The sequence below is a fragment of the Kitasatospora sp. NPDC008050 genome (genome assembly GCF_042957465.1).
In the GTDB taxonomy this organism is placed as follows: domain Bacteria; phylum Actinomycetota; class Actinomycetes; order Streptomycetales; family Streptomycetaceae; genus Kitasatospora.
Genome location: NZ_JBIBIJ010000003.1, coordinates 1 through 54,832 on the forward strand (window position 1 = coordinate 1; position 54,832 = coordinate 54,832).

The window sequence follows — 54,832 nt, forward strand, 5'->3', positions numbered from 1 at the left end:
GGGTCGACGAGGCGCTGTCGCTCAACCCCGACATCGTCTCCACCGCCTGCCCGTTCTGCCTGGTGATGCTCTCCGACTCGGTCAACGGCAAGAAGGCGTCGAACGGCGGCTCCGCCGCGGGCCCGGGCGCGGCCAAGGAACACCTGAAGGTGGTCGACGTGGCCCAACTGCTGCTGGACTCCGTGAAGGCGGCCCCACCGGTGGTCGAGGAGCCGGTCTCGCCTGAGCGCCGTGCGTGAGTGGCGACCGCCGAGGCCGAGCCCAGCGAAGTTGTGGGGTCACGGTGTTGTCGGCCTCCGTGCTCGGTGTGTGTGCGATAGGTTGCCCGCCATGACCGAACACATACCTGGCCCCTGGCCGGCTGCCCCGATCAGGACCGAGCGGCTCGTGCTGCGTGGGTCCCAGGCCCGGGACCGTGCGGCGCTCATCGAGCTGTTCTCCTCGCCGGAGGTGGGTACCTACGTCGGTGGCGCTCAGCCGCGTGATGAGCTGGAGCGCACGGTGCCCGAGGTGCCCGGGCAGCGCCCTGGCTTCTTCGTGATCGATCTCGACGGAGCGATGATCGGCATGGTGACGCTCGATCGGCGCCACGCGGAGCGTCCGGGGCACGTCCGGCCGGAAGCCGGGGAGACCGAGCTCGGCTACATGTTCCTGCCGAAGGCGTGGGGATGCGGGTACGCCGCCGAGGCGTGCGCAGCGGCACTCGACTGGTTCGCCGGCGCGCTTCCCGGCGAGCCGGTGGTGCTCTGCACCCAGACCGCCAACGACCGCTCGATGCGCGTCGCGGCGAAGCTGGGGTTCACCGAGGTGGAGCGGTTCGAGGAGTACGGCGCCGAGCAGTGGTTCGGCGTGTGGTCCCCGGTCACGCCGTCCGGTTGAGCCCGTAGCTGGCCTCGCGCCGCGTGTCTACCAGGGAACGGTCCGGCCCTGGTAGTCGAGGAACTGCATGCCGGGAGTGCCGAGCTGAGCGAGCATCACGTCCACCAGGCGGGGAATGCTGTCCTCGATGCCGAGAGGGGCCTGCGATCCGCCCAGCTCCGTGCGGACCCAGCCGGGTGCCATGACCAGCAGCGTGCGTAGCGGTTCGGGCTGACGGACTGCGAAGCTCCGCATGAACTGGTTCAGGGCCGCCTTGCTGCCCCGGTAGACCTCTCGCAGCCCGGTCCGGTTGTTGGCGATGCTGCCCTGGCCGGACGACATCGCACCGATCAGGCCGGTCGGGGTGACGAGGTCCTGCAGGGATTCGATGACGCGCATCGGGCTCAGCGCGTTGGTGAGCATCACGTCGTTGAACTCGTCGGTCGTGACCTCGCCGATGGGGATGTGCTCGTCCCGCGTGGTGATTCCCGCGTTGACGAACAGGATGTCCAGCGCTCGGCCGTCCAGGCGCCTGCGCAACGCCGCGATCTGCTCCGGCTCGTTGATGTCCAGCGTTTCGATCTCCACCCTGCCGGCGGCGGTCCCGGCGAGATCGTGGAGCCCGGTCCTCGGGCTGCCGGGTCGGACCGTGCCGATGACGTGCCATCCCTTGTCGAGGAACTGCTCGGCCATGGCGTGCCCCAACCCGCGTCCGGCGGCAACGATCAAGGCGGTTGGGGGCGCTTCGTTCGAGGTGGGAGAGGTGGGGGAGGTGGGGGAGGTGGGGGAGGTGGGGGAGGTGGGGGAGGTGGGAGCAGACATGGGACAGGTGTCCTTCACTGGTTCGTCGCTGCCGGGAGAAACGGGAATCGCCGGCCGGGCAGGGCTCGGCCGGCGACTCCCCGCTTCTTCCGTCGTGCCCCTGCAAGCCTCGGCCACCTGCGGCGCGCAACGGCTCGGAATCGGTGCTCGCTGTAGGATCACCACCATGTCGCATCCTGAGATCGTTGATTCCGACATGCTGGAGCCCGAAGATGTCCGAATCCTTCGCGCTCTTCAGATTGATCCACGAGTCGGGTTCGCGACCGTGGCGACGGTCCTCGGGATCTCCGAGCTGACCGTCGCCCGCCGATACCGCCGCCTGCGGCGTGCGGGGATGATCCGGGTGGTCGGGGTCGTCGATCCGGGAGCGCTCGGACAGAGCCGGTGGATGGTGCGCCTGCACTGCCGGCCCGGCAGCGCCACGGCCATCGCCGAGGCACTCGCGCAACGCGACGACGTCAGCTGGGTCGCCCTGAACGCTGCCGGCTCCGAGATCACCTTCGCCGTGCGCTCGCGATCTCAGGAACAACGCGACGACCTGCTCGGCCGCCGGCTCCCCCGCACCACCGCTGTGCTCGACCTCCAGGCATCGGTGATTCTCCGTCAGTTCGTCGGCGGACGCGGGCACTACTGGGCCGCACTCACCGGAACCCTGACCCCCGAGCAGGAGTCCGCCCTGGGGTCCGGCGGCAACCCGTTCACCGAACGGCGGGTCGTACGGAACCAACGGCCGGTCGTCCGGAACCAGCCGTCGCAACTCAGCGCCCAGGACGAGAAGCTGCTCGCGGCCCTCGCCGCCGACGGACGGGCCAGTCTCGTCGACCTCGCGGTGGCGGCCGATCTCACCCCGGGCCGAGTGTCACGACGGCTGCAGGCGCTGCTCTCCGACGGAGTGGTCCACATCGACGTGGAGATCGCACCGGTGGCCCTGGGGTACCGGGCCCGGGCGAACCTGTGGCTGCGAGCCCACCCGGGCAGCATCAAGGCTGTCGGACGGGCGATGGCACAGATGCCCGAGGTGGGATTCGCGGCCGCGGTATCCGGACCGTACAACCTGCATGCCGTCGTACAGTGCCGCGATCTCGACGAGCTGTTCGAGTTCACCAGTGACCGCGTCGGAACCCTGCCCGGTGTCGAAGGCATGGAGATCAGTCCCATCCTCCGCCAGCTCAAGCAGGCCGGAACCCGGGTCGACGGTGACCGCCTGACCGACCCGCCGAGTGAGCACAGCCACCGCCGCTGACGCCCGTACGGGAAGTCTCGCTCGTCCGGCCGCGGCCCGGCGTCAAGCCCCGTACTGGTGGGCCGAGTAGGTCAGGTAGCCCGCGTCACCGCCCTGGTAGTACGTGGCCTCGTCGACGGGGGCGATCGGCAGTCCGCTCCGCAGCCGCTCGACCAGGTCGGGGTTGGCGATGAAGCCGCGGCCGAAGCTGATGAGGTCGGCGCCCAGGCCGAGCCAGTGGTCGGCGTCGTCCCGGCCGGTCTGCTTCGCTCCCATCGGAAGCACGGGGTTCATGACGAGCGTGCCCGGCCACGCCCGGCGCAGGGCGACCAGCACCTCCTCGTCGGCGGTGGCTTCGAGGTGCAGGTAGGCCAGGCCGAGGGGGGCCAGTTCGGCCAGCAGCGCGGTGTAGAGCTCGCGAACCTCGCTCTCCTCGACTCCCCAGAACGTTGCGCCCGGTGAGAGCCGGATGCCGGTCCGCTCCCCGCCGACGGCCTCCACGGTGGCGGCGACCGCCTCGACGGCGAACCTGATCCGGTTGGCGATCGGGCCCCCGAAGCGGTCCGTGCGCAGGTTGGCGTTGGAGGAGAGGAACTGCGAGATCAGGTAGCCGTTGGCGCCGTGCAGTTCCACGCCGTCGAAGCCGGCGTCGAGGGCGCGGCGGGCGGCCAGGGCGTAGGACTGTGCGTGCTCGGGCACCTCGGCGGTCTCCAGCGCGCGCGGCATCGGGGCGGGCTGGGGGCCGGTCGGGGTGAACACGTCGCCGACGGCGGGGACGGCCGAGGGCCCGACCGGCTGCAGGCCGGTGGTGTCCGCGTGCGAGACCCGGCCGCCGTGCATGAGCTGGGCGAAGATCCGGCCGCCGTTGGCGTGGACGGCGGCGGTCACGGGGCGCCATGCCTCGACCTGCTCGTCGGTGTACAGCCCCGGTGTCCCCGGGTTGGACTGCCCGATCAGGCTCGGCTGCACCCCCTCGCTGACGATCAGCCCGGCCGTGGCCCGCTGGGCGTAGTAGGCCGCCATCGACGGCGTTGCCAGGCCACCGGCGGCGGCCCGGACCCGGGTCATCGGGGCCATCACCATCCGGTTGGGCAGGGTGAGGCCGCCGAGCCGGTAGCTGGTGAAAAGTGTCGTCATGTCAGGACTCCTTCGTGGTCCGCCGTGCCCGCGCCTCAGGCACGGCAGCTACGCTAGAACCTCACATTGATGTCAGGGGCAAGCGTCTGTGACGCAGGCCTCAGCCGGCAGGGCGCTGTGCGGATCGGGGAACTCGCGTCGCGGTCCGGAGTAAGTGTCCGGTCCGTGCGCTACTACGAGGAGCAGGGGCTGCTCACCAGCACCCGCAGCCCCAGCGGGCAGCGGCACTACACGGAGACCGAGGTCGAGCGGGTCGCGTTCATCCAGCGGCTGTACGCCGCGGGCCTGTCCAGCCGCACCATCGCCGAGCTGCTGCCCTGCGTCGACACGCCCAGCGAGGAGAACTCCGACTCCGCACTGGAGCGGATGGCGCTGGAGCGCCGGCGGCTCTCCGCGTACATCGCCGACCTCGTGCGGACCAGGGACACGCTCGACCGGCTGATGGCCACGGCCCGGGCCCACCGGGAGCAGCTGGGGAACGCCGTGGCCGGCTGGCGCGCGGCCACCTGACCGGCGGGTCACGAGCCGCGCCTGCCGACCGTCCCACGCCGCCCTGGACGAGCGTGTGCCGGGCCCGGGGCGGCAGCCGGGGGAAAGCCTGGGGAAAGCGGGCCCCTCATCCCTCAGATGCCCTACCCCAGCTGCCGAGGCTGCGGATCGAGGTCACGATCTGGAGCAGGCACGTGTGGTGCCGAAACGCCGACCAGAGGTGGAAGACCATGAGGGTGTTGCTGACGGTCCAGATGGACACCGAGAAGGCCAACAAAGCGATCACCGGCAAGACCCTGGCCCACACGATGAAGTCCGTCCTCGAACGGATCAAGCCGGAGGCTGCGTACTTCGGTGCGAAGGACGGGCAGCGTACCGCCTTCATCGTCTTCGATCTCAAGGAGGCGTCCGACATCCCGAGCGTCGCCGAGCCGTTCTTCCAGGACCTGGGCGCCAAGGTGGCCTTCATTCCGGTGATGAACTTCGACGACGTCCAAGCCGGCCTGCAGCAGATCGCGGCGAGCTGAGCCCGACCGCACCGACGCATGGCCCGCCCCCGGTACGTACGGGGGCGGGCCATTCCTGGTGCCGACGCACCACCGAACACGAGGGCGATGTCCGGGCGACCAACCCCGGCGGCCACGAGCTCGTGGCCTTCGTCGGCCTCGCCGCCCCCGTGCACACCCCGCTGATCGGCGCGCCGCAGCGGCCCTGACCGCCGGTCATACCGGCTCACGAGACCCGAACTGCCCAGCGCGGGCCGATCGGTGTGAGAACCCCGAGCCGGTCCTCGATCGCCTCGGCCGCGGCCAGGCACAGGTCCTCGCGGAACGCGCGCCCGACGATCTGCACTCCGGTCGGCAGCCCGTCGGCGATCCCGGTCGGCACGGCCACTGCGGGCACACCCACGAAACTGGTCACGGTGCACAGCCGCATGGCCGACCCGACGCGGTCCCGTCCAGCCCGGTCGCGCGACTCCAGCCCCGGTTCGACGGGCGGTTCGGTGAACGACGGGCCGAGCAGGAGCGGGTGCTCGTCGAGGAATTCGGCCCAGGAGCGGCGGATGTTCAGCCAGGTGCCCATGAGCTTCATGAATTCGTCCGCGCTCGCGGGCGGGCTCTGCTGCATCGCCATCTCGATGTAGCGGTCGCCGCCCTTGCCGAGCAGCTTGCGTACCGCCGGCCAGGTCGGGGCGAACTCGGTCACGGTGATCCGGCCGTAGGCGTCGAGCGCCTCCTCCAGCCGGGGCACGTCCGGCACTTCGCGCACCTCGTACCCGGCGTCGCGCAGTGCGTCGGCCGCGGTCGCGACGGCCGCGCGCACCGTGGGGTGGACGCCGTGCCCTCCCGGGTCCGCCACGACCGCGACCTTCACCGGCCCGGGAACCGACTCGCCGTACAGCGGTACCGGGACGGCCCGCGGGTCCCGCGGATCGGTGCCGGCCAACACCTCGTACGCCAGCCGCAGATCGCCCACGCTCCGGGCGAACGGGCCGTCTGTCACAAGGAGTTGGGAGGCCGGGCCGGGATCGTCCGAGCCGAGGATCCGATGGTCCGCGGGGAACCGGTTGGTGGTCGGCTTCAATCCGGCCACACCGCAGAACTGGGCCGGGACCCGAACCGATCCTCCCGAGTCGTTGCCGAGCCCGAGCGCGGCCATCCCAGTGGCGACGGCTACCGCGTCGCCCCCGCTTGTGCCACCCGGAGTCCGGCCGCGGTCCCAAGGATTGACCGTGTCCCCGAACAACTCGCTGCGTGTGTGCATCCCGGCCAGGATCAGGGTGGGCATGTTGCTGTGCCCGATCGGGATCGCCCCGGCCGCACGCAGCCGGGCCACCGGGGGCGCGTCCATCGGCGCCACCAGATCGCGGAAGCGCGGGGTGCCGAACGTGGTCGGCACCCCCTCGATGGCCGTGGACTCCTTCACGGTGAACGGCACTCCCGCGAGCGGGCCCAGCTCCTCGCCCACGGCCCGCCGCCGGTCCGCCCGCTCGGCGGCCTCCCGGGCACGCCCGGCCAGGAGTTGGGTGACCGCGTTCACCTCCGGATTGACCTCGGCGATGCGCTCCAGGTGGCTCTCCACCAGCTCGACGGCGCGGACCTCCCCCTCGCGCACCGCCTTCGCCTGCGCGGCGGCCGACAGCTTCCACAGAGCATCTCCCACGATTCTTCCTCCCCATCCACGTTCCGATGCGCTTGCATCGGAACTGTATCCTGGGAACCGATACGAGCGCATCGAATAACGCACCGACCAACGGAGGCGACCGGGCATGCCCAGGCAGGTTGATCACGAGGAACGGCGCCGGCGGATCGCCGAGGCCGTCTGTCTGCTCGCCGACGAACACGGACTTGAGGGCGTGACCCTGCGCGACGTCGCCGCCCGCGCGCAGGTGTCGATGGGCGCCGTGCAGCGCTGCTTCCGCAACAAGGAGGAGATGCTCGGGTTCACTCTCGGGAACATCGGCGAACGGATCACCGAACGCGTCCGGGCCCGCCTCGTCCGGAGCCCCGCCCAGTCGGCCGCCACCGCCCTGGGCCACGCCGCCACCGAAGTCGCGCTGCTCCGGGACGAACACCGCGCCGAGGCCCGGGTCTGGCTCGCCTTCGTCGCGCAGGCCGTGGTCAGTGAGCCGCTCGCCGACACGCTGAAGGCCAACTACGCAGCCCTGCAAGAGGCGTTCACGCGGCTCATCCGCGAAGCCGGCGGCGAGCGTGCCGCAACCGCCGCATCCGTCGACCCGCAGCGCGAGGCCTGCACCCTCCTCGCCCTCGCCGACGGCCTCACCACCCACGTCCTCATCGGCCGCCTCACCTCGCAAGAGGCGCAGGACATCCTCCACACGCACCTGGGCAGCCTCTGGGAACCGTCGCGGATACCAATTCGATGACCTCCGCTGCTGATTGGGCGGTCGGCCAGGCGGCGAAGGGGTCGGCCGCGCTACCGGTCGGTGCTGGCGAAAGAGTGATTCTCACTGTTCGTCAGGCCACGCCGACCAAATAGTGTCGCCCACGATCTAACTGTCCGTAGTCTTGGTCCGGGGGAAGGCAGTCGTCGTCGTAGTCGTCAATCCGCCTACTCTCGTTGAGAGTTGAACAGGAGTGCAGCCATGACCATCGGACGCAGAGCAGCAACCTTCGCCGCCATGACCAGCGCGCTGGCCGGCATGGTGCTGTTCGCCGTGCCGGCGCACGCCGGCACTACGATCACCAAGTCCGTCCAGAACTACCTCAACGACACCAACCTCGACGCCTACGACGGAAACCAGGTGTGGACCCGCGACTCCAGCCTGGGCTACCAGGTGTGGACCTTCAACCAGATCGGCTTCACCCCCGAGGGCACCGGCATCTACACCATCAGCAGCACCACCTTCCCCAGCACCTGCATCCAGGACGCCGGTACCGACGCCCCCGTGACGCAGCAGCCCTGCGACAACAACAAGCTCTCGCAGCGCTGGGTCGTCGACTTCGGCCAGGAGGAGACCACCATCGCCAGTCAGAAGAACCGCAACGAGGTCCTGCAGGGCAACGGATTCGACACACCCGTGACGCTGGCCCGGGCGACGGGCACCTTCAACCAGATCTGGACCCTGTACGACAAGTGATCCCCGCATGACATCCCACCCCGGGCGGCCGACAGCGCCGCCCGGGGTCTTCGCGTCGACGCACCGGCCCTCACCACCGGCTCACGAAAGCACCAAGTCCTGCGCGAGGGCCGCACCTTCGACAAGGGCGGCCCCTCATCAACCGGGTCGGTCAAGTGATCGGCAACAGCCTTCCCACATGCCCACCCGGGCGCCCGCAGGCATGCGGCCGGAGCCTGCCACGTGCGGCTGACTACCTGGAGCCGGTCGCGGTCCGCCCCGGATCGAGCAGGCCGAGGATGGGCGCCCAGGCCGCCTCGCCGAGCAGGGCGTCACCTCGGGCCGTCCCCCCGTACAGATAGGTCTTCGAGGGCGCGGCGGGGCTTTCACCAGGAAAGCGCGGCCGGTGTCCGGCGTCGGCACGAGTCACCAGGTGGACCGGGAGGCCGGCTGCTCGGCGGCGCGCGGCCAGCAGCTCGGCATACCGCAGGGAAGGCCACATCGCGTCGTCGCCGCCGGCGACGAGCAGGAGGTCGGCGGACGCCTTCTCCACCGGAATCGCGGCGGCATCCAGACGCCGGGCGTAGGTCCGCTCGCTGAGTTCGCACCAGCCGCGGATCGCCACCGGCCCCTCGCCCTGCTCCACGGGCTGCCAGGAGTCGCCGTCCATCGGGATGAAGGGCAGCGGCTGCCCCTGCCAGGTCCAGGAGGACCGCCAGGGCCGGTCCCGCCCGTCGAGCCCGGGCCCCACGTTGCACCAGACCAGCGACGTCGGAGAGACGGCGACCACCGCATGGACGCGCGGCTCGTGGACCGCGGTGAGCAGCGCGGCCTCGGCGCCCTTGGACGAGCCGAGAATGCCGATGCGCTCCGCTCCATGAGACCGCAGGAGGTCGACAGCCTCGACGAACGTCTCCAGCGGTACCTCGCAGATCCCCGCCGACTGCCCCGGTCCGCCGAACCAGCGCACGGCCAGAGCGAGGAGACCCTGCTCGGCGAGAAGTCTCGCTCGTTGGCGGTCCACCCGGCCGCTCGACCCGGCCAGCACGACAACGCCCGTACCGGTGCCCGTGGCCGGCTCCATCAGGAGCGCCTCCCAGGGAGCCGTCAGCTCATGTTCGACGACGATCACGGTGTCTCCTCTCAACTCGGGACCCACACGAAGTGAGGCTAGCGGTACCCCGAGCGGACACAACCCCCTGCTCCACCCCCCGCTCTGCTCATGCGACTTACCATGACAACGATGACATCGGGGTCGGACCGCGGTCCGACCCGGGGAGGGGACGGAAGTCGATGAGCCTGCGTCAGTTCGAGTACGCCCTGACCGTTGCCGAGGTGGGCTCGGTGACGGCGGCGGCGGAGCTGTTGCGCGTCGCTCAACCGTCGGTGTCCCAGCAGATCCGCGCCCTGGAGCGGGAGCTGGGCGTGCAACTGTTCGCCCGCACGCCGACCGGGCTGGTGCCCACCGTGGTCGGCCGCGCGTTCCTGCGGGAGGCGGAGGCCGCGGTGAACGCGGCACGGCGGGCGCGGGCGACGGCGCGGGGCGGTGCCGATGAGCTGGTGGGCGAGCTGACGGTCGCGGTGCAGATGGGCTTCGGCACGCGGCAGTTGCCGGGCGCGCTGGGCGCGCTGCGCCGCCGGTTCCCGCGGCTGGAGGTCACCGTCCTCGAGGAGCCGAGCTCCGCCGAGCTGGATCGGCTGTGCCGCCGGGGCGTGCTGGACCTCGCCCTGATGGCGGCGTGCGAGCAGAGCCCGGCCGATGCCCACCACCTCGGCGACGAGGAGTTCGTCGTGGTGCTGGGCACCGGACACCGGCAGTTGGCCGCGGACCGGGTCGAGCTGCGCGAACTGGACGGGGAGCCGTGGGTGAGGTTCGACCGGGACAGCGCGCTCGACGGCGTGCTGCTGAACGTGCTGAGCGACAACGGGCTGACGCCGACCACGGTCGCCCGCGTGTCCCAGACGGCGACGGCCGTGCGCTGGGCCGCCGACGGGCTGGGGGTGACGCTCGTCCCGGCCTCCGCGGTGCCCCACGGTCACGAGCACCTCGTTCGCCCGGCGTTCCCGGTCGTGTCCCAGCCCGTCATCGCCGTGGTCCGGCACGGCGCGGGCCCGGCAGAGACGGCCCTGCTCGAACTCCTGCGTCAGGAGACCTGGTCCGAGCCCGCTTCCGTCTCGCCGGTGTCCTGACGGCCGAGAACCGTGTCCTGACGGTCGAGCAGGAAGCGGGCGCCGCTCAATTTCCTCTTGCCGGAACCGGCGTCCGGAATTCCGTCGGCCTCAACCCCTGGGGAACTCGCCGCCGTCCAGCACGATATTGCTCCCGGTCAGCCAGCTCGCCCGGTCGGACATGAGGAACAGCACCGCGTGGGCGATGTCGTCGGGCTGACCAACGCGCCCCAGCGGAGGGGTGGTGGTGTCCTGGCCCGGCCCCGCGTCCAGGCGCGCCCACTGCTCCCGCGTTGCTGCGCCGCCCGGGGTGGCGGTTCGGCCAGGAGAGACGGTGTTGACCCGGATTCCGAACGGGGCCAACTCCGCGGCCAGTCCCCGGCTGTAGGCCTCCAGCGCCGCCTTCGCCGCCACGTAGTGCAGGAACGGTGGTGCCACGGTGGGGACCGCGGCCGAGGAGACGTGCACGATCACCCCCGAACGCCGCTCCCGCATCCCCGGTGCCAGCAGCGCGTCCAGCCGCACGGACGCCAGGAAGTTCAGGTCCAGCGCCTCCTGCCACTCCTCGTCGGGGATGGCCAGTGCGCCCTTGAACGGTCGCGCCCCGCCCACATTGTGGACCAGGAGGTCCACCCCACCGAGCACCTCCTGCGCGGCCACGGCGAGCTCCTCCGCTCCGGCCCGGGTCCGCACGTCGGCCGCCACGAAGGTGGCCCCCCGCGGCACCGCGCTCGTCGCCGACCTGGCGGTCGTGAGCACCTCGGCGCCCGCGTCCAGGAGTTGGCGCACGATGGCCGCTCCGATTCCGCGAGAACCACCTGTGACCAGGGCCCGCTTTCCCGCGAGTTCTCGCGTTCCCGATCCGTTCTCGATCGTGGTCATACCACTGGTCCTCTCGATTGTGTATTCGTCTGCGCATTCGTCGCATTCGTCCGCTCGACGGAAGAAGGGTTGCCGTACGCAGGGGGCGATTCTTCGGGGAAATCGCGGTGCGCACCTCATCGAGCTGTTTCACGGTACGGCCGGAAAAGGCAGCCAGACAAAGACGAAATGTCAGCAGACGCTATAGGGAGTTCCTATGGCGCCCCGGACCCTCCGGTGCCCGGTCGTCATGATCGCGGCCCCCGCGACAGGATGGTCGTCCGGTTGTGCGAAGATCCCTGGCCATGAGCACAACGATCCGCCGTGCGGCGGGTACCCAGACCTTTGCCGACGTGCTGCTTTCGGCGCTGCGCATCCGACGGCTGACCACCGAGAAGGACCTGGCCGACCTGCGGACGGGCAGCACGCTCCAGGTGTTCTGCGCCAGTTCGACGCTGGGCACGGTCCGGATGGCGCCGATCGGCAAGGGGCGCACGATCCCGCTCACGGCGAGCGGCTATCTGCACCTCACCGCGGAGCAGGCGAGCTGGCAGAACCGGCGCACCCGGGAGAGCGTCGCGCTCCAGGGGCCGTTCGGTCTGGCGGTCTCGGAGAAGAAGGCCGGGCTGCGGAAGATGATCCGCCTCGACCTCACCGCGGGTGGTGAGCAGCACATGATCGTGATCCCCAAGGCCGATGTCCCGCTGGTCACTCAGGCACTGGACGCGCTCAGCGGCTGAGCGCGCACCGCATCGCCGACGGCATCATGTGGTCCGGCAACGCCGTGGTGTCGACCGGGGTGTCCGTGGCAGGGAGCGCATCGGCGGGAGCACATCGGCGCCTGGGCCGGTCCCGGAATACGCGTCACCGCTCCAGTAGGGTGCGGGGACGATCCAGCCATGGGGGACATGTGATGGTGCCGGAGCTCGCGGGTGTCTGGGTCAGAGGCCTGGCGGCCGCCCGGCGGAACCCGCAGCCGGTGGAGGTTGCGTGGGGGCTGCGGGTGGACGTCGGCCGCACGAGGGAGCGGGCCCGGCACGTGCTGCTGCGGTCCGACGCGGCAGCCGTCCGCGCCGCAGCCGCGACAGCCGACGAGCCGAACATCTGGATCAAGGCGTTCGTCGAGCCCGAGCAAGGGTCGGCCTGGCTCGGGCCGGGCTGGCAGTACCGCGGCACCGAGTTCGTGATGACCACCGCCCTGACGAATCCCACCCTGCGGGTGCCGGACGGCTACACCCTGAGTACCGAGGAGACCGACAGCGTCATCCACGTCCGGGCGCGCACCGCCGAGGGCGATGTCGCCTCGGCCGGATACGCGACCGTCAACGACGGCGTGGCGGTCATGGACCGGGTCGCCACCTATCCCGAGCACCAGCGCCGCGGCTTGGGCACGCTGGTGATGGAGGCCCTGGCCGTCGCCGCCGTCGAGCGCGGCGCCCACACTGCCGCCCTGGGCGCGACCGACGACGGTCGGGCTCTCTACGAGTCCCTCGGCTGGACTCTGCTCGCCCCCTTGGCGGGCTTCGTCCACCAGCCTTGAGACGTGGCCAGGCATCGTGGTCGTCCCGGATCCGGGACGACCACGATGCCGGCGAAGCGCTCGGGGTGGGCCGGCCAATGCTGCCATGCTTGTTCCCGGCATCCGGGTGGGGGTAGTCGCTGTGCCGATCGAATTCGTTCGCCGTCTGGACGGCCTGGTCTATCGCTTCCGCCGAGACGGCACGTTCAACGGCAGACCGTCGTTCAAGCGGCTGGACCTGGAGCTGTGGTGCCGGTGGCTGCCGGAGCGAGGCTGACGCACCGTCGTCCGGGGCCCGTCCAACCGGTGAGCCTCGCAATGGCCGGCGGCAGGGTGACGGTCGACCGCTCTCACCGAATCCCACCCTCAGAACTGTTGCGAAAGAGAGACAACGATCCTGGGACGTATTTCCGCTCTGTGCACGAAAGTACCTTCCCGCTGGGCGGACAGAAGCCTTCGACAAGCCTCATCTGCCCAGTACAGAAGGCACTTTCACGCTACTGTTCGCGATCCGGACACCGGCGCCGGTGAAACACGCGAGCCATAGGGTCGGCTATCGTGCTTGGACCCAGACGCTGATGAGCAAAACGATCTGGCCTATCTCAAACGGGGTGCCATCGCGGTGCGCGAGTTCGATCTGAAACGGTGGACACGGCAGGCAGAAACGGCTGAGCGCATCGATCCCTCCGGCCCCGCGAGATCGATACCGTGGACCGCGGCAGCGGCTTGCGTCGCAGTGGCGTCGCTGGTGATGTTCGCCGTCGTGCGCCACTTCCACGGCTCGACCATGATCGACATGCTCGTCTACCGGGGCGAGGGCGCGGCGGTCGTCCACGGCGAGGACCTGTACGCCATGCGGGTGTGGGACCTGCCGGCCACCTACCCGCCCTTCGCCGCGATGCTCTTCGTGCCGAGCGCCTGGTTCGACGTGACCACCTTGCGGGTTCTGGTCGTGCTCCTCAGCCTCGCCCTGCTCGCCCTGGCCGTCCACCTCTCGCTCCGCCTGATCGGGTGGCCCCGCGCGCGTCACCGTCCAGCCGCAGTCCTGCTCGCCACGGGCCTCGGCGTCTGGCTGGAACCGGTGTACACCACCTTCCAGTACGGCCAGGTCAACCTCGCCATCCTCTGCCTGGTCCTGTGGGACCTGACCCGGCCGGACCGGAGCCGGTTCAAGGGCGTGGGCATCGGTCTGGCCACCGCCATCAAGATCACCCCGGGCCTGTTCGCCGTGTACCTGCTCCTCACCGGCCGCATCAGGGCCGCCCTGGTCTCGGGAGGCACCTTCCTGGCGGCCGGTCTGATCGGCTGGCTCGTGCTGCCCGACGCCTCCTTCGGCTTCTGGACCAAGTACCTCTGGGACCCGAGCCGGGTCGGCGTCACGGTCCTGATGGACAACCAGTCCCTGCGGGGCGCTGTCTGCCGGCTCCTCGACGTCAACGACCCGGGCCTGGTCGGGCTCGCCGCCTGCGCTGTCGTCGGGGCGTTCGGCCTCACCGTGGCCGTCCTGACCGGACGCTCCACACGGCTGCTGCGCCGGGCCGACGCATGGGGCGCCGTCTGTACCGCGTTCACCGCGCTGCTGATCTCGCCGATCAGCTGGACCCACCACTGGGTCTGGTGCATCCCTCTCATCGCGCTGCTGGCCGTGGAGGCCAGGACCACCGCGCGGCGGGTGCTGCTCGGCACCACGCTGGCGGTGTTCCTCTGCCACGCCATGTGGATAGCGCCCCACCGCTGGGGGCGCGGCGTCGCCTGGTACTGGCAACTGCCCGGCTCGCTCTACCCGCCCATGGGTATCGCCGTGCTCGTGGTCGTGGGGTCGCGCCTGTACCGCGCGTGGCGCCCGGTCGGCAACAGGCCTGGAGGAGACCGAGGCCTCCCGGCCAGGACCGCTCATGACGCCGCGCTGACGCATCAGGTCTGACGCGACCACTCGGGAGAGAATCCACCCTGCCGCCGCTTGCCGTCACGCATGTCGCGGCCGTCACAGGTCGAGCCCTCGCGGCTGCGGTTCGGCGAGCTGGAACAGCCGGCTGACCGTCCGTTCCTAGTCGCCGTCGCTGCCGGTCCGCTTCAGGCTCCGGCGCCGGTTCTTCCCAGCGAGACGCACCAGCTCGCCCGCGGCGAGCGTCACGAGGGCCACGCCGCGGACCCAGCGGGGCCCGCCGCGCTCCGCCCACACCACACATGCACACCCGCCCACGGCGAGCACCAGGACGCCGACCAGCACCAGACCGACCATGTTCTCCACCTCTGCGTTCATCCGTCCGGTCCTGTCGATCATCCCAGGCCGGGAAGGCCCAACGGGATGTCCGACCGGAACGACACCTGACTCACTTCCTCTTCCCGGGCTGGGCATCACCGTCAATTCTGTCCTCGTCGGCTTCACCCACACCGACATGACCGCCGGAGTGCCGGCCGACCCGGCGAACCTGGAGCGCACCCTCGGCCTGACCGCCCTCGGCCTGACCCCCCCCGGCCGGATCGGCCAAGTCCCGGACATCGCCGACGCAGTGGCCTTCCTCGCCTCCGACGACGCTCGCTGGATCACCGGCACCAAGATCACCGGCACCAAGATCGACGTCACCGGCGACGTCAACCTGGACGCGGTCCCGGTCGCCGGTGGTGAGCAGGTCGAGCAGGTCGAGCAACAGCCCGCGGATCGTGGCGATCACCAGGGTGACCGTGCGCGTCGCCGTCGCCGGATCGGTGTCCGGCCCCTGCGCGTGGCTCGGCGGATTCCGGGTGAGGTGGGAGCCTGTGTCCGAACCCCAGCTGGTCCGGACACAGGGGCGCTCAGGCGTCGGTGTCGCCCGGCTTGTCCAGGAGGGCCAACTCCTCCTCCGTCAGGCGCAGGGCGCCGGCGGCGATGTTCTCGGCGAGATGCGCCGGGTTCGTGGTGCCGGGAATGGCCAGCATGTGCGGACCGCGGTGGAGGGTCCAGGCGAGCCGTATCTGGGCGGGCGTCGCACCGTGGGCCCGGGCGACCGTGTGGACGCGCGTGTCCTGCTCCTGCGCCGCGGCCGCCTCGCGCCGCAGCCCGGAGATGGCGAAGTAGGGGACGAAGGCGATGCCCTGCTCCCGGCACAACTCCACCATTCCGCTCTCGTCGGCGCGGCGCCAGTCCAGGCCGTAGGAGTTCTGCACGCAGACCACGGGCGCGATCGCCTGGGCCTCGGCCACGTGCTCCGGCCGGACGTTGGAGAGCCCGAGGTGCCGGACCAGGCCCGCCTCGCGCAGCTCGGCCAGAGCGCCGAAGTACTCACTGACCGAGCCCATCCCGGGGCCGTTGCGGCGCAGGTTCACCACGTCCAGGTGGTCCCGGCCGAGCTGGCGCAGGTTCTCCTCGACCTGGCCGCGCAGCTGGTCGGGGCGGGCCACGGTGAACCACTCACCGGAAGGGTCCCGCCCCGGGCCGACCTTGGTCACCACGACCACGTCCTCACGCCAGGACGCCAGCGCCCGGTTGATGAGCTCGTTCGCGGACCGCAGCGCCGAGAAGTAGAAGGCGGCCGTGTCGATGTGGTTGACGCCCTGCTCGAACGCACTGTGCAGCAGCCGGACGGCGACGTCGCGGTCGATCGGCGTGCCGTCCGAGTTCCCCATCATGCCGTTGCCGGTCAGCCGCATCGCGCCGTAGCCGACGCGGTTCACCTCCAGATCCCCGAGCTTCCAGGTCCCTGCTGCCGCTGCCGGTGCCACTGCCGCTGCCGCTGCCGTGCTCATCGTGCTCCTTCATCCGTCGGTTCGTCAGGTTCTGGAGTATGAGGTGCTCGCGGGGTGCTGTGACAGGTCAACAGGCTGGGCGAAGCGTCACATCCGAAGGGGGAACGATTGGTCAACGTCCAGCCGTTGGACCTACCGAGAGATGTTCGGTCAGGCCGTACGGTCGAAGGCGAGCACGGGGCTGGTCACCGTCCGGGTCCGGCTGCGGATGAAGATCGTGGCCAGCCGCGTGACCACCTCGGTCAGTGCCATCAGCACGAACGCCGCCACCCAGGCCTGGTCGCTGGTGATGTGGTGAGTGACGCTGAACCGGGCGACCGAGGCGGCGCCACCGCCGTGCTCGACATACATCTGGAAACCCATCCGCGCCCCCATGCCCACGACCCACAGGATCGCCGACACCGCACCGGCCTTGATCAGGACGTGCCCGCCGGCAGTACGGATCCGGGTGTAGCTGCCGCCTGCGATGCCGAGCACAGCACCCACGCCCATCAACGCCCCGATCAGCACCAGGTCGTTGCCCGCGGTCGGAATGGTGTCCAGGTACGAGTAGGCCACGAAGGACACGATCCCCAGCGGGATCAGGAAGGACCTGAGGTCGAGCCGGCCCTCCCGCAGCTGGCGGAAAACGATGAGGATGAGCGCTACGTCGGTGATCCACTCGGTCGTTGTCATGCCCGCAAGACTGCCGCGACAACGCCCACCGCACCTGCACCCACGGGTGGAACCGAGGGTGGAGTCCGGCCCCTCCCCCGATCTCCACCTCACCGCCGGGCGGAGCAGCCTGCGCCGACCGGTAGCAGCGGCGGTAGCAGCGGCGGCGGCAGTGGCGGCGGCAGTGGCGGCCTCCGAACGAGTGGACCTTCGGATCGGCGGTCGCGGCCGGCGGCACAATGGCCCCCATGGACATCGAAACGGCGCGTCGCGCTGCAGTGGACTGGGTCGAGCGGGAAGGCCGGCGGTACGACGGCTATCGCGGCGCGTACTTCAGCGGTTCGACGGTGGCCCTCGCTCCGGAGGCGGCGCTGCCCGTCGGCACCGACGTGGACATCATGCTGGTCACGGGCAATCCCGCCGCGGGGCCGAAGCTCGGCAAGTTCAGGCACCGGAGCGTGCTGCTGGAAGTCACGCCCGTGTCCTGGGACGAGCTCCGGCCGGTCCCGGCGGTGCTGGCGAACTACCACCTTGCCGCGGGACTCAGCCGCGACACCGTCATCGACGACCCGACCGGTGACCTGCGCGAGCTGCAGCTGGAGGTCGCGCGCCACTTCGCCGACGAGGCATGGGTGCGGCGCCGCTGCGAGGGCGTCCGCCGGAGGATCGAGACCTCCCTGGCCTCCCTCGACACCTCGGCGCCCTGGCACGACCAGGTGACGGGCTGGCTCTTCCCGACCGGCATCACCACCCACCTCCTGCTCGTCGCCGCCCTGCGGAACCCGACGGTCCGGCTGCGCTATCTGCGGGCACGCGAGGTCCTTGACGAGTACGGCCTCACCGACCGGTACCCGGGCCTGCTGCGGCTGACGGGGTGCCAGAACCTGACGGCCGAGCGGGTCGAACAGCATGTCGACGCCCTGGCGCGGACCTTCGACGAGGCGGCGGCGCTCGCCCGGACTCCGGTCCTCTTCAGCTCCGACATCACCGCTGCGGCCAGGCCCATCGCCATCGACGCCGGCTACGAACTCGCGCGCCGCGGCGACCATCGGGAAGCGGTGTTCTGGATCACGGCGACCTTCGCCCGCTGCCACAAGATCCTGGCCACCGATGCCCCGCACCGCGAGCAGGCGCTTCGGCCCGCCTTCGCCGGGCTCCTGGCGGATCTCGGCATCAACTCCCCCGGCGACCTTCGCACCCGTGCGGAGGAGACCATCGCCGCGCTGCCCCTGGCGTGGCGGACGGCGGAGGAGATCATCGCCGCCAACCCCGACATCACCCGCGCCTGAACCGCCGCCTGGCGGTGACACGATGAGGTGAACGGCTGCGGAGAAGGCGGCACGCTCGGCGATCGGCGCAACCAACTCGTAGGGCTCGCGGCAGGACCCGGTCGTAACTGTTATGGTTACTTCAAGGAGGCGATGAGGCACATGGGCGCCAACAGCAGACTGACGATCGCCGTACACGCGCTGACCTGGATCGGGCTCTACCAGCGCCGCGGCCATGAGGTCGCGACCTCGGAGCAGATCGCAACGAGCGTCAACACGAATCCCGTGGTGATCCGTCGCCTGCTGGCCGAGCTGCGCAAGGCCGGTCTGGCCGATTCGCGCAGGGGCGCCGGCGCCGGCTGGAGGCTGTCGCGGGACCTGTCGGCGATCACTCTGCTCGATGTCTACGAGGCGGTGGAGTCAGGGCCGATCTTCGCCCTGCACCGCTCCACGCCGGACCCCGAGTGCGTCGTGGGCCACGGCATCGCCCCCGCGATGACCACCGTCTACGACGGGATCGAAGCCACGCTCCGCAGCGAACTGGCCCGAACCACCCTCGAAGACGTGCTGCGGGACGTACTGAAAACCGCCTAGCCCCGACCGCTGCACTCCCCGGCCGCGGGGCCTTCCCGCGGTCATAAATGTAACCAATATGGTTACATCAAGGATCAGGAGAATTCGATGGGACAGCTGGACAGCAAGACCGCCCTGGTGACCGGGGCCTCCACCGGCATCGGCTTGGCCATCACCCGCCGGTTCGCCTCCGAGGGAGCGACCGTCTACCTGACCGGCCGCCGCAAGGCCGAACTGGACGCAGCCGTCGAGCAGATCGGCAACCGCGCCATCGGCATCCGCAGCGATGTGTCGAGTCTCGACGACCTCGACCGGCTCTTCGCCGAGATCACCGAGCGCAGCGGCCGTCTCGACATCGTCGTCGCCAACGCCGGCCTCGGGGGCTTCGCCCCGCTCGGCGAGATCACCGAGGAGGAGTACGACCGGACCACCTCCATCAACCTCAAGGGCACCGTCTTCACCGTCCAGAAGGCGCTCCCGCTGCTGTCGTCCGGCGCCTCGGTGATCCTGCTCTCCTCCAGCGCGGCCCTGCGCGGCGTCCCGGGCCTGGGCGTCTACGCCGCCACCAAGGCCGCGATCCGCAGCCTCGCCCGCACCTGGGCCGCTGAACTCGCCGGCCGCGGCATCCGCGTCAACGCCCTCACTCCCGGTCCTGTCGCCACCCCCGGCGGCGACGAGGTACGGGCCGCGTTCCCGCAGGGCGATCAGGCCACCGCACCCGGGGAGTCCACCGGACCGACCCCGCTCGGCCGCATCGGCCACCCCGACGAGGTCGCCGCCACCGCCCTCTATCTGGCCGGGGACCAGAGTTCCTTCACCACCGGCGCGGAACTGCTCGTCGACGGTGGCGCCACCCAGCTCTAGACCGGAACCACGCCCGCCGCCACCGACCAGCCCCGTGCACGACTCGGGGCATAGCGGTGGCGGCGGAAGAGATGAACAGACGCCTGGAGAACCCCCGGTGACCTCGCGGTCACCGGCCGGGCGGGGCGACCACCTGATCAGGGGTCGAGCGGGACACGGCGACCAGCGGGAAGCCGTCGGCGCTCACTGGGCACTCGCCGCGGGCCGGACGACGAGCTCGTTGACGTCGACCTGCCGGGGCTGGGCGACTGCGTAGCCGATGGCCTGCGCGACGGCGGAGGCGGGCAGTGCCACCGCGCGGTACGCCCTCATGGCCTCCCTCGCGATGGGGTCGGAGATGCCTTCGGCGAGTTCGGACTCGGTCACGCCGGGAGAGACGAGGGTGACCCGGATGTCTCCGGCGGACTCCTGGCGCAGCCCTTCGGAGATCGCCCGGACGGCGAACTTGGTGGCGCAGTAGACGGCGGCGGTGGGAGAGACCTCGTACGCGCCGACGGACGCGATGTTCACGAAGTGCCCGCCGCCCTGGGCCCGCATCACGGGCAGCGCGGCGGCGATGCCGTGCAGGACTCCCCGCAGGTTCACGTCGATCATGCGGTCCCACTCGTCCGTCCTCAGTGCCTCCAGGGGCGAGAGCGGCATCACTCCGGCGTTGTTGACCAGCACGTCCACCCGGCCGTAGCGCTCACGGGCGGCGGACACGAAGGCCTGGACGTCGGCGGCGTCCGTGACGTCGAGACGCCGGAACGCCGCGGTGCCGCCTGCGGCGGTGAGCTCGCCGACGAGCGCGCCGAGGCGGTCGGTGCGCCGAGCCCCGAGGAACAGGCGGTGGCCGTCGGCGGCGAGACGGCGGGCGGTGGCCTCCCCGATCCCGCTGCTCGCTCCGGTGACCAGAATGACCTTGGCCGTCTGCGTCATGCCTGCTTCCCCTCTCGGTGGAGCACGAGGTGTTCGTGGTGGAGGACTCCGTCTCGGATGTCGCCCGTGGCGGTGAACCCGGTGTCGTCGACGTAGTCGATGTGCTGGCCGGTGACCGTGTAGCGGCCCGTGTAGGCGCGGCGGCGGTGGCCGCGGGCCTCGTCGTACCGGCCGTCCGCCCGTAGTTCCTGGCGGATGTGACCGTCCGCCGTCACCCACACGCCGACCACATCGGCTTGGCCCTGCTCGGTCCTGCCCGTCAAGGACGGACTCCCTTCATCGATGAATGCGGATCCGTTCCGCCCGACCGAGTCTGGGCGGGACGCGGGTGACCGACCAGGACGTGCTCTGCCTGGGTGTGGTGCACCCAGGCAGGGCACCGCCCGTGCGGCCTAGGGTGAGGGCGTGATCGACAACCACCTGGGAGAGTTCCTGCGCGCACGCCGTGCGGCCCTGCTGCCGGAGGACGCCGGCGTGGCGAGCCACGGGGTGCGCAGGGTCGCCGGACTGCGCCGGGAGGAGGTCGCCGTCCTGGCCGGGGTGAACGCGGACTACTACACCCGCCTGGAACAGGGGCGAGAACGCCACCCGTCGGCCCAGGTGCTCGATGCGCTCGGCCGCGCCCTGCGGCTGGACCCGGACGAGCACGCACACCTGCACCAGCTGGCGGGGACGGTGCCGGGCAGCCGGTTCGCCCACACCACGGACCGGGTCGGCCCCGCCCTGCGCCAGTTGCTGGACGGCTACCCGGCCGCCCCGGCGTTCGTCATCAACCGGACTCTGGACGTGCTGGCGGCCAACGCCCTGGCCGAGGCCCTGCATTCACCCTTCGAGCGGCTGGACAACCTCGCCCGGATGGTCTTCCTCGACCCGGCGGGCCGGCAGTTCTACGCACGGTGGGGCCACACGACCCAGGCGGTCGTGGGCCACCTGCGGCAGGCGGCCGGGCTCGACCCGGACAGCCCCCGGCTGCGGGAACTCGTCCGCACCCTCACCGCCGACAGCACGGACTTCACCCGCCTGTGGGACGCCCACGCCGTGCGCGGCAAGACCCAGGAGGCCAAGCACCTCCTCCACCCGGACGTCGGCCCGCTGACCCTCACCTACCAGGCCTTCGACGTGCGCGACGCTCCCGGCCAGCAGCTGGTCGTCTACCAGGCGGAGCCCGGCAGTTCCAGCGCGCAGGCCCTCAGCCTGCTCGGGTCCCTGCGCGCCACCTTGAACCGGGCCGCCGGGTAGCCGAGGGCCGGAGGCCTTCTCCAGGGCGAGCCGGAACAGGACGGCGGCGTCGAGCGCGTGGACGGCGGGCCGGCGCTGCGCGCCGTCCGCGGGGTAGCCGGCGACGCCGGTCCGGCGGCCGATGTCGGCGAGCAGCCCGGCGACGACGGCAGAGCCGATCAGGCCCGTGCCGCCGGTGTGAAGACGCGCATGGTGAGCTCCGTACGGTGATGCGACAGGTGCCCCATCACTGTACCGCGCGATGCGACAACTGTCGCATCATCTAGACTGGCCCCATGCCGAGATGGAAACCCGATGCCCGACAGCGCCTGGTCATGGCGGCGCTCGGTCTCTTCGCCGAGCAGGGCTACGACGAAACGACGGTCGCTCAGATCGCCGAGCGGGCCGGGCTCACGCGGAGCACCTTCTTCCGCCACTTCGCCGACAAGCGGGAGATCCTCACGACGGGACAGACGACGCTCAGCCGCCTGCTGGCCGAGGGCATCGACAGCGCCCCCGCGGACGCGACGCCGATGACGGCCGTCGCGGCCGGACTGGAGCGCGCATCGGGCGAGATGACCTCGTTCAACCGCGAGCTCAGCCCGCTGCTGCACGCGGCGATCGAGGCGAACGCGGAGTTGCAGGAGCGCAACGCGTTGAAGAGCATCGGCATGGCCGCGGCGATGGTCGATGCGCTGAAGAGACGGAACGTCGCAGAACCCGCGGCGCACGTGGCCGCCGAACTCGGCGTCCTCGCCTTCAGGCTCGGCTACATCCGGTGGGCCGACCCCAGCCGCGACGAGGACCCAGGCGAGCTGGCGACCCACACCCGAGCCGCATTCGACGAACTCCGCGCGGCAGCCGCGCAGCTCAGGTAGCAGTGGGAGGTTCGGCACGTCGCGTGAAGTTGACCGAAGGCCGTCTGGGCAGCGGTTGACGGCGGGGTCGAGTCCGGCGTTCGGCTCGGGCCGGATCGGCGTGACCGTGCACCTCATAAGAGGCCGGCTGACGACAGTGCCGGCTCGCGCCGAAGTGTCGCGTTGTGCCCCGTGAGCTGGGTGCCGGTCCAGGTGCCGAGGGCGACCTCGGCGGTGATGCCGGGGCCGAAGCCGGCGATGACACCGCGCGCGGCGGGGGTGGCTCCGCCGTCTTCGAAGAGTCGGTCCAGGGCGTCGAAGATGACGGCGCTGGCGATGTTCCCCCGTTCGGTGAGGGTGGCCCTGCTGTAGCGGAACACGGTGGCGGGCAGCCGGAGGTGGGTGGACAGGTCGTCGAGAATGCGGGGTCCACCGGCATGGACGAGGTAGAAGTCCAGTTCGGAGAGATCCCATCCGTGGGACGCGCTCATCGCGTCCATGGCCGGTGCGAGTTGCTCCATGGAGTGGGGAACGCGCTTGTCGAGCATGAAGTGGAAGCCGGTGTCACGGACCGCGTAGGAGATCCATTCCTCGGTGTGGGGAACGAGGTGGGAGCCGTTGTGTTCCAGCCGTACCCCGCTGCCTCCTTCACCGCGGACCACCGCCGCGGCGATGGCGTCGCCGAAGAGGCCGTTCGAGAGCAGGTTGCCCACGCCAAGGTCGTCGGGCTGGTAGCAGAGCGAGCAGAACTCGCACGCCACGATGAGGACATTCGACTCCGGGTAGGCGGTGCAGAAGTCGTGGGCGCGGTTGACGGCTGCGCCGCCGGCGGCGCAGCCCAGTTGCGCGATCGGAAGCTGCCTGGTCCGGGGCCTGAACCCCATGGTGTTGATGAGCCAGGCGGTGAGGGAGGGCATCATGAAGCCGGTGCACGAGACATAGATGATCATGTCGATGTCCTCGGGCCCGAGTTCCGCGTGACCCAGTGCCCGCCGCACCGTCGAAGGGACTCGGGCTTTCGCCTCGGACTCGTAGACCGCGTTGCGAGCGGTGAAGCCAGGGTGTTTCAAGGTGGCGTCGATCGGCTGCACCAGGTGCCGGGTCGCGACACCGGTACGGGAGATCAGACGGAGCGCGAGGTCGAGTTGGGGGTGACCGGCATGCAGACTGCGCGCCAGGTCAAGGGTCTGTTCCAAGGTGATCACGTGCTCGGGGACGCTGATGGCGGGCCGGCAGAGAGTGGCCATGTCGTTCGGGTTCCTTACCAGGTGACAGGCAGTGCGAGGGGGTGGCGCCAGATCGACACGGTGTTCCACCGCACCTGCTCGGCGGGGACGGCCAGCCGCAGTCCGGGAAGGCGGCGCAGGAGCGTTCCGACGGAGATCTGGAGCACCATGCGGGCGAGGTGGGAGCCGAGGCAGTGGTGACTGCCGTACCCGAAGGTCATGTGCGCCGCAGGGTCACACCGCTCGAAGTCCAACTCGTCCGCACGTTCGTGGACCAGCCCGTCACGGTTGGCAGTCAAGTAGGAGACATGAACGGTGTCACCTTCCTTGACGAGCACTCCGCCGACTTCGACGTCCTCCAATGCCACGCGAGGGATGCCGACGCCCTGACGGAAGGGGATGAACCGCAGCAGCTCTTCCAGCGCCTGCGGCAGGAGTTCCGGGCTGGTACGCAGGCGGTCCAACTGGGCCGGGTGGGTCAGCAGCGTGTAGACGATGTTGCTGATGTTGTACGTCGTGGTGTCGTGCCCGGTGACGACCAGCAGCATGGCGAGGACGGCGAGCTCGCCGTCCGCGAGCATGTCCTCACCCACCCGCGCCGTGGCCAGGGCGCTGATCAGATCACCGCCCGGAGCGCGTCGCCGTTCCTGCGTGAGCTCGGTGAAGTAGGCCCGCAGGCTCTCCTTGGCGTCGATGGCGCAGGAACGGTCCGCCGGACGCATCGACATCATCGACATCGCCCACTGCCTCAGCTGGGGACGGTCCCCTTCCGGCACGTCCATGAGCTGGCAGATCGTCATCAACGGGATCCGCTCCGCGAGGTGTTCGGCGACATCGGGCGTGGCGGCACCGGTCATCGCGTCCACCAGCTCGTCCACCGCCCGCTGCGTCCAGGGCCGCAACGCCTCCACCTGTGGGGTGGTGAACGCCTTGATGGCGAGCTTGCGCACCCGGTTGAGTTGCGGCGGGTCCATGAGGTTGATGGCCTCGGGCTGGGCGATGGGAGCCGGAGTGATCCGCGGGAAGTCCCTGCCCACCAGGGCGGCGCGGCTGAAGCGCCGGTCGGAGGTCACGAACTGCACGTCCGCGTAGCGGGTGACCAGCCAGCAGACACCCTCGCCGTACGGCATGCGGACTCGCGCGACGGGTGTTTCCTCCCTCATCCGAGTCAGGAAGGGATCGGGCTCCAAGGCCTCGTCGTGCCGGACCGGGCACGTGAGGACCGTGTCCTCAACGGTCATTGCATGGTCTCCTCTCTTCGAGTCTCTTCGAGGGAACGGCGATCGCGACAGAACCACGCCGATTCCCGTGATCACTCGGACGGGTGACGGCGCCCACCGACCCCTTGTCACTCCTCCGGGGCATCAGGCGCGCGGCACCAGCCGCAGGACCCGCCCTTCGTCATCACGCACGCCATCCCTCATCACGCACGCCATCCCTCGCGCCGGTGACGGCCGCCCGGGCGAGCGGACCCCGCACGGGCGGCAGAAGAGTCCCGGGCGCCGGCGGGGAGCCGGGCCGCAGCTCCGCCCGCTCCAGCGGGACACCGAGGCAATCAGGACGGGTGGCCCAACCGGCCGGATCGGCGATGTGGAAGATCACAGAACCCTTATAGCGTCTGATGACCGGATGTTTACCCGCACTCCCGCCACGCCACGCCACGCCACGCCACGCCACGCCACGGGGACTGTGCCGGAACACGGCAGTCGTCACGTGGGACGCGTGGCCGAGCTTGCCGGCGTGAGCGTACGCACGCTGCATCACAATGACGTGAAGGATGAACTGGTTCACCTGTCGCACTGCTGTGCTGCCGCACTCGCACCGCGAGGTGATCTTCGCTGTCTGACCAGTCACCCGGGCTCCCCCATGTTCCACTCCCGCGGCAGATCCTCGCCGCAGAAGACGCAGACGAAGTCCTCCTCTCGCACGATGTTGAGCTCCCGGCAGGAGCGGCATCGGCGGAAGACCACCTCGTGCGTGAACCCGGACGGTCGAGGGATCCCGATCCGGTCCAGGGCCTCGGCCGCGGCCGGCCATGAGCTGACGTCCGGGCAGTAGCCGGTCGACTGGTTGCTGACCTCCTCGACCACCCACCGCCCGGACTCCTCACGGAAGCTCATCTCGCCGGCACTCAGCACCTCTCCGCTGCCAGCACACGCCACGTGCTCGCTGCGGCGCGGAGCCAGTCGCAGCACCCCGCCACTGTCGACGACGAACGTGAACGGCTCGGCCAGCTCATCCAGGGTCAGTGCAGAGACCCACTCGCCGAAGTCCGCCGACGAACGGATGCTCCGACCCTCACTACCCGCCCGGACGAGCGCCTTCAGCTCGGCCGGACCCACATACCGATACCTCTGCCCCCGCGTCTCCACGCACACCAACCTAGTGGCTCACCAGGACCTGGGGGATGACGGGCTCTGGCGAAGACCACGAGCGTTGACAGGGACGGGACTACGGCCTCGGCGTTGGCCATCAAGCCTCGGTGCCAACAATCAAGACCAGGTTCCAACTACCGTGTCCTGGCTCAAGTCTTGAGCCGTGACACGGTAGTTGGAACCGGAGAAACATGGTGACCAGGCTGTCCTGGGCATACGCGACACGCTTGTTGGAACTGGTTTGCCAGGCTTCCTGGAACCAACGGTCAGTTGTCATTCTTGTTGGAACCGGACCTGCCAACCCGTCTCGGCGGCCCACCGTTCGGCCCCAGCCATCAGAACCTGGGTAGCGGGGGCCTTGATCTGCCCATTTTCCAAGAGGTCCGGAACGCTCAGCGCCAGCCTTTGCTTGAACGCGCCCCAGCCCTCACGAGCGGTCTCGTCCGCGCGTAGATAGTCCCGGAACAGCAGGGCAAAGCGGGCGTTGGGGCCAACGCTTTCCCGGAGGTGGACATTGCTGCGGCGCGCGCCGATGGGGGGCGCGAAAACGAGCTTGCGGCACCGTTGTCCTGCCGAGACCTCGTGGTGATTCCACGGTTCAGGTCGACAGCGGAAGCCAATCGCGGCGAGCAGTTTGACGTCCCGGGTCTCGGCGATCGACGTCATCCGGACCTGCACGTCGATGCAGTCTTTGGCCGGTAGGCCCGGCACCGAGGTGGAGCCCACATGGTCGACAGCGACTGCGACGTCACCGAGGGCAGCTCTCAACTGCCCGGCCAACCGCTCGAACTCCGCCGGCCACTCCGGTCGATACTCGACCACTGCTACCTGATTGGGCTCATCGGGAAACGGCACGGCTCCGTACTCTACCGCCCGAGATGGGACAGCACGGCGACGGCAAGGCTTGTCGATCACCCGCCTCCTCATCGCTCGGCTGCCGGACGAGACACCTCAGCGATCGATGCCGGGAGAGTTCCGGTTCCAGCCCCTATGGCCAGGTTCCAACTATCGTGTCCCGGCTCAAGTCTGATCGCAGCGCGCCGAACCGCGGGTGACAGATATCGCGACCAGGTGACAACTATCTCGCTCCGTCACAGGAGCCTGAGCGACGGGACGCACTGCTCGGGCCATAAATCGAACACATGAGCGATGAATCGAGTTACCCTGTCCCCATGCAGCACCTCCAGAGCACCCTGTTCGGCAGCGCCGACGCCCTCGGGCTCGGCTCGCTCACCGCCGTCCGCCGGGTCGAGCTCGGCCGCGGGGCCTGGATCGACCTGCTCCCGGGATGGCTCGCCGGGGCGGACGAGCTGTTCGAACACCTCGTCGCCGAGGTCCCGTGGCGGGCCGAGCGGCGGCCGATGTACGAGCGGGTGGTCGACGTCCCGCGGCTGCTGGCGCACTACGGGCCCGGGGCCGAGCTGCCGCACCCGGTGCTGCCCGAGGCCCGCCGGGCGCTGAGCGAGCACTACGCGGCCGAGCTCGGCGAACCGTTCCTGACCGCCGGGCTCTGCTACTACCGCGACGGGCGGGACAGCGTGGCCTGGCACGGCGACCGCGGCGGGCGGGCGGCCGACCGGGACACCATGATCGCGATCCTCTCCGTCGGCGAGCCGCGCGCCCTGCTGCTGCGCCCGCACGGCGGGTCGGGTCCCACCAGCCGCCATGCCCTGGGCCACGGCGACCTGCTGGTGATGGGCGGCTCCTGCCAGCGGACCTTCGAGCACGCGATCCCCAAGACCGCGCGGCCCACCGGCCCCCGGATCAGTGTGCAGTTCCGGCCCTACCAGGTCTGGTAGGGCGGGGGGCACGGCCCGGCACGCGCATAGGGCGGACTCCCCCTCGGTGTCCCGTGGATTGCTTGCCAGGAGGGCGAACCACGAAGATGGGCGCATGCCCGTACCCATCGAACCTCGTCCGCTGAACGACTCCGAGCGAGCCGTGCTGGAACACATCCTCTCGGCCGACGTCGCCGGTGCTTCGGCCCTGCGCAGCCAACTGGACCGGACCGAGGTGGTGGCCACCTGGGGAGCCGAGTCGGTGAGCGTCGACCTGCGGGTGCGTGGGCCGGTGCAGCACGCACCTCAGGTGTCCAGGGTCGTACCGGTGGGCGCCGGCGTGTACGACCACTCCGGCGAGTACATCGGCGATCTGCTGGTGTGGGCCGACAGCGGTGCGACCCCGTCGGAGCCGGAAGGCGGCGCGACCCTGTCAGGGCTGGAATACGCCTGGGTCACCGACGAGATGCCGACCTGCCTGCCCTCCATCGACCAGATCCGGCTGGTGACGAGCAGCCCGTCCCACCGGTGACACCTGCTACGTCCGGCACACCGGCGCCCCCGTGCGAAGCCGGACCGCAGGCGTCCCCTACGCCTGGAACTGCTCGCCGAGGCTGCCCCCGGCGGTGGCGCCGGGCAGTACGTAGGCCACGGCCGAGGCCTGGTGCGTGAGGTAGGGGCTGAGGGCGTCGCGGGTGGCCAGGCGGTCCTGGACCCGGATGAACTGCGCGGGGTCGCGCATGAAGGCGCAGAACAGCAGTCCGCGGTCGGTCGGGCCGTCGTCGTAGCTGTAGCTGCGCCGGAGCATCCGGGCACCGCCGTCGAGGCGGGGGCTGGTGAGCCGGACGTGGGCGTTGGCGGGGATCACGTAGGAGCCGTCGGGGTTCTTGGCGTAGATGTCCGGGTCGTCGTGCTCGGCGGTGCCGGTGAGCGGGACGCCGTCGCTCTGGCGGCGGCCGATCGCCCGGTCGCGCTGGTCCGCGGGCAGGGCAGCGAAGGCAGCCACGTCCATCCGGATCCGGCGGTAGACCAGCACCGTGCCGTTCTGGTGCGCGCCGGACGGGCCCCAGACGAACTGCTCGTCCTCCGCCGGACCGGGGTTGGAGGTGCCGTCCTTGAAGCCGAACAGGTTGCGCGGGGTGGTCCCCGGGGCGGTCACGGGCAGGAAGCCGGACTGGCTCCAGCGCGGGACGGCGCCGGCGGACCGGGCGGCGGTGGCGGCGAGTTCGGCGACCACGGTAACCGTCCAGCGGTCGGCGGCGCACAGCTGGAGCAGCAGGTCGCCGCCACCGCGTGCCTGGTCCAGCTGGTCGCCGGGGAAGGACGGCAACTCGGCGAGCCCGGCGGGGACGTCGAGGCCGAGCCGGGTGGCCAGCCCCGGGCCGACGCCGACCAGCGAGGTGAGCCGGGTGCTGCCGATGCCCTGCAGCCGGGCATCCGACGGGGCATCGGAAGCCGCCGTGGCGAGGGCGCGGGTCAGCTCGTCGAGGACGGTGCGCAGGGTCCGCCGGTCGGCGGCGGTGGAGGTCTGCGGAAGGTCGAGGGCGAGCAGTTGGGTGACCGGCTGCTGGGGCGCCGTCACACCGGCCTGCCGGGGCCCGTGGAAGGGGGTCGCGGCCGGGGCCGGCGGGGCGGCCGGGGCAGGCTCGTGAGTGGCCGTCAGGTTCTTCCGGGCCAGGTCGTCGGCCGCTGCGCCGAGGCCGGCGGCGAGCATCGCACCGGCGGCGAGCAGGGCTCCGCGCCGCCCGAATCCGGCACTGCCCGGGCGGACGGGATCCTGCGCGATTTCCGGTTCGGTGGGCATACGGCTATTGGAGACGATAGAACACCTGTCATGCAAATGCCGTCCACTCAATCCCTGTTGAGCCTCCATCAGATCCGACCGGCCGGGCCACGATCGGCGGCGGTGCGCCTGTCGGCGCTGGTCGCGGCGGTAGCGCTCGCGGCCACCGGGTGCTCCTCCTCCGGTTCGGCCTCCGCCGACGCGAAGCACCCGGCCGGGACGGTGCTGCGGGTGCCGCAGGACTTCCACACGGTGCAGCAGGCGGTGGACGTCGCCCGGTCGGGGGACACGGTGCTGATCGGCCCGGGTGTGTACCGGGAGAGCGTGCAGGTCACCAAGCCCGACGTGGTGCTGCGCGGCACGGACCGCAACGCGGTGGTCTTCGACGGCGGGGTGCGACTGGTCAACGGCATCACCGCGACCGGTGCGGGCTCGGTGGTGGAGAACCTCACCGTGCGCGACTACCTCGCCAACGGCGTGCTGTTCACCGGCGTCACCGACCAGAAGCTGCAGCAGCGCGGGGCCGGCGGCTCGGCGTACAACCCGCTGGACACCTCCCGCTTCCCGGCCGTCCAGGGCTTCCGGGCGACCAGCGTGACCGCGTACGACAACGGCCTGTACGGCATCTACGCGTTCGACGCGCACGGCGGCGTGATCGAGGACTCCTACGCCTCCGGGCAGGCCGACTCGGGCATCTACGTCGGCCAGTGCCGGCCTTGCGACACCCTGGTCCGCGGGAACACCATGGCGCACAACGCGGTCGGCATCGAGATCACCAACGCCTCCGAGGGCGTCTCGGTGCTGGGCAACCTGGTCACCGGCAATCGGGTCGGTGTCACCGTCAACTCCAACGACCAGGAGGCGCTCGCCCCGCAGCACGGTGCGGTGCTCGCGGGCAACGTGATCACCGACAACAACGCCGCCGACACTCCCGAGCAGGCGGACGGCGGCTTCGGGATCGGGATCGGCATCGGCGGCGGCACCGGGGACCGCGTGCAGCGCAACCTCATCCAGGGCAACACGGCGGCCGGGGTGATCATCACCGACCCGCCGGGGCACCCGGCGAGCGGCGACCAGGCCACCGGCAACCGGGTCACCGGCAACGGTGAGGACCTGGTGCTGGCCGCCGCCGACCCCAGCAACTGCTTCAGCGGCAACCAGCCGGTCACCCAGAGCCCGGCCGGGCTGGAGGGCCTGGCGGGCTGCGGGGCGAGCGGGCGGGGCAGCCTGCCGAGCGGTCAGGCGGCCTCGGTGCAGGCGCCGCCCGGTGTGCCGTTCAGCCAGGTGCCGGCGCCGCCCACGCAGCCGTCGATGCCCGACCCGACGGCTGCGGCCGGCCCGGCGACCGGGTTGCCGGGGACCGTCGATCCGGACGCGTACCCGTTGCCCACGGACGCAGGCGCGGCGCCGGCGGCGCACTGACGTACCGTCAGATCTTCGGTGTGTCAAGGGATTCGAGTCTCAGTCGGTGCCCGTGTCCCACGGCGCCTCCGGGAGCTTGGCGTTGGCGTCGTGCCCGGTGAACTCCAGGGTGGTCGGGGTGCCCAGGCCCGGCATCCGCATCGTGACCCGGAGCAGGCCGCCGTTGCCGTCCACCCAGTAGGTCAGCGGCGACTTTCCGCCGTCGGGGCCGGTGCCCGGGGTGGTGCCGGTGGCCCGCGGGCCGGAGATCTCGTCGTAGTCGCGGCCGTCGACCCGGTCGCGGCCCAGCCAGCGGGCGCCGGACTGGGCGAGCAGCATCGGGTTGTCGGGCCGGTCCGCGCCGAGCCCGATCAGCAGTTGGAGTCCGGCGTCCAGCGGATCGGTGGTGTAGGAGCGCGGCGACCAGCCGGAGCGGGGGATGTGCTCGGCCTGCTGCCAGGGTGGGGTGCCGTCCAGCGCCGGGGCCAGGCCGAGGCCGTCGCTGTCCCAGATGATCAGGCCGTGGTCGAGCTGCGGGGCGGCGGTGGAGCCCGACGCGGCGGACGAACCGGTGAACCCGGCCCCGGTGGTCCGGTAGCTCCCGACGCCGTGGCGCGTCCGGTAGTCCACCACCCCGCTGACCCGCAGCACCACGCCGCCACCCTCGGTGGCGGTCAGGGTCACTGCCACGGGGCTGGCCTGGTAGAGGTTCAGTCGCGACAGCGCCAGCCGGGAGGCCTCGTCCATCGTCACCGGCCGCTCGCCGCTGCCGCCGGACAGGCCCCGGTAGGCGGCCACGCCGCCCACTGCGGCGCCACACGCGGCGAGCGCGACCAGGGCCCTCAACCAGCGGGCCCGGCGCGGCGCGGGGCCGGCCTGGCGCGGCGCGGGGCCGGCGGTCCTGGTCTTGCGAGCCATGCGGTCGCCTTCTCTCATCGTCGCTCTCGCTGTGGGTGGTCGGGTCAGCCGTTCGGTCACGCAGTCGGGCGGTCACGCGGCCGATCAGTCACACGGCCGATCGGTCACGCAGTCGGGCGGGTTCGCCGGCCAGTGACCGGCGAACCCGCCCGATCCGGCCCCGGGACCACCGGGGCCGGCTGGCCCTCACGGGGCGAAGGTTGCCTGACGCGCTAGCCCCGCTGTGCCGAGGCCTTGCGCCTGCGCGTCAGCACGAGCGTCGCGGCGCCGACCGCGGTGAACGCGGCGCCACCGACCAGGGCCAGCGGAACCACCTCGCCCATGCCGGTGAAGGCCAGGTGCGAGCCGGGCGGGGAGCCCGGGCCCGGCGCGACCGGTGCCGGTGTGCTCGGTGCCGGCGTGGTCGGTGCCGGTGTGCTCGGTGCCGGTGTCGGCGTCGGGGACTGGCCCGGCGTCGGTGTGGGCGTCGGCGTCGGCGTCGGCGTCGGCGTCGGGGTGACGATCTTCTGGTTGACCGCCGTCACCGAGACCCCGGTGGTGAGGTTGTCGGCCGTCAGGACCAGCGGCCCGAAGACCGTCGAGTCCGGCGCGGTGTAGCCCGCGGGCGGGCTGACCTCCTGCCAGTAGTACGTCCCCACCGTGCCGTTGCCCTGGCAGATGCCGTCGGCCCCGGTGGTGCAGACGTCACCCACCTTGGTGTCCGGCTTCGACCCGCCGGTCTGCAGGCCGTCGGTGCCGTTGCTCTCCTCCCACAGTTGGAACCTGGCTCCGGCCAGCGGGTTGCCGTCCTGGTCGTGCTTGACCACGCGCAGCACGCCCTCCTGCTGCCGGAAGCCGAAGTCATAGGTGTGGTTGTTCTCCCCGGGCCCACCGGTGGTCAGCGCCTTCACGGGGTACGCCGTACCCGGCGGCACGGTCCCCTTGGAGTCGATGAAGTGGTTGGTCCCGACGTTCGCATCGGTCGGCACCCACTCGTAGAGCGGCCCGCCCTTGGCGTAGTCGGCCGGCTTGTCGAGCTTGATGGTGTAGTCGGTCTTCGGCTTGAGTCCGCCGGTGACGTCGGAGTCGTCGAAGTAGTACTCGCCCCGCGCCGTCGTCTTCGTCGTGCCGACCAACGTGCCCGATCCGTCGTACAGGTGGATCGTCACCCCGGCCACCGGCAGCTGGCCCGGGTCCTGGATGCCGGTGCGCTGCGGGTCGTACCAGACGCGGTTGCCGATCTGCAGCGGCGCCTGGTCGCAGAGCACTTCGAGGTCGCCCATCGAGGCGCCCTTGCCGAACGCCGAGTTGACGCCCGCGGGGTTGAGCCGCAGCCCGTCCGGCGGGTGCTGCTTGCCGTCCCGCCCGACGAAGGCGGTACCGGTCCCGAAGGCCGTGCTGTTGGGGTCGAAGCTGGAGACCGCGATGGTGTCCTCCACCTTGGAGAGCGCCATCCCCGCGAACGCGGCGTTGTGGTGGGCCCCCAACCGGCTGTTGTCGAAGAACCGGGTACCCCGAGGGGAGAGCCCACAGCCGTCGTTGGTGTCCATCACGTACGTCCCGCCCGACAGGCAGGCCTTGTTCAGGTCTCCGCCCGACAGCACCAGGCCGGGGGTTCCCGGCGTGGGGCCGGCCGGTGCGCGGTCGGCGAACCGGTCGCGGAAGGCCAGCAGCATCGAGCCATCGGCCTCGAAGCCGATCTCGCCCAACTCCGGTTCCGGCTGGGCCAGGTAACTCGTGCATGCCTGGCCGCTCTGCGAGGTCGGCCAGGTGTTGGTCCAGGGCCACCACCCCGTACCGCCGTCGCACGCGCCCGAACCGACCGTGGACTGCCGGGGGTAGTTGAGCGGTTGGTCCAGCACCGGCTTGCCGAAGGCCCCGGTGGCGAGGTTGAACGGCATGACCACCACGCGCATGTCGGAGGTCTTGCCGGTGGACTCGCCGGAGCAGACACCGCCGACGTAGCCGGTGCCGTCCTGCATGCCGAGGCCGAACGGCCGCCAGTCCACGGCCGCCGGGCAGCCCGGGTCCGGGATGCTGAAGGCGGCCTTCGGCGCCGCCGCGGTCGCCGCGGTGGCGTCGTACTCGTAGAGCTTGCGATCGTCGAGGTTGACGACGAACAGGGAGGACCCGTCGTCGGTGACCTTGATGCCGCCCAGGCTCTCCTTGCCGGGCACGGCAAGGAAGGCGTCATCGGTGCCCGGACCGTGCACCGTCGTGCCCGCGTCCGGGACCACGGTGAAGAGCGAGGTCTTCTTCGCCGCGATGTCGGTCACGTAGATGCCGCCGGGCCCACCCGGACCGTAGTCCGTGGTGCGCTTGGCCACCGCCGAGGAGAAGACCCGCTTGTCGGCCTTGTTCCAGGCGATGCCGTACAGCGTCCCGGTGTCGGCGTTGGTGGCGATGTCGGTGACGTTGACACCGCCTGCGCCGTCCTGCCCGCGCGTGTCGTACGGGAAGGAGACCAGCGTGCGCTGGGATCCGCCCTCGCGCGAGGCAGGCTGACAGGTCGTCACCAGCGGCGCGTTCTTCTGGCAGTAGTCGCCAGGGCTCCACAGACCGGTGGTGTAGGACACGCTCTTCTTGCCGGAGAGGTCGACGAACTCCTCGTTGCTGCTCAGCTGGGTCGGTGCGCCGTCCAGGCCCTGCGGTGAGGCGAAGGCCGGGAACAGCACACCCGGCTGCGGATTCACCACCTGTACACGGTACTTGCCGCCGGTGACCTTGCTCGGCGCCGGGGCCAGGGTGACCGTGCCGTCGGCCGCCGTGACCCCGGCGATGCTGGTGCCGGCGTCATCGGTGAGGGTCACCGTGACACCGCCGATGCCCGGTTCCAGCCCGGGCGTCCAGGCGCCGCTGGTGTCCACGGCCCGGATCACCCGGACCGTCACCGTGCCGTCCCCGGCCTGCGGGTACGCCGACGGCGCCAACACCAACGAGCAACTGCCGAGCCCGAGGACGAGCGCCGCGACGCCGCCCAACGCGCGCAGACCGGGCACGCCCGGCCGTCGCCGACCGGGCCCGCGCGGGCTGCCTGCTACATGTTCATCTGTGTCTGTCATCCCCTGCTCTCATCGTTCAGAAAGGGGGCAGCTGCCCAACTTTTCAAGGGAGTACGTGAGATGGCGGAGAACCGCCTTCCGGACGAGCTTAAGGGGGATTTAGGCAAGAAATTGGCGAAACGGCGAAGTACGTCCTCATGAACCTGTCGAACAGTGAGCGATTCTCACCTTGACGTCGCAGCCCATGGGGCCGATCACCCCGGGGAGACCCCGGCGGCCGGCCTGCTCGGCCACGACCGGGCCCAACTCGCCTTGCTCGACGGCGTCCTGGACCGGAACCCGCGCCTGATGGCGGAGACCTGCGCCTCCGACGGCACGCGGATGGACCACGCGCCGCTCTCCCGACCGCAGCCGCAGTCCACCAGCGACCAGCAGGACGTGCTGCGCTACGCCCCCACCACGACCCACCTCACCGCCTGGCGCCGCCCCGGGGGCCGGGGACGGGGCCGCCACGATGTCGCTGAACAGGCCGGCCTGATCGGCGCCGCACCACTCACGCTGCTGCACCGACGCCGACAACTGCGGAAGGCCGACCGGGCCGACCGGAAGGCTTGAACGCGGTCCGGTGGCGCGCTTGCACGAGAAGTCGGCTGTGCCAACTTCTCGTGTTTGACTGGCGTGGGAGACAGCTATGGCCGCACGAGGTCGGTGACACTGGGCGCCATTCGCCAGTGCGCAGCCCACCCCTGTGGAGTGCCGTGATGCCTGACAGTCCGTCTCCAGTGAAGGACCTGCCCAGGGACGACGAGTCCATCGTGCAGTTGGCCCGGCACCGGGTCATCTACGAGATCGCATTGGTCTTCTACGGTGTGCTGACAGCGTTGGCGCTGACCGAGCCGCTGATGGGGATTGCCAAAAGCATCTCCAGCAGGCCGGAGGGCACCGGACTCCCCGACTGGACGATGCGCCTGCTGGTGCTGACCGTACTGATCCAGGCGGCGATCTGGCTTCACCATCTGGCAGTCGTGGTCGAGCTGCACGACACCCGCCATGGCAAGAAACGGTATGGCACGGCCATCCTCGTGTACTGGAGCGGTGTTGTGATGGTCGTCATCCTGATGGTCATGGGGGCAGCGGTCGGCCGCGGCGCGACCGCCTTCCTCACGGCCTCGATCGCTTACATGGTCTGGAGCCTACTGCTCTCCGTGGTGGTCCTCCCGCTGCAGGATGGCAGCCTGTGGACGTGGCCGTGGAGCTTGCTGAAGGAGCTCAACACTGACCGGAAGAGGTGGAAGGAACAAGGCCCCACCAGGCCGACAGCCGCCCGGACCAGGGACCTGGTCGCCATCTACAGCGTCCAGGAGTCTGCCCTCGGTCTGGTCTTCCTGTCGCTCCTTGCGTTCTGGGCCAGGCAGGCGCACGGTCCGGGCTGGCATTTCGCCTTCGCCCTCACCTGGCTGCTGATCGTGCTCGGCTCGGTCGTCTACCACTACTGGTCGGAGCCCTGGTTCTACGGCCTCTGAGCACGCAAGTACTCGTCGAGCGGGATGACACGCACACACGGGGTGTACCGCAGGGACTCCAGCATCCCGGTGTACTCCGGGTCCTTCGTGAAGTCCCTGCTGCCCTCGGTGACGGTGAAGTACTCGTCCAGGAAGTCGGCCAACACTTCGGAGGAGAAGGACTGCTCGCGCCCGAACCGGCAGCAGACCGAAGGATCCAGGTGGAAGGCGATCAGAAGCAGGGGCACGCGCTGCTGGTCCGGTGCCAGTCGAGGTTGCAGGAAGCGCGCCTGCAGGACGCTGCCCTGCCATTGGCTGAACAGCCGCAGCCGGCGCTCGGGGTCACCGTGCTCGGCAGCCGCCGCGACCAGGTCGAGCGGTTCCACCTCGCCCACCGCGAGTAGCGGATTCCGCTCGCGCAGCCAGCCCGGCACCACCTCACGTAGTTGTGAGCCAATACCTGAACCCTGGAGATCGGGCCGAACGGCGATGTAGGACAGCAGGAGTACCCGGCTGCGTTCGTACCACTCCGCCGCCACGCCGCCGACCACCTCGCGGTCGCGACGCAGAGCCAGGGTGACCGAGGTCTGTACCGGCGCCGATGCGCCGAGTGCCTCCTTCACGTCCTCCCAGGGCATGAGCTCGTCCGGGGGGAAGCACCGGCTCAGTACGTTGTCGTAGAAGTCCCGGGCCAGGCCCATGTCAGGGCGCTTGACGAGATCCCATAGCGTGATCTCGGGCCCGCGCTTGCTTCGGGTGTCGGCCATCGGGGAACTCCTCACTCCTGCTGCGTCAACATCACGTACCCAAACCATCCACCGCTACGGAGCCAATGAGGCTCCCTGGACGGCTGGTTGAGACGTGAGACAGCTCACTCAACCGCCGGGGAGCCTCATCTGCTGGTCGCGTTACGGACGGATCCCAGCGAGCTGCTTGCTCGCGGACGTGACCGCCTTGTGGTGCTGGCGCCCGGCGCCGCGTTCTGCGCATGCCTCCTGCTGGAGGAGGACGGCGATCTGGTCGACGTCGTCGTTGACGTCGAAGAATCCCTGGATGCTCGGTGCCGCCGCGCCGTTGACGCCGATGAAGAAGGTGTAGAGGTGGCCGTCGTCCGCCTGCAGGTAGCCCGCGTACGTCTGCGCGTTGATGGCGATCTGCTGGTTGAGCAGGTCGCCGCCGATGATGGTGCCGGGCTTGGCGAAGACCTTGCCCTTGGCCGGGCAGTCGGTGGTGCAGTAGAGAGCACCCGTGCCGGACACCCCGAGGATCGGCAGTGAGGTGCGGAACGCGTCCGCGTCGGGGGTGCGCAGCCAGTACGCGAGCAGCTGGTTGAGCCCGGTGGGCGTGACGCGGTCGACGGGAACGTCACCGCGTCCGTCCGCCATCTGGAACTGGGTCGGGTCGACGTTCGCCGTCTGGGTGAGGAAGTCGTGGATGACCGGGAAGCCGTCGAAGCAGTTCGTGCTGCCGCGGTTCACGGCCATGTTGCACAGGGCCAGGTTGGCGCCGAGGTTGTGGCTGACATTCAGGATCAGCTTGGCGTAGTCGCGGTACGGCGGTGAGACGAAGGCGGCCACCTGGGGATCGCCGGTGTACGAGGCGGGCAGCGTGTTCGCCGGGTTGGGCCCGGTCGGTGGGGCGGTGACGGTGACTCCGGCGCGGCCCAGGGCCTCGATCAGGGCCGTGCGCCCGAAGGCGTTGGGGTCCTGGATCTGGGAGTTCTTCAGGGTGGGCTGGGCGTCGGCGGCGATCGTGCCGGAGAGCGTGATCGCCGTGCCGTCGGGGGACGTGGAGACCTGGATGTCGGTGGTGCCACCGGCCGCCACCGTCTGGACGTTGGAGGTGACCTGGTACGGCGCGACCTGCGGGCGCCAGCTCAGCTGGGCGGGCTGCCCGGGGGAGGTCGGCGTGCTCAGCAGGTCGATGACGTTGTCGTTGATGATGAGGGGCGTCGGCTGGGGGCTGATCGGCGGGGGCGTGAACAGCCGCGGGTCGATGACGACATCGCCGTCGACCGTGGTGATGCCCGAGTCGTGGACCTGATGGGCGATCTGGTCCAGGCCGGCGAGCGGGTCCTCGGGCGTGAGGGTGGCGCCCGGGACGTCGTCGGCATAGGTGTGGTCGATGGGGGTGAAGTCGACCGACCCGTCCGGCTTCGTGCGGCCGCCCATGGTGAGGTCGCCCTGGGCGACGAGCGCCAGGTTCCCGGTGAGGGTCGATCCATCGAGGTGGCCGACAGCGTTCACCGGCGTGGTGAAGCGGTGGTCCGGGCCGAGGGCGTGCCAGGCACTGGAGATGGTGATCAGCTTGATGGTCGAACCTGGCATGAAGAACTGGTCGGGGTACGAGGAGTGGAGGACCCGCCCGCTCGCGGGGTCGATCTCCAGCACACTCCACTGCGCGTGCTCGTACGCGGGCTTGTTCATGATCGCCGTGATGTCGGGCCCGAGGTCGCCGTTCGGGTTCTCCGCAGGTGCGGCGGCAGCTGTACCCGCCACGACCGCGAGCGTGACGCCGACGGTGGCCCAGGCCCGAACCCGACCACGGATCCTTGATCTCATTCGCCCAGCCGTTTCTGGAGTCGGAAGCCCCGTTTCGCGGGGCGCTCACGGCGGATAGTAAGTGGACGGACTCCGGGGGCGGGGCTGCTGTGCGGTGTGCTGACGGCGTGGGGTGTGAAAATCCTTCGGTTGGTCGAGCAGACGAAGGCGGAGTCCCCCGCCTCCAGGCAGGAGAATGGTCGTCGCCTCGTACCCCTGCTGCGTGAACAGGCGCCGGGCTGACGAAACGACGCACCAGTCTGGCACTCACAGGAGACTTGGCAGTCACTGCCAGCCAGGCGCACGCTGCCATACAGCGAGACCGGGCGCCCGGACGGCGCTCCGCCCCTCAGCTCCTTCCCGCCCATCGCGACGGGGCCGACGCCGGCTCGCTGACCGACATCGCCAGGACCGTGGACCAGGCGCGCGAACACCTGGGCTCACTCGACCTGCTCCACCTCAACGCAGGCATCTCACGGCCCGGCCCGATCGAGTCCACCGACGAGGCTGCCTTCGACGCCCTGTTCAACATCAACGTCAAGGGCAACTTCTTCACACCGCAAAAGGCGCTCCCCCTGCTCAACGAAGGCGCGGCCGTGGTGTTCACCGTCGGCGCGGGCGAGGGACTCGGCGCCGCCATGACCGCTTCCAAGGGAGCGCTGCTGCCCCTCGTGCGCTCGCTGGCCCTCGAACTCGCCCCGCGCCGCATCCGGGTCAACGCGGTGAGCCCCGGCCTGATCAACACCCCCGCGTACAGCAAGATGGGCATCACCCCGGACACGATCGCCTCCTGGGGCGAGGGCGTTCCCCTCGGCCGCGTCGGAGCCCCTGCCGACATTGCCGAAGCTGTCGCCTTCCTCGCCTCCGACGCCGCCGGCTACATCACGGGCGACAATCTGATCGTCTCCGGCGGCATCGGCGTCCATACCCGCCCCGTGTAGGTGATGGCAGCGGCCGCAGGCCGAGCAGCGCCCCGTGAGCACTGAAAGCCTTTGCGCGTGCTGCCGTCCGGATGATGAGGTGGCACGGTGACCAACCGCGATGAGGCGCAGGCCGTCCGACCGTTGACGCTGGCTTGGGTGCGCCGGCATCTGGAGGTCGGCGAACGGATCGTCAGAACCGAGGCGCTGCACGGCGGCATCACTGCCGAGATGCGGAGGCTGACCATCGGCACGCGGGACGGGGGCACCCGTGACCTGGTGTTGCGGAGCTACGTCGACCCGTTCTACGTGGAGCGCGCCGAGTCCTTGCTGAGCGGGGAGGTCGGCGCCCTGACCCTGCTGGCAGGGACCGACGTACCGGCTCCTGGACTGGTCGCGGTTGATCCGACCGCCACGCACTGCGAGTATCCGTCGCTCCTGATGACGCATCTGGCGGGCCGGACGGTCCTCGATGACGAGGGACTGGAGACGCGCGTCCCTCTGCTGGCCCGTCAGCTCGTGGCGATCCATGCGTTGCGACCCGCCGAACGGCCCCGGGAGTATGTGGCGTTGACGACCGCCGACACCGTCGTGGTTCCGAAGGGTGCCGACGCGGCGGCATGGGCCGCGGCGATCGACGTGATCCGCGAGCCCGCGCCGCCCTATGAAGGGCGCTTCCTGCACCGGGACTTCCAGCCCGGCAACGTGCTGTTCGACGTGCTGCCCTCAAAGCCGGGAGGTGCGCGGCTCTCCGGCGTCGTCGACTGGGCGGCTGCCTCCTGGGGCCCGGCGGATCTCGATGTGGCTCACTGCTCCACCAATCTCGCGTTGCTGCACGGCCCGGCGTGGGGCCTGCGGTTCGCCGAGGCGTACGAGGAGGCCGGCGGGGTGCCGGCCGCGACCGCGAGCGAGCGGCTGTACTGGCGGGTGCGGAGCGGGCTGGCGTTCTCGGAAGAAGTGCAGCCGGTGGCGCGGCAATGGCGGGAGGCAGGGCGGGCAGAGCTGACGACGCGAGCCGTGGAGGAGCGGCTGGATGCCTATGTCACCGCGCTGATGGACGCACTGGGCTGAGCCGAGGCGGTGCCGTGCGCGGCCCGGTCTCAGTCGGCGGCGGCGCCCGGGTCGTCGAGTTCGTGCAGCCCCGCCGGGTCCTCCTCGGTCAGCACCGTCCCGGCCGCGGTGACGAAACGCTGGGCGTGGCCCCGGTGGACGCACAGGAGTTGGTCGCGGGTGCCGGTCCGGTTGCGGTGCACGGCCAGTGCCGGACCGTACTTGCTGTTGTGCCCCGACATCTCGGTGTCCGTGCTCCACGCCGCGCCGTCGAAGGCTGACCACCACAGCTGCTGGCCGGCGGGGTCGCGGTGGACGCACATCAGCTTGCCGTCGAAGACGGCGAGGCCGATGTTGCTCCGGGTACGGTGTCCGGACAGCGCGCCCTCGAAGGTCCAGGTGGTGTCGCGCAGCCGGCTCCAGTGGATTGCCCCGTCCTTGGGGTTGCCGTGCAGAAGGTGCAGGGCACCGTCGTACACGGCGAGCGCCGGGGACCTCGTGGTGGCGCAGCCGGGGACGGGTTCGGGGGCTGTCCAACTGCGGCCGTCCCGGCTGGTGGTGACCATGATCCGCTGGGCGGCGTCGGCGTAGGCGAGGTGCAGCGCGTCGCGGAAGACGGCCAGCGCCGGGCCGTAGACGCTCTCGGCGTTCGGGACCGGCCGGTCCGGCCCCCAGGTACTACCGTCGTACGAGGTCAGCGCGATGCTCCAGTCGCCCGAGCCGCGGCGGTGCGCGCAGTAGAGCCGGTCCTGGAACACGGCCAGGGCCGGGCTGCCCAGGGTGTGGTGGGCGGGGAACGGCTGGTCCTCGGACCGGCTGCCGTCCGCGCGGTGCGCGGTCCACCACAGGGCGGGGTCATCGCCCCGGCCCTGGTAGACGCAGTACAGGTCATCGCGGAAGACGGCCAGGGCGGGGGTTTCGGAGGCGTAGCGGGCGGTGAACGGCGCCTCCGGTCCCCAGCCCGCGCCCGCTTCGAACACGCTGAACCACAGGCCCGCCTCGCGTGGCGGCGCGTCGAGGGCCGTGGGGGCGAGGAGGGTGGGCGCGGCCCACGGCGAGAGCAGTTCGCACCCAGCGCCCCGGGCGGTCGCCCGGATCTGTTCGGCGCGTGCGGCAAGCTCCGTGCCGACGGCCTCGGCCATGGCTTCGGGCAGGTATCCGGCGAGCACCTCGGACACCAGGCTGCGGAAGCCGCTGACGGGCCCGGTGCCGTCGCAGGGGGCGAGGCGGTCGGCGGCCCGCTGGTCGAGGCGCAGGGCGAAGCCCCATCCCAGCAGGCGGACCGAGACGGGAGTCCCCGCCGCGGCGAGCTCCTCGCCCGCCCGTTCCGCGCGCTCCACGGCTTTGGCTGACGGGGTGTCGGTGCCGAACTCCGGTGCCGTGCTGCTCTCCCGCCCGGGGGCGGCGCCTTCGATCGCCATGCTCTCTTCCTGCCTGCAGGGCCGCCGGGCGCGGCCGCCACGATGGCGAGCAGCTGGGCGGCAACGGTCCGGCGTCGGCCGGGGTAGGGGCGCGCGGGTCCTCGTATCGGTGACGGCGGGGCGGGTGTCCGGGCGTGTCGTGGCGGGGGCGCCGGTGCCGGCCTCAGGGAAGGCCGGCCGGAGCGGGTGGCGGGAGCGGTCGCGCGTCGGGCGGCAGCGGGAGGATCCGGTCGCCCACCCGGATCGTCCCGCCGCGGACCACCTCGGCCCGCAGCCCGCCGCGGTGCAGCAGGCCGCGGATCAGGCCGGGGCGGACCAGCTGTTCGAGGCGGGCGCAGGGTTCGCTGAGTTTGAGGCCGCGCAGGGTCACCGCGCCGATCTGGAACTCCTGGTCCACCAGCGGGTTGAGCCGGATGTCGCGGCAGACGAGGTTGCGACGGCATTCGGCGGAGGTGAGCGTGATGCCGTGTTCGCGAGCCAGGGCATCGAGGGCCTCGGCCTCGATGAGGGTCACGTCGCAGACCCCGGAGGCCCGGCCGGCCCCCCGGCGCCGGGGCCGGGGGCCCTCACCCGCCCAGTAGTTGCGGTCCCCCGCCAGGCCGCGGCCGGTCACCGCGCTGGCCTGCGCGACGCGGACGGTCGGCTCACCGGTGCGCGCGGCGAGGTGCAGGGAGGTGACCCGGCCGGGTCCGGGCGGCGGCGGAGCCTGCGCCATGGGCTGCTCACCCCTTCAGGAAGTGGTCCGTGAGGGAACGCAGGGTACGGAACTGGTCCACGTCGATCTGGCCGAGCTGCAATTCCCGGCCGATCAGGTCCTCCAGCAGCAGGATGAACTCCATGAAGCCGAGCGAGTCGATCAGCCGGTTCTCGATCAGGTCGAGGTCCTCCGGGATCTCCTCGACGGTGGGGTTGCGTTCGAGCAGCCAGTCCACGACCGGTTTGATGGCGTCGTCCATGGTCACCTCTCCGGGATCCGGTGCAGCTCTTCGGTCGTGCTCGTGCGCGCGGCCCCGGTGGCCTTCGGGGGGCTTGCGCCGGTCCGCCGTGCGTTCTCGTACTCCTGGCGGACCCGGGCGACGGTCGCGGCGGCCGAGTGCGGGGCGGTGACGCGGGTGCAGGAGCGGCCGCAGTACATGGCCATCTCCTCGATGCGGCCGGTGGTGCCGTCCCCCGGAGCCGCCGCACTGTAGCGCGGTACCGGGTAGTCCCGCCCGTCCACCCGGGTGGTGGCGATGAAGGTGGCCGGGGCGCGGTCCTCGGTGTTGGTGAGGGAGTTGCGCAGGACGCGGTGCCGGCGGTGCGGCCAGCCGATGTCGAAGAGGGAGGTGATGAGGGTGTCGTCCGCCCCGGCCCTGACCACCCGCCGTTTGAACTCCGGGTGCGCGGTGGATTCTGCGGCCGGAACGAACAGGGTTCCGGCCATGGCCCCGTCCGCGCCGCGCGCCACGGCGTCCGCGAGGTCCCTCCCCGTCGCGATCCCGCCCGCGACGGCCAGGACGGCGTGCGGGTGGCGGGACCGGACGCCGGCCAGCAGGGCGTCCACGGGCAGCCCGCCGAGCAGGTGGCCGCCGGCTTCGGTGCCCTGCAGGACCAGGACGGCCGCACCCAGTGCGAGGGCGGTGTCGGCGTCCTCGAAGGTGCCGACCTGGACGACCAGCGGGTGTCCGGCGCCCCGCACGGCCCGGGCCGCGTCGGCGTCGGGCAGCCCGAAGGAGGTGACGAAGCCGCCCCGGGGCAGTTCGGGCAGCACGGCGCGGAGTTGGCTCAGGCAGGCGGCCGGGCCGCTGACCTCGGGAACCACGTTCACCCCGAACGGGCGGGAGGTGGCGGCCGCCACCTCCCGGACCAGCCGGGCGGCCCGCGCGGGCGGTTCCTTGTACAGCGCGAGGGTGCCGCCCGCTCCGGCCCGGGACACCTCGGCGCACAGCGCGGGCCCGGCTATGGCGCCCATCCCGGCTTGCAGCAACGGCAGTTCGAGTCCCAGCCGAGCCGCCAGCCGGGTCACGAGCCCTCCCCCGCCTGCCGTACCGCGCGGTGCGCGGCGGCCAGGTCCCCCTCGAAGCGGTCGCCGAGGGCGTGCACCCAGCGCTCCAGGCCGAAGGCGACGCAGCCGGTGAAGGCCGGGCGGCCCGCGTGGCGGATGGCGCGGCGTTCGCCGAAGAAGTTGCGGTGGTTGTTGGTGGAGGCGACGGCGGTGCCGTCGGTGTGCAGGTACTCGTCCTTGACCGGGGCGAGCAGTTGCATGGCGGTGCGGGCGCCGTCCTTCTCGAAGAAGGGGTCGGTGGCGGGCTGCCGGTCCAGGGTGAGGCCGAGGGCCGCGCCGAAGGCGGCGATCCGCTCCTGGTGCCGGCCGAGGTGGGCCCGTACGGCTTCGGCGGAGCCGACGCACACGATCTCCCGCATGGTGAACCCCCAGAGCCTGCGCAGCCCGTCGTGGTGGTCCTCGTTACGGAAGCACTGCGCGACGGTGGTGATCAGGACGGGGGTGTCGGCACTGGTGCCGGTGAGGTGCAGGATGCAGCCGTAGCAGGCCGCGGAGGGCAGCAGGTGGGTGGCGTCGGCCAGGTCGGCCGTGGGCAGTGCGGTGGCTGCGGACGGGTCCGCGGCGAGGGCGCTCAGCCGGTCGGGGCGGATCCGGGTGACCGGGCTGCCCAGGTGCGGGAAGTTGCGGAAGTAGTCGAGGGTGCGCAGGTCCTCGGCCCTCAGCAGCGACGGGTAGCTCTGCTGCCGGGCGCCGGCCTCGGCGCCCCAGCGGGTGAACACCGCGTCGAGTGCGTCCTTCAGCAGGACGGCGGGTTCGTCGAGGGTGGCCAGTCCGTCCCGGACCCACCAGGTGGTCCCGGTGGTCCCGTTGGTCCCGGTGACCGTGGGGTCAGGCAGGGGCATCGAACACCCCGATCCGGTGGAGGAAGTCGGTGGTCTTGTGCAGCACCTTGGCATGGGCGGCCTGCCGCGCGGGGTGGGCGAGCAGCCGCCGGCGCAACGCGAAGCCGTCCGTGAGGCCCGCGTCCCGGTAGACGGCCGGGTTGTAGAAGGACTCCATGCTGGTGGTGAGGTAGCGGCCGAGGTAGCGGCGCAGTTCGAGCCGGGCCGCCTCGTCCAGGTCGCTGTCGAGGAGTCGCTGCCACAGCAGTTGCACCAGGCGGCCGCCGAAGGCGATGTGGCGGGACTCGTCCTGGTGGTGCAGCCGGTTGATGTGCCGGACGGTCGGGTGCAGGCGGCGGTCGGCGGCCAGCTGGACGTTGTAGTGGTCCACGATCTGCTCGAAGATCAGGATCCGGGCGAAGACCAGGAAGTTCTCGACGGCCGGGTCGCGCGGAGCCTCGGGCAGCTTGACCGACTTGTCGGGGTAGATCTTGTCGGCGTACTTGAGGCAGAAGGTGGCGAAGAACCACATGTGGTCGTTCTCCTCACCGATGAAGTGGTGGAAGAACTCGGAGGGGAGCTCGAAGCCGGGCGTGTGGACGCGCCGGGTGACCTCGATGAGCAGTTCGCGGATGCCGTGCACGTTGAGGCTGTAGAAGTTGACGCTCTCCCACCGGCTCAGGGCCCGGAGCTGGGCCGGGCTCAGTTCGTCGATCAGCTCGGTGCCGTGGACGGAGAGCAGTTCGGGGGACATCCAGAGCCCGTCGGTGGGGATCGCGGGCGGCCAGTCGAAGGTGGTGAACGGGTTGTAGTAGTCCGCGGTGGCCTTGTCGGAGAGCCGGTCGAGCAGGGCCCGGAACTCGGCATCGTCCGCTGTCGCGGGGCCGGCCGCTGTCGTGGTGCCGGCCGGTCCGGTGGGCGGGGTGTTCTGGGGGCGCACGGTCGTCACTCCTTCCAGCGGACGGCCGCCAGCAGGGCCCGGTGGAGTTCGGGGGTGGATGCTGCCACGCAGGACTGCTGGTTGTCGATGGTCAGATCGGTCAGGACCGTGCCGCCGAGCGGCTGTCCGTAGCCGTCGGTGATGACCGCCCCGGCCCGCTCGGCGAGGAAGACGGCCGCGGCGATGTCGTACGGGAACAGGTGCAGGACCCGGCCGTTGCCGACGCGTTCGAACTCGGGCAGCAGTGCCGGGTCGTCGCGCAGCAGCCGGTTGCCGATGTCCACGTAGGCGTCGAGCTGGCCGGTGAGCAGCCGGGAGATGGACCAGGTGGCGCTGTTGAAGACGAAGACCCCGCCGGTGTTGGCCGAGCGGTCGATGAGGTGGCCGTAGGCCTCGGTCATCAGGCGGGCCGGGTGGCCGTTGAACTCCAGCGACCAGAACATCCGTGCGGGGTCGGTGGTGCCGGTCAGCGCCGGGACGGGGTGGTCGTAGCCGTGCGCGGTGATGCCGGGCGTCGTCAGGTCCCCGTAGAGGTAAGCGCCCGTGCGCAGTTCCATCAGCAGCGCGTGCTCGACGTCGGCGATGCGCGGGCGGTGCGACAGGCGGGCGACGGCGACCGAGACGGTGGCCGACTCCAGGCCGGCGACGGCGGGCCGGGTGCCGTCGATCGGGTCGACGACCAGCAGGTGGGCCGGGTCCGTGCCGTGGTACTTCAGGCCCCGGTCCTCGGAGTAGACGGCGACGGGCAGGTCGTGGCCCACGATGTACTGCCAGACGGCCGCCTCCGCGACCTCGTCGAGGCCGAACTGGGCGTCGCCGCCCGGCGAATGGCCCCGGACCAGGCGGCTGCCGGCCCGGTGCTGGGCGGCCAGAACGGCCTCGCGGACGGCACTGGCGAGGCCGGTCACGTACTGCCGTACGGCCGCGGCCCCCGGGGGGCTGCCGTGCTCGGGGCCGGTCATGCGGCGGCCTCGGCGGCGAAGAGGGCATCGAGCCGGTCGCAGAGCAGATCGGCCTCCGTGCGGGTCAGGATCAGCGGCGGGCGGATCTTGATCACGTTGCCCCGGCCGTAGCGGGAGGTACGAAGGATCAGGCCGTGGTCCATGCCGCGCCGGGCGAGGGCCTGGGCCCGTTCGCTGTGCGGGAGGCCCCGGTCGTCACCGATCTCGATCCCGATCATCAGGCCCAGGCCGCGCACGTCCACGACGGCGGGGTGCCGGGCGGCCAGCGCGCGCAGCCGCTCCATGATGTGGGCGCCGACCTCTCGGACGTTCTCCAGGAAGCCGGGGCGGCCGATCACTTCGAGGGTGGTGGCCGCGGCGGCGGCGGCGAGGACGTTGCCGCCGTAGGTGAAGGAATGGTGGTCGGCGCTGAGTCCGGCCATCCGCTCGTCGGCGACGATGGCCGCGATCTGGGCGCCGGAGCCGCCGAGGCCCTTGGCGGTCGTCAGGATGTCGGGCCGGACCCCGTAGTGCTCTGCGGCGAACATCCGGCCGACCCGGCCGATGCCGGTCTGGATCTCGTCGAAGACGAGGACGATGCCCCGTTCGTCGCACAGGGCGCGCAGCGCGGACAAGTAGCCGTCGGGGGGCACGATGTTGCCGCCGCTGCCGGAGACCGGTTCGACGACCACGCAGGCGACGCTGCCGGAACTGGCGTGGTCGAGGAAGTCGTTGATCCGTTCGACGCACAACATGCCACAGCTGTCGGGTCCCGCCTGGCGGTAGAAGCAGCGCAGGCAGTAGGGGTCGGGGACCTGGAGGACGCCGGGCATCAGGTGCGGGAAGGGTGCCTTGCGAAACGACTCGCCCGACATGGTGGTCGTCATCATGGTCTGGCCGTGGTGGCTGCGGAACAGGGTGATGACGTCGCGGCGGCCGGTGGCGATCTGCGCCATCTTGACCGCGCCCTCGTTGGCGGTGGAGCCGCCCGACACCTTGAGGTGCACCTTGGTCAGGTTCGGCGGGGTGACCTCGACCAGCCGCCGGACCAGCTCGTTGACGGGGGCGGTCTGGAAGGTCGAGGTGGTGTGCACCAGCCGTTCCACCTGGTCGCGCATGGCCTTGACCACTTCGGGGTGCCCGTAGCCGAGGCTCAGGTTGAAGGTGCCGGACGCGCAGTCGAGGTACTCGTTGCCGTCGGTGTCGTAGAGGTAAATGCCCTCGCCGTGGTCCATCTCGTACGCGCTGACCGGGTAGTACAGGTGGTTCTGGGCGTAGTTCAGGGCATCACTGCGAATGTCGCTCCGGGCACCGCTTCGCGCGTCGCTCCGGGCATCGCTCTTCGTATCGGGCTGGTCGCGCATGAGGTCGGCCATGTATCTCCTGTCGACTTCCGTCCCGCGGACACGACGGACGGCGGATACCGATATCTCCGGGCAGCGTGATAAAGGGCTCCCCGGGATTACAGGCGGCGGGAGTTCACACGTCCAGAACGAAGGTGAACTCGGCGTCCCAGCCCTCGGCAGTCTCCCGCACATCCATCAGACATTCCGGCCGGAAATACTTGTCGAGGTGGTTTCGGCGTTCGCCGGGGAAATACAGCATCGTGGTCAGTACGGATCCGCCGGGCGGCTGCACCTTCACGTGCACGTGCCGCGTCCGCCCCGGGTACACGGCGGGCAGCACCGTCTCCAGCCGCCACTGCCCCTCGGCGTCCGCGAACTGGTGGCCGCGCAGCCGAAAACCGTCGTCGTCGTAGACCCCGGCGTCCCCAACCTGCCAGAAGTCGAGCAGGGTGCCTGCTATCGGCCTGCCCTCGCGGGTGCGCACAGCGCCGTGCAGCAGCATCGGCACGCCGCCTTCCGCATCGCCCCGGAAGCTGGTCCTGAAGGGGGTGTCGGGTTTGTAGTACGGCCCTTCACGCAGGGCGGGCGTGGGCGGCGTCCCGTTGCAGCGAACGGTCGGCGTGAGCGTCGTCAGGACATTCTGCGGACTTCCGTTCTCCACGGCGGAATCCTCCCTCGGTAAGGATCTTTCGCTTCGGCCCAGGCAGACTAACCGGTTTTCTCGATGTTGAGAAGAAGGCCATGTGTCACCTCTCCGCCATTCACTCGACACTTATGGCCAGAGTTCCGTGATCCGGACGGACAGCAGTTGTCTCCTGGGAATTGAGCGGCGCACGGGCCGGATGGGACGAGGACGAGGGACGACCGGTGGCGTGCGCTCGTCCGGTCGCGGTCAGTACCGGTAGTTGGTGGACCGGCGCAGCACGGTGCGGGCGCGGGCGAAGTAGGCCGGGTCCGGCGGCGCGGTGAGGATGTCCGCGAGCGCGAAGAGGTCCAGCGTCCGGCTGAGCCGCAGCCAGTCCCCGGGCAGCCGGCCGTTCCCGCCCCGGAAACCATCGACGAAGCCCGCGGCGAAGGCGGGCGGGTACTCGTGGGCGAAGCGCAGCATGTTCCCGACGTCGAAGAGCGGGGAGCCGCTGAACGCCAGCTCCCAGTCGAGCACCGCGGCCACCGCCCACTGCCCGGCACGTCGTTGGACCAGGACGTTCTTCGGGTTGAAGTCGCCGTGCACCAGGCTCCGTTCACCCGCCACGGCGGCCAGTGCCCGGGGCCCTGCGCGGGCCAGGGCGCGCAGTACGGCGCAGTCCGTCCCGCTCAGCGGTCCGGCCGAGGCCGCCTCGACCAGACAGCACTCGACGAAACCGGGCAGGTCGTCCAGCGGGGCCGCACCGTCCGGGGCCGGTACCAGCGAAGAGTCGCCGAAGATCCCCGGGCGGGGCAGCTCGACCCGGCCGATCCGCGCCAGCACCGCACCGACGGCCCGGCCCAGGGCCCGCGCCTCGCCGCTCACCGGGCCGTCCGCGAGCACCTGGCTGAGCGGGGTCCCGTCCACGAACCGGTAGAGCAGGGTGGGGCGGCCGGTGGCCCGGCCGTGCGGATCGGCTGCGACCACCGCGGTCACCGGGACGGTACGGGCCGCCGCCCGGCCGAGGACGGCGATCTCCACCGCACAGGTGTTGCGCGGGACCCTGCTGCCGCTGGGCCGGTAGCGGCGCAGCACGTAGCGCTCGGCGCCCGGCGCGTCGGGGGGCTGGGCGGTGAGCAGGGCCATGTCGTTGGTGAACCCGCCGGGCAGCGGGTCCATCTCGTGCAGCAGGGCGCCGGGCAGGGCGTGCCGGGTCAGCCAGGCGTGGGTGGCCGGGTCCAGGAGGCCCACCGGCTCGGGGCGCGTCACACTGGCCAGCCTGCCCGGCCCGGGGCCGTCCTCATGCATCCGCTCCCCCCGATGGCCCAGCGCCGGACCCCGGCCGTGCGGCGGCGACCGCCCCGGCCGCCAGGACCAGTCCGCCGGCCGGTCCGGCGAGCCGGCCGAGCCGTGCCGGGACCACGAAGTCCTCGGCTGCGTGCTCGGGCAGCCCGGGGTATCCGCCCAGTGCCGCGGTCAGTTCGGCGCGGAGCAGCGGGAAGAGCCCGGGGAGTTCCGCGACGCCGCCGCCGATCACGATCCGCTGGGGTGCGGTCGTGTAGATGATGTTGCGCAGCCCCGCGGCCAGGTAGGCCGCCTCCAGCCGCAGCGCCTTGCGCAGTGCGTCGCCGGTCAGTTCTTCGGCCGGGGTTCCCCAGCGGGCGCCCATCGCCTCGCCTCCCGCCAGCCCCTCCCAGCAGTCGCCGTGGAAGGGGCAGGAGCCGGGGAAGGCGTCGCCCGCGATCCGGGGCACCGCGAGGTGGCCCATCTCGGTGTGGACCAGGCCGCTGACGACCTTGCCGCCGATCACCGCGCCGCCGCCGATCCCGGTGCCGACGGTGAGGTAGACGTAGGTGTCCAAGCCCCGCGCAGCGCCCCAGCGGCCCTCGCCGAGGGCCGCCCCGTTGACGTCGGTGTCGATGCCCACTGGCACTCCGAGCGCGGCAGCGAACGGTCCGGCGACGTCCACGCCGGACCATCCGGGTTTGGGGGTGGCGGCGAGGTGGCCGAACTTGGCATGGCCCGGCCGCAGTTCGAGGGGCCCGAAGGAGGCGATGCCGATCGCGTCCAGCGGTCCGGTCCTGGCGGCGGTCTCCTGGAAGAAGGCGATGGCCTGGGCCAGGGTGGGGCCCGGCTGGCCGGTCGGGAACCGGGTCTCGGCCTCGATCCGGTCGGGGGCCGAGCCGACCAGGCAGACGAACTTGGTCCCGCCGGACTCGATCGAGCCCAGGCGCGGCGCGCTCACAGGTCCACCGGCCAACCGTCGGCGCCGACCGGGCCGCGGTGCGAGCGGATGACGACCTTGAGCGCGTCGTAGCTCGGTGGCCGTTCGGTGCCGTCGTCCCCGTCGGCCCGCTCGTCCCGGGTGAGGCCGCCGAGCGCGGTGAACGCCTCCGAGTACCGCTCAAGCGGGAACTCGTGCGTCACCAGCCGCTCCAGGAGCGTGCCGGCGCCGGTGCCGGTGCCGCTGCCGGGGCGCCGTGGGGCGCCGAGTTCGGCGGCCAGGTCCACGGCGACAGGGAAGATGTCGGCCCGGTAGTCCCCGGCGCCGATCAGCTTGATGCCCCGGTTGGTGAGCTGGAGCGGGCGCAGCGGCACGGTGTAGGTGTCGTCGAAGCCCATCACCACCACCCGGCCGCCGTCGTCGATCAGCCGTAGCGCCGCGTCCAGGCCGGTGCCCGTGGTGTCGAAGACGACGGAAGGACGCTCGCCGCCCGAGGTCTTCAGCACGGCTTCGGCCGGGTCCGTTCCGGCCACGTCCACCACGTGCGCGAAGTGTTCGCGGGCCCGCTCCAGCCGGTAGCCGTCCGGTTCGGCGACGGTGACCCGGCGCGCCCGGCGGGCGGCGACCAGGGCGGTCAGCATCCCGATCGGGCCCGCGCCGAGCACCACCACGGTGTCGTCGAAGGTGACGGACGCGGCCTCGACGTTGCTCAGGACGCAGGCGAGCGGCTCGATCAGGACCGCGCTGCGGAAGGGCAGCCCGGCGGGAACCCGTTCGACGAAACGTTCCGGCAAGGTCACGGTCTGCGCGTACGTGCCGTCCCGGTCGACGCCGACCTCGGTCCCGGCCTTGTGACGGCAGAAGTTGGTCGCTCCCCGGCGGCACGGGACGCACCAGCCGCAGTACAGCGTCGGGTTGACCACCACCCGGTCCCCCACCCCGACCGAACGCACCTGCGCCCCGGTCTCCCGCACCACACCCACCGCCTCGTGCCCGAGCACCACGCCCGGCCGGGCCGGGAACCGCCCGAGCAGGATCTTGCGGTCGGTTCCGCAGACTCCCGTACCGACGATCTCCACCACGACGTCATCATCGTGCACGAGCCGTGCGGCGGGCCTGTCCTGCAGTTCGGCGGAGCCTGGACCCAGATAGACGAGAGCGCGCAACGAGACCTCCCCATCGGTGTTCGGAAGGCGACGCTAACGCAGCCGAATGCGACCAGACAGACACCTCTGAGCCATTTCGCGGCTGTTGTCGCTGAGGGGAGAAGGCGGTTGGGGTGTGCGGTGTGGGTCAGGTGGTGCGTTGTGGGTCAGGTGATGTGTTGCGGGGTGGGGGGCCGCCACTCGCTCTGCCGCCGAACACGCAGATAGGCCCCGATGGTCCCGCTGAAGCAGCCCCTGCGCGGCGGGTCCGGTGCACCACTGCTGGATCTCGCCGCCACTGCGGTCGGTCGCGTGGTCGAGCAAGGAGTTCGGCCTGCCGGGCCGGGCTGCTGTGCAGGAAGCGGCTCAGACGATCATCACCCGGCGCCCGCGGGTGTGACCGGCTTGGCTGTCGATGTGCGCCGCCGCGGCCTCGGCGAGCGGGTACGACTTCTCGACCGGGATGTGGAGCTTTCCCCGTGCGATGAGGGCGGCGGCCTCGGCGAGCGCATCCGGCACGCTCCCGGCCGTGCCGGAGAACCGGACACCGAACTCCGGCGCGGCGAGATCGGCGATGGAGATCACCTTCTGCGGGTCCCCGGTCAGCTCGACGAGCTCGCGGATCACGCCCGAGCCGGCCAGATCGAGGGCCGCGTCGACCTGGCCGAGCTGCCGCACCCGCTCGACCCAGCCCTCGCCGTACGTCGTGGCGAGGGCACCCAGGCTCCGCAGATAGTCCTGGTTCGCGGCCCCGGCGGTGCCGATCACCGTGATGCCGCGGTCGCGGGCGATCTGCAGCACCGCCGATCCGACTCCCCCGGACGCACCGCTGACCAGCAGCGTCTGCCCGGGTTGCACACCGGCCTCGCGGATGACGCGCAGCGCGGTCTCCACCACGGAGGGGTAGCCGGCGGCCTCTTCGAACGTCAGGCCCTCGGGCATCGGGGCCCAGGCCGACAGCACCGCGAACTCGGCGTAGGTGCTGGAGCCTTCGCCGAACACGTGGTCGCCGGCCTGGACCCCTTCGACGCCCTCGCCGACCTCGTCCACCACCCCGGCGGCGTCCAGCCCGACTCCGGCGGGCAGCTCGATGAACGCGGGTACGACGCGGTGGGCATCCGTGACGTGGCCGCCGACGCCGACGTGGCCGTCACCACGCTCTTCTCCCACTTCGCCGCCAAAGAGGCCCTGGTGTTCGAACAGGACGAGGACTTCGAACAACGCCTCACGCGGGCGGTCACCGACCGGGCACCGCACGAGCCCCTCATCCCCGCACTGCGCCGCGAGATCCAGGCCCTGGTACGCCATTGCACAGCGGAGGGCGCCGCCCCGATCCGGCGCATGATCGACGAGTCACCCGCCCTGCGGAAGTACGACGAGTCGATGAGGCTGCGCCACGCGGAGACGCTGGCGAGGGCCATCGCCGCCGATCCCGAACTGTCCCGGACCACAACGGCGAGCCGGACGATCGCGCGGTTCGTGATCGACGCCTATTCGCTGGCCCGCGAGGCGGCCGATCCAGAGACCGCGGTGGACGAGATCTTCCGGATGATCGAGGCGGCCTGGGAGGTCACAGCGCACTGCAGCGGAGCCCACGAGAACTCGTGACCGGGGCGACCCGATCAAGGTCTGCTCGTACCCCGACTGACGGTCCTGCCTCTCCGGCAGCCACTCTCCGGCAAGCTGCTCGCGGCGGTGCTCGCCGCGAGCAGCTTGCCGCGCTGTCCGCACCCGGCGTCGGTGCGCGCGCCGCGGGCGCGGTGGACTTTCGGGGAGAGGCTCTTGCCCGGCGGATCGTCAAGCTGCGATGGTTTCTGTCATGAAGCCAACACGAAGCGTTACCGCTCTGGCCGCTGCCGCACTCGTCACGACGCTGGGCCTGGCCGGCGCTTCTCCTGCTGCCGCGGCGACGACCGGCCAAAGCAGCGCCTGCTACACCGGCAGCCTCACCTGCGGCAGCGGAACCTTCACGCTGTCCGGAAACCGGAAGCTGACCGGCGGCGCCATGTCGGTGGTGCGTTGGTGCCACAACGGATCGGGCGGATCGGCCATCAGGCTCGAGGTCTTCGAGGCCACCCACCGTGTCGTGCGGGGCGCCGCGCACGCCAACAACCTG

The 54,832-nt window shown here is 70.9% G+C and carries 55 protein-coding genes and 5 pseudogenes (1 of these 60 cut by a window edge); 27 read left to right on the forward strand and 33 right to left on the reverse strand.

The genetic code is table 11. The annotated features are described in order from the left end of the window. Positions 1-239 (forward strand): annotated as a pseudogene (locus tag ACFZB9_RS06835) (Fe-S oxidoreductase); the annotation flags it as partial. 91 nt (positions 240-330) lie between these two features. After that, on the forward strand, positions 331-879 hold the full coding sequence (locus tag ACFZB9_RS06840; RefSeq protein ID WP_391444335.1) for a GNAT family N-acetyltransferase: 549 nt from the start codon (positions 331-333) through the stop codon (positions 877-879). A 27-nt stretch (positions 880-906) separates the two neighbouring features. On the opposite strand, the gene ACFZB9_RS06845 is transcribed toward ACFZB9_RS06840, so the two are convergent. Further along, positions 907-1,551, reverse strand: coding sequence for an SDR family oxidoreductase (locus ACFZB9_RS06845; RefSeq protein ID WP_391444337.1), 645 nt, complete (start codon positions 1,549-1,551; stop codon positions 907-909). Here ACFZB9_RS06845 and ACFZB9_RS06850 point away from each other — a divergent pair. Then, positions 1,550-2,923: an Lrp/AsnC family transcriptional regulator gene (locus ACFZB9_RS06850; RefSeq protein ID WP_391444339.1), complete on the forward strand. Its 1,374-nt coding sequence runs from the start codon at positions 1,550-1,552 to the stop codon at positions 2,921-2,923. The genes ACFZB9_RS06845 and ACFZB9_RS06850 overlap by 2 nt on opposite strands. Before the next feature lie 42 nt (positions 2,924-2,965). Here ACFZB9_RS06850 and ACFZB9_RS06855 read toward each other — a convergent pair whose 3' ends face one another. After that, the gene (locus ACFZB9_RS06855; protein WP_391444341.1) at positions 2,966-4,039 is read right to left on the reverse strand and encodes an alkene reductase; all 1,074 of its coding nucleotides are present in this window, start codon (positions 4,037-4,039) and stop codon (positions 2,966-2,968) included. Positions 4,040-4,156: 117 nt separating this feature from the next. Between ACFZB9_RS06855 and ACFZB9_RS06860 the strand changes: the two genes are divergently transcribed. Next, positions 4,157-4,549: a MerR family transcriptional regulator gene (locus ACFZB9_RS06860; protein ID WP_391444343.1), complete on the forward strand. Its 393-nt coding sequence runs from the start codon at positions 4,157-4,159 to the stop codon at positions 4,547-4,549. Positions 4,550-4,782: 233 nt separating this feature from the next. After that, entirely contained in the window at positions 4,783-5,055 is a 273-nt protein-coding gene (locus ACFZB9_RS06865) for a hypothetical protein (protein WP_391444344.1), read from the forward strand. Positions 5,056-5,260: 205 nt separating this feature from the next. Here ACFZB9_RS06865 and ACFZB9_RS06870 read toward each other — a convergent pair whose 3' ends face one another. Beyond that, positions 5,261-6,691 (reverse strand): amidase, encoded by a 1,431-nt coding sequence (locus tag ACFZB9_RS06870; RefSeq protein ID WP_391444346.1) that lies wholly within the window; start codon positions 6,689-6,691, stop codon positions 5,261-5,263. A gap of 106 nt (positions 6,692-6,797) precedes the next feature. Here ACFZB9_RS06870 and ACFZB9_RS06875 point away from each other — a divergent pair, with 106 nt between their 5' ends. Together ACFZB9_RS06875 and ACFZB9_RS06880 are read left to right on the forward strand one after the other, a co-directional pair. Further along, positions 6,798-7,415, forward strand: a complete 618-nt coding sequence (locus tag ACFZB9_RS06875; RefSeq protein ID WP_391444347.1) for a TetR/AcrR family transcriptional regulator — start codon at positions 6,798-6,800, stop codon at positions 7,413-7,415. A gap of 219 nt (positions 7,416-7,634) precedes the next feature. Further along, positions 7,635-8,129: an RICIN domain-containing protein gene (locus ACFZB9_RS06880; protein WP_391444349.1), complete on the forward strand. Its 495-nt coding sequence runs from the start codon at positions 7,635-7,637 to the stop codon at positions 8,127-8,129. Positions 8,130-8,361: 232 nt separating this feature from the next. Here ACFZB9_RS06880 and ACFZB9_RS06885 read toward each other — a convergent pair whose 3' ends face one another. Then, complete coding sequence (locus ACFZB9_RS06885) at positions 8,362-9,240, reverse strand: acyl-CoA thioester hydrolase/BAAT C-terminal domain-containing protein (RefSeq protein ID WP_391444351.1); 879 nt, start codon at positions 9,238-9,240, stop codon at positions 8,362-8,364. 161 nt (positions 9,241-9,401) lie between these two features. Here ACFZB9_RS06885 and ACFZB9_RS06890 point away from each other — a divergent pair, with 161 nt between their 5' ends. Beyond that, positions 9,402-10,298: a LysR family transcriptional regulator gene (locus ACFZB9_RS06890; RefSeq protein WP_391444353.1), complete on the forward strand. Its 897-nt coding sequence runs from the start codon at positions 9,402-9,404 to the stop codon at positions 10,296-10,298. A gap of 90 nt (positions 10,299-10,388) precedes the next feature. Here ACFZB9_RS06890 and ACFZB9_RS06895 read toward each other — a convergent pair whose 3' ends face one another. Beyond that, entirely contained in the window at positions 10,389-11,159 is a 771-nt protein-coding gene (locus ACFZB9_RS06895) for an SDR family oxidoreductase (RefSeq protein WP_391444355.1), read from the reverse strand. Between the two features lie 284 nt (positions 11,160-11,443). Between ACFZB9_RS06895 and ACFZB9_RS06900 the strand changes: the two genes are divergently transcribed. From ACFZB9_RS06900 to ACFZB9_RS06915, 4 genes are all read left to right on the forward strand, one after another. Further along, positions 11,444-11,878, forward strand: coding sequence for a hypothetical protein (locus ACFZB9_RS06900; protein WP_391444357.1), 435 nt, complete (start codon positions 11,444-11,446; stop codon positions 11,876-11,878). Between the two features lie 173 nt (positions 11,879-12,051). Then, on the forward strand, positions 12,052-12,678 hold the full coding sequence (locus tag ACFZB9_RS06905; protein WP_391444358.1) for a GNAT family N-acetyltransferase: 627 nt from the start codon (positions 12,052-12,054) through the stop codon (positions 12,676-12,678). An 85-nt stretch (positions 12,679-12,763) separates the two neighbouring features. Further along, the gene (locus tag ACFZB9_RS06910; RefSeq protein WP_391444359.1) at positions 12,764-12,934 is read left to right on the forward strand and encodes a hypothetical protein; all 171 of its coding nucleotides are present in this window, start codon (positions 12,764-12,766) and stop codon (positions 12,932-12,934) included. Positions 12,935-13,408: 474 nt separating this feature from the next. Next, positions 13,409-14,581 carry a glycosyltransferase 87 family protein gene (locus ACFZB9_RS06915; protein WP_391444360.1) on the forward strand — a complete coding sequence of 391 codons (1,173 nt, stop codon included), beginning with the start codon at positions 13,409-13,411 and terminating at the stop codon, positions 14,579-14,581. A gap of 123 nt (positions 14,582-14,704) precedes the next feature. On the opposite strand, the gene ACFZB9_RS06920 is transcribed toward ACFZB9_RS06915, so the two are convergent. Beyond that, on the reverse strand, positions 14,705-14,920 hold the full coding sequence (locus tag ACFZB9_RS06920; protein ID WP_391444361.1) for a hypothetical protein: 216 nt from the start codon (positions 14,918-14,920) through the stop codon (positions 14,705-14,707). Positions 14,921-15,056: 136 nt separating this feature from the next. Between ACFZB9_RS06920 and ACFZB9_RS06925 the strand changes: the two are divergent. After that, positions 15,057-15,161, forward strand: a pseudogene (locus tag ACFZB9_RS06925) (hypothetical protein); the annotation flags it as partial. A 292-nt stretch (positions 15,162-15,453) separates the two neighbouring features. Here ACFZB9_RS06925 and ACFZB9_RS06930 read toward each other — a convergent pair. Next, complete coding sequence (locus tag ACFZB9_RS06930) at positions 15,454-16,383, reverse strand: aldo/keto reductase (RefSeq protein WP_391444362.1); 930 nt, start codon at positions 16,381-16,383, stop codon at positions 15,454-15,456. Between the two features lie 150 nt (positions 16,384-16,533). Further along, positions 16,534-17,058: a hypothetical protein gene (locus ACFZB9_RS06935; RefSeq protein WP_391444364.1), complete on the reverse strand. Its 525-nt coding sequence runs from the start codon at positions 17,056-17,058 to the stop codon at positions 16,534-16,536. A 227-nt stretch (positions 17,059-17,285) separates the two neighbouring features. Here ACFZB9_RS06935 and ACFZB9_RS06940 point away from each other — a divergent pair, with 227 nt between their 5' ends. From ACFZB9_RS06940 to ACFZB9_RS06950, 3 genes are all read left to right on the forward strand, one after another. Continuing rightward, positions 17,286-18,326, forward strand: a complete 1,041-nt coding sequence (locus tag ACFZB9_RS06940; RefSeq protein ID WP_391444366.1) for a hypothetical protein — start codon at positions 17,286-17,288, stop codon at positions 18,324-18,326. A gap of 141 nt (positions 18,327-18,467) precedes the next feature. Beyond that, positions 18,468-18,899 carry an Rrf2 family transcriptional regulator gene (locus tag ACFZB9_RS06945; protein ID WP_391444368.1) on the forward strand — a complete coding sequence of 144 codons (432 nt, stop codon included), beginning with the start codon at positions 18,468-18,470 and terminating at the stop codon, positions 18,897-18,899. 87 nt (positions 18,900-18,986) lie between these two features. Further along, positions 18,987-19,742 (forward strand): SDR family NAD(P)-dependent oxidoreductase, encoded by a 756-nt coding sequence (locus ACFZB9_RS06950; protein ID WP_391444370.1) that lies wholly within the window; start codon positions 18,987-18,989, stop codon positions 19,740-19,742. Between the two features lie 183 nt (positions 19,743-19,925). Here ACFZB9_RS06950 and ACFZB9_RS06955 read toward each other — a convergent pair whose 3' ends face one another. Beyond that, complete coding sequence (locus ACFZB9_RS06955) at positions 19,926-20,660, reverse strand: SDR family oxidoreductase (RefSeq protein WP_391444372.1); 735 nt, start codon at positions 20,658-20,660, stop codon at positions 19,926-19,928. Continuing rightward, positions 20,657-20,923, reverse strand: coding sequence for an Atu4866 domain-containing protein (locus ACFZB9_RS06960; protein WP_391444374.1), 267 nt, complete (start codon positions 20,921-20,923; stop codon positions 20,657-20,659). Before ACFZB9_RS06960 ends, ACFZB9_RS06955 begins: the two co-directional genes overlap by 4 nt. Positions 20,924-21,065: 142 nt before the next feature. Here ACFZB9_RS06960 and ACFZB9_RS06965 point away from each other — a divergent pair, with 142 nt between their 5' ends. Then, on the forward strand, positions 21,066-21,899 hold the full coding sequence (locus ACFZB9_RS06965; protein WP_391444375.1) for a helix-turn-helix transcriptional regulator: 834 nt from the start codon (positions 21,066-21,068) through the stop codon (positions 21,897-21,899). Between the two features lie 8 nt (positions 21,900-21,907). On the opposite strand, the pseudogene ACFZB9_RS06970 reads toward ACFZB9_RS06965, so the two are convergent. After that, positions 21,908-22,055 (reverse strand): annotated as a pseudogene (locus ACFZB9_RS06970) (3-beta hydroxysteroid dehydrogenase); the annotation flags it as partial. Positions 22,056-22,174: 119 nt separating this feature from the next. Between ACFZB9_RS06970 and ACFZB9_RS06975 the strand changes: the two are divergent. Beyond that, on the forward strand, positions 22,175-22,756 hold the full coding sequence (locus ACFZB9_RS06975) for a TetR/AcrR family transcriptional regulator (protein ID WP_391444377.1): 582 nt from the start codon (positions 22,175-22,177) through the stop codon (positions 22,754-22,756). Between the two features lie 113 nt (positions 22,757-22,869). Here the strand turns inward: ACFZB9_RS06975 and ACFZB9_RS06980 are convergent, their stop codons facing one another. The 4 genes from ACFZB9_RS06980 to ACFZB9_RS06995 all read right to left on the reverse strand — a co-directional run bounded on the left by ACFZB9_RS06980 (position 22,870) and on the right by ACFZB9_RS06995 (position 27,191). Then, complete coding sequence (locus ACFZB9_RS06980) at positions 22,870-23,982, reverse strand: type III polyketide synthase (RefSeq protein WP_391444378.1); 1,113 nt, start codon at positions 23,980-23,982, stop codon at positions 22,870-22,872. A gap of 14 nt (positions 23,983-23,996) precedes the next feature. Then, on the reverse strand, positions 23,997-25,202 hold the full coding sequence (locus ACFZB9_RS06985) for a cytochrome P450 (protein ID WP_391444380.1): 1,206 nt from the start codon (positions 25,200-25,202) through the stop codon (positions 23,997-23,999). 609 nt (positions 25,203-25,811) lie between these two features. Continuing rightward, the gene (locus ACFZB9_RS06990) at positions 25,812-26,303 is read right to left on the reverse strand and encodes a hypothetical protein (RefSeq protein ID WP_391444382.1); all 492 of its coding nucleotides are present in this window, start codon (positions 26,301-26,303) and stop codon (positions 25,812-25,814) included. Between the two features lie 306 nt (positions 26,304-26,609). Continuing rightward, positions 26,610-27,191, reverse strand: a complete 582-nt coding sequence (locus ACFZB9_RS06995) for a GrpB family protein (protein ID WP_391444384.1) — start codon at positions 27,189-27,191, stop codon at positions 26,610-26,612. A 317-nt stretch (positions 27,192-27,508) separates the two neighbouring features. Here ACFZB9_RS06995 and ACFZB9_RS07000 point away from each other — a divergent pair, with 317 nt between their 5' ends. Next, complete coding sequence (locus ACFZB9_RS07000; RefSeq protein WP_391444386.1) at positions 27,509-28,135, forward strand: alpha-ketoglutarate-dependent dioxygenase AlkB; 627 nt, start codon at positions 27,509-27,511, stop codon at positions 28,133-28,135. A gap of 94 nt (positions 28,136-28,229) precedes the next feature. Continuing rightward, the gene (locus tag ACFZB9_RS07005; RefSeq protein WP_391444388.1) at positions 28,230-28,646 is read left to right on the forward strand and encodes a hypothetical protein; all 417 of its coding nucleotides are present in this window, start codon (positions 28,230-28,232) and stop codon (positions 28,644-28,646) included. Positions 28,647-28,703: 57 nt separating this feature from the next. Here the strand turns inward: ACFZB9_RS07005 and ACFZB9_RS07010 are convergent, their stop codons facing one another. Beyond that, positions 28,704-29,918: a Dyp-type peroxidase gene (locus ACFZB9_RS07010; protein WP_391444389.1), complete on the reverse strand. Its 1,215-nt coding sequence runs from the start codon at positions 29,916-29,918 to the stop codon at positions 28,704-28,706. A gap of 57 nt (positions 29,919-29,975) precedes the next feature. Between ACFZB9_RS07010 and ACFZB9_RS07015 the strand changes: the two genes are divergently transcribed. After that, entirely contained in the window at positions 29,976-31,319 is a 1,344-nt protein-coding gene (locus tag ACFZB9_RS07015; protein ID WP_391444391.1) for a right-handed parallel beta-helix repeat-containing protein, read from the forward strand. Positions 31,320-31,358: 39 nt separating this feature from the next. On the opposite strand, the gene ACFZB9_RS07020 is transcribed toward ACFZB9_RS07015, so the two are convergent. Beyond that, the gene (locus tag ACFZB9_RS07020) at positions 31,359-32,216 is read right to left on the reverse strand and encodes a hypothetical protein (RefSeq protein WP_391444393.1); all 858 of its coding nucleotides are present in this window, start codon (positions 32,214-32,216) and stop codon (positions 31,359-31,361) included. A 212-nt stretch (positions 32,217-32,428) separates the two neighbouring features. Further along, positions 32,429-35,257 (reverse strand): SdrD B-like domain-containing protein, encoded by a 2,829-nt coding sequence (locus ACFZB9_RS07025; protein WP_391444395.1) that lies wholly within the window; start codon positions 35,255-35,257, stop codon positions 32,429-32,431. Between the two features lie 153 nt (positions 35,258-35,410). Between ACFZB9_RS07025 and ACFZB9_RS07030 the strand changes: the two genes are divergently transcribed. Continuing rightward, on the forward strand, positions 35,411-35,812 hold the full coding sequence (locus tag ACFZB9_RS07030) for a hypothetical protein (protein WP_391444396.1): 402 nt from the start codon (positions 35,411-35,413) through the stop codon (positions 35,810-35,812). A gap of 167 nt (positions 35,813-35,979) precedes the next feature. Next, positions 35,980-36,720 carry a hypothetical protein gene (locus ACFZB9_RS07035; protein WP_391444398.1) on the forward strand — a complete coding sequence of 247 codons (741 nt, stop codon included), beginning with the start codon at positions 35,980-35,982 and terminating at the stop codon, positions 36,718-36,720. Here ACFZB9_RS07035 and ACFZB9_RS07040 read toward each other — a convergent pair. Further along, entirely contained in the window at positions 36,708-37,466 is a 759-nt protein-coding gene (locus ACFZB9_RS07040) for a GNAT family N-acetyltransferase (RefSeq protein ID WP_391444400.1), read from the reverse strand. The two genes, ACFZB9_RS07035 and ACFZB9_RS07040, sit on opposite strands and share 13 nt — an antisense overlap. Before the next feature lie 141 nt (positions 37,467-37,607). Beyond that, positions 37,608-39,197, reverse strand: coding sequence for a D-alanyl-D-alanine carboxypeptidase/D-alanyl-D-alanine-endopeptidase (gene dacB, locus ACFZB9_RS07045; protein WP_391444402.1), 1,590 nt, complete (start codon positions 39,195-39,197; stop codon positions 37,608-37,610). A 320-nt stretch (positions 39,198-39,517) separates the two neighbouring features. Here dacB and ACFZB9_RS07050 point away from each other — a divergent pair, with 320 nt between their 5' ends. Together ACFZB9_RS07050 and ACFZB9_RS07055 are read left to right on the forward strand one after the other, a co-directional pair. Further along, on the forward strand, positions 39,518-40,180 hold the full coding sequence (locus ACFZB9_RS07050; protein WP_391444404.1) for an SDR family oxidoreductase: 663 nt from the start codon (positions 39,518-39,520) through the stop codon (positions 40,178-40,180). A gap of 87 nt (positions 40,181-40,267) precedes the next feature. Then, complete coding sequence (locus tag ACFZB9_RS07055) at positions 40,268-41,230, forward strand: phosphotransferase family protein (RefSeq protein ID WP_391444405.1); 963 nt, start codon at positions 40,268-40,270, stop codon at positions 41,228-41,230. 29 nt (positions 41,231-41,259) lie between these two features. Here ACFZB9_RS07055 and ACFZB9_RS07060 read toward each other — a convergent pair whose 3' ends face one another. From ACFZB9_RS07060 to ACFZB9_RS07120, 13 genes and pseudogenes are all read right to left on the reverse strand, one after another. Next, positions 41,260-42,630, reverse strand: a complete 1,371-nt coding sequence (locus ACFZB9_RS07060; RefSeq protein WP_391444407.1) for a hypothetical protein — start codon at positions 42,628-42,630, stop codon at positions 41,260-41,262. A gap of 163 nt (positions 42,631-42,793) precedes the next feature. Next, positions 42,794-43,345, reverse strand: coding sequence for an MOSC domain-containing protein (locus tag ACFZB9_RS07065; protein WP_391444409.1), 552 nt, complete (start codon positions 43,343-43,345; stop codon positions 42,794-42,796). A 7-nt stretch (positions 43,346-43,352) separates the two neighbouring features. Then, a complete protein-coding gene (locus tag ACFZB9_RS07070) occupies positions 43,353-43,586 on the reverse strand; it encodes an acyl carrier protein (RefSeq protein WP_391444410.1) in 234 nt (77 codons plus the stop codon). A 2-nt stretch (positions 43,587-43,588) separates the two neighbouring features. Further along, on the reverse strand, positions 43,589-44,635 hold the full coding sequence (locus ACFZB9_RS07075) for an NAD(P)H-dependent flavin oxidoreductase (protein ID WP_391444412.1): 1,047 nt from the start codon (positions 44,633-44,635) through the stop codon (positions 43,589-43,591). Continuing rightward, positions 44,632-45,516: a hypothetical protein gene (locus tag ACFZB9_RS07080; protein ID WP_391444414.1), complete on the reverse strand. Its 885-nt coding sequence runs from the start codon at positions 45,514-45,516 to the stop codon at positions 44,632-44,634. The genes ACFZB9_RS07075 and ACFZB9_RS07080 overlap by 4 nt, the downstream gene beginning before the upstream one ends. Then, on the reverse strand, positions 45,503-46,435 hold the full coding sequence (locus ACFZB9_RS07085; protein ID WP_391444416.1) for a diiron oxygenase: 933 nt from the start codon (positions 46,433-46,435) through the stop codon (positions 45,503-45,505). The genes ACFZB9_RS07080 and ACFZB9_RS07085 overlap by 14 nt, the downstream gene beginning before the upstream one ends. 5 nt (positions 46,436-46,440) lie before the next feature. After that, the gene (locus ACFZB9_RS07090) at positions 46,441-47,397 is read right to left on the reverse strand and encodes an inositol monophosphatase family protein (RefSeq protein WP_391444417.1); all 957 of its coding nucleotides are present in this window, start codon (positions 47,395-47,397) and stop codon (positions 46,441-46,443) included. Beyond that, a complete protein-coding gene (locus ACFZB9_RS07095) occupies positions 47,394-48,752 on the reverse strand; it encodes an aspartate aminotransferase family protein (protein WP_391444418.1) in 1,359 nt (452 codons plus the stop codon). The genes ACFZB9_RS07090 and ACFZB9_RS07095 overlap by 4 nt, the downstream gene beginning before the upstream one ends. Positions 48,753-48,855: 103 nt before the next feature. Then, positions 48,856-49,383, reverse strand: a complete 528-nt coding sequence (locus ACFZB9_RS07100) for a hypothetical protein (RefSeq protein ID WP_391444419.1) — start codon at positions 49,381-49,383, stop codon at positions 48,856-48,858. A 231-nt stretch (positions 49,384-49,614) separates the two neighbouring features. After that, positions 49,615-50,616, reverse strand: a complete 1,002-nt coding sequence (locus ACFZB9_RS07105) for a phosphotransferase family protein (protein ID WP_391444420.1) — start codon at positions 50,614-50,616, stop codon at positions 49,615-49,617. A gap of 31 nt (positions 50,617-50,647) precedes the next feature. After that, positions 50,648-51,592, reverse strand: a complete 945-nt coding sequence (locus tag ACFZB9_RS07110; RefSeq protein ID WP_391444421.1) for an ROK family protein — start codon at positions 51,590-51,592, stop codon at positions 50,648-50,650. Further along, on the reverse strand, positions 51,589-52,653 hold the full coding sequence (locus ACFZB9_RS07115; protein ID WP_391444423.1) for a zinc-binding dehydrogenase: 1,065 nt from the start codon (positions 52,651-52,653) through the stop codon (positions 51,589-51,591). The genes ACFZB9_RS07110 and ACFZB9_RS07115 overlap by 4 nt, the downstream gene beginning before the upstream one ends. Before the next feature lie 429 nt (positions 52,654-53,082). Beyond that, positions 53,083-53,808 (reverse strand): annotated as a pseudogene (locus ACFZB9_RS07120) (NADP-dependent oxidoreductase); the annotation flags it as partial. Here ACFZB9_RS07120 and ACFZB9_RS07125 point away from each other — a divergent pair. Further along, a pseudogene (locus ACFZB9_RS07125) lies at positions 53,809-54,324 on the forward strand (TetR family transcriptional regulator); the annotation flags it as partial. It abuts the pseudogene before it with no gap. Between the two features lie 211 nt (positions 54,325-54,535). After that, positions 54,536-54,832, forward strand: partial view of a hypothetical protein gene (locus ACFZB9_RS07130; RefSeq protein ID WP_391444425.1) — the 5' portion only. The gene runs 165 nt beyond the window's last position; the window shows 297 of its 462 coding nt (coding positions 1-297); the start codon lies at positions 54,536-54,538; its stop codon lies off the right edge, out of view.

Bases quoted from the DNA above. Each gene is read 5' to 3' on its own strand.
- ACFZB9_RS06840 (WP_391444335.1), top strand. From the start codon at position 331: ATGACCGAACACATACCTGGCCCCTGGCCGGCTGCCCCGATCAGGACC.
- ACFZB9_RS06850 (WP_391444339.1), top strand. From the start codon at position 1,550: ATGGCGTGCCCCAACCCGCGTCCGGCGGCAACGATCAAGGCGGTTGGG.
- ACFZB9_RS06845 (WP_391444337.1), bottom strand. From the start codon at position 1,551: ATGGCCGAGCAGTTCCTCGACAAGGGATGGCACGTCATCGGCACGGTC.
- ACFZB9_RS06855 (WP_391444341.1), bottom strand. From the start codon at position 4,039: ATGACGACACTTTTCACCAGCTACCGGCTCGGCGGCCTCACCCTGCCC.
- ACFZB9_RS06865 (WP_391444344.1), top strand. From the start codon at position 4,783: ATGGACACCGAGAAGGCCAACAAAGCGATCACCGGCAAGACCCTGGCC.
- ACFZB9_RS06875 (WP_391444347.1), top strand. From the start codon at position 6,798: ATGCCCAGGCAGGTTGATCACGAGGAACGGCGCCGGCGGATCGCCGAG.
- ACFZB9_RS06880 (WP_391444349.1), top strand. From the start codon at position 7,635: ATGACCATCGGACGCAGAGCAGCAACCTTCGCCGCCATGACCAGCGCG.
- ACFZB9_RS06890 (WP_391444353.1), top strand. From the start codon at position 9,402: ATGAGCCTGCGTCAGTTCGAGTACGCCCTGACCGTTGCCGAGGTGGGC.
- ACFZB9_RS06895 (WP_391444355.1), bottom strand. From the start codon at position 11,159: ATGACCACGATCGAGAACGGATCGGGAACGCGAGAACTCGCGGGAAAG.
- ACFZB9_RS06900 (WP_391444357.1), top strand. From the start codon at position 11,444: ATGAGCACAACGATCCGCCGTGCGGCGGGTACCCAGACCTTTGCCGAC.
- ACFZB9_RS06905 (WP_391444358.1), top strand. From the start codon at position 12,052: ATGGTGCCGGAGCTCGCGGGTGTCTGGGTCAGAGGCCTGGCGGCCGCC.
- ACFZB9_RS06910 (WP_391444359.1), top strand. From the start codon at position 12,764: ATGCTTGTTCCCGGCATCCGGGTGGGGGTAGTCGCTGTGCCGATCGAA.
- ACFZB9_RS06915 (WP_391444360.1), top strand. From the start codon at position 13,409: ATGTTCGCCGTCGTGCGCCACTTCCACGGCTCGACCATGATCGACATG.
- ACFZB9_RS06920 (WP_391444361.1), bottom strand. From the start codon at position 14,920: ATGAACGCAGAGGTGGAGAACATGGTCGGTCTGGTGCTGGTCGGCGTC.
- ACFZB9_RS06930 (WP_391444362.1), bottom strand. From the start codon at position 16,383: ATGAGCACGGCAGCGGCAGCGGCAGTGGCACCGGCAGCGGCAGCAGGG.
- ACFZB9_RS06935 (WP_391444364.1), bottom strand. From the start codon at position 17,058: ATGACAACGACCGAGTGGATCACCGACGTAGCGCTCATCCTCATCGTT.
- ACFZB9_RS06940 (WP_391444366.1), top strand. From the start codon at position 17,286: ATGGACATCGAAACGGCGCGTCGCGCTGCAGTGGACTGGGTCGAGCGG.
- ACFZB9_RS06945 (WP_391444368.1), top strand. From the start codon at position 18,468: ATGGGCGCCAACAGCAGACTGACGATCGCCGTACACGCGCTGACCTGG.
- ACFZB9_RS06950 (WP_391444370.1), top strand. From the start codon at position 18,987: ATGGGACAGCTGGACAGCAAGACCGCCCTGGTGACCGGGGCCTCCACC.
- ACFZB9_RS06955 (WP_391444372.1), bottom strand. From the start codon at position 20,660: ATGACGCAGACGGCCAAGGTCATTCTGGTCACCGGAGCGAGCAGCGGG.
- ACFZB9_RS06975 (WP_391444377.1), top strand. From the start codon at position 22,175: ATGCCGAGATGGAAACCCGATGCCCGACAGCGCCTGGTCATGGCGGCG.
- ACFZB9_RS06980 (WP_391444378.1), bottom strand. From the start codon at position 23,982: ATGGCCACTCTCTGCCGGCCCGCCATCAGCGTCCCCGAGCACGTGATC.
- ACFZB9_RS06985 (WP_391444380.1), bottom strand. From the start codon at position 25,202: ATGACCGTTGAGGACACGGTCCTCACGTGCCCGGTCCGGCACGACGAG.
- ACFZB9_RS07000 (WP_391444386.1), top strand. From the start codon at position 27,509: ATGCAGCACCTCCAGAGCACCCTGTTCGGCAGCGCCGACGCCCTCGGG.
- ACFZB9_RS07005 (WP_391444388.1), top strand. From the start codon at position 28,230: ATGCCCGTACCCATCGAACCTCGTCCGCTGAACGACTCCGAGCGAGCC.
- ACFZB9_RS07010 (WP_391444389.1), bottom strand. From the start codon at position 29,918: ATGCCCACCGAACCGGAAATCGCGCAGGATCCCGTCCGCCCGGGCAGT.
- ACFZB9_RS07020 (WP_391444393.1), bottom strand. From the start codon at position 32,216: ATGGCTCGCAAGACCAGGACCGCCGGCCCCGCGCCGCGCCAGGCCGGC.
- ACFZB9_RS07025 (WP_391444395.1), bottom strand. From the start codon at position 35,257: ATGACAGACACAGATGAACATGTAGCAGGCAGCCCGCGCGGGCCCGGT.
- ACFZB9_RS07040 (WP_391444400.1), bottom strand. From the start codon at position 37,466: ATGGCCGACACCCGAAGCAAGCGCGGGCCCGAGATCACGCTATGGGAT.
- ACFZB9_RS07060 (WP_391444407.1), bottom strand. From the start codon at position 42,630: ATGGCGATCGAAGGCGCCGCCCCCGGGCGGGAGAGCAGCACGGCACCG.
- ACFZB9_RS07065 (WP_391444409.1), bottom strand. From the start codon at position 43,345: ATGGCGCAGGCTCCGCCGCCGCCCGGACCCGGCCGGGTCACCTCCCTG.
- ACFZB9_RS07070 (WP_391444410.1), bottom strand. From the start codon at position 43,586: ATGGACGACGCCATCAAACCGGTCGTGGACTGGCTGCTCGAACGCAAC.
- ACFZB9_RS07080 (WP_391444414.1), bottom strand. From the start codon at position 45,516: ATGCCCCTGCCTGACCCCACGGTCACCGGGACCAACGGGACCACCGGG.
- ACFZB9_RS07090 (WP_391444417.1), bottom strand. From the start codon at position 47,397: ATGACCGGCCCCGAGCACGGCAGCCCCCCGGGGGCCGCGGCCGTACGG.
- ACFZB9_RS07095 (WP_391444418.1), bottom strand. From the start codon at position 48,752: ATGGCCGACCTCATGCGCGACCAGCCCGATACGAAGAGCGATGCCCGG.